Raw genomic sequence first — 42,864 nt, forward strand, 5'->3', positions numbered from 1 at the left:
ACCGCCAAGCCCTTCCGCTGGACCTACGACGGCACCCCACTCAAGGAGGCAGCCTGATCAACACCCCTCCACGAATTAACGCGGAGCAGCACTAGGCCCCGAGCAGCCCCCGGATCGCGGCGCGGTTGACCGCGTTCAGAGCGCGCAGCACCGCCGGCGTCAGGAACACCAGCAGCAGCCCGGCCGTCGACAGCCCGGCGATCTGCCACGGTGCGGAGAGGTAGTAGACGTGCCGGACGCCCTGGCTGTCGGTGCTGTCGAAGAGCTGCAGGCCGGGCCGGCCGACGAAGCGCGGGAAGACCCAGGCGTAGAGCGGGTAGAGCGCGCTGACCCAGCCGACCGCCCACAGGGTGACGCTCAGCACGAAGCCGAACACCTGCCAGGGGAACATCACCACCTGGTACAGCACCGCGCGCCAGCCCGCCGGGTCGGCCAGCCCCGCCGTGACGGCCCCCCAGGCGCCGGGACGGCGGCGGCGCACCGGAGCCGGTCTCGGCACGTCGTACCCGAGCAGCCGGCGGGCCCGGCCGCGCTCCATCGCGCCGAAGCCGCGGGCCCCCGCCAGCAGGAGCGCCAGCACCGGCAGGCCGAGCGCGGTGACCAGCGTGCCGACGCCGAACGCGAACATGGTGACCACCCAGCCGAAGCCCGCGGTCGCGGTGACCAGCGAGCCCAGGACGAACCCGAACTCGCGGTAGGTCTGCCCGGCGAAGGGTGCGCGCCAGAAGTACGGCTGCTCGGCGCGCTGGTAGCGGTCGGTGCCGTGGTGTCCGAGGTCCTGGCCGTCCTGGGTGCCGTGGGGGTCCTGGAGGTCCTGGAAGCCCTTGGTGCCCTGGAAGTCCTGGAGGTCCTGGAGGTCCTGGAGGTCCTGGAGGTTCGTCATACCTTCAGCCTGCCCGCCGGGAGCGCTCGGCGGGATCCGGCCTCCCGGCGAACCGGAGGTGGGGTTAACCCCCCGGCCGGTCCCGCCACTCGTCCTCCAGCAGCGAGTACTGGAGCGCGTCGTACCAGCGGCCGCGCAGGAACAGGTCGTGCCGGATCCGGCCCTCCGGCTGGAAACCGACCTTGCGCAGCACCCGGGCCGAGGCGAGGTTCTCCGGGTCCAGCCGGGCGGCCAGCCGGTGCAGGCCGAGGGTGCCGAAGCCGAAGCCGCAGAGCAGCCGGGCGATCTCGGTGGCGTAGCCGAAGCCCCAGGTGTCCCGGCGCAGCGCGTAGCCGATGAACGCCGCCCGCTGGCTCTCCGCTCCCTCGATGCCGAGCACCGCGTTGCCGATCGGCACCGCGTCCTCGCCCTCGGCGGTGACGGTGACGGCGAGCCGGTAGACCGTGCGCGGGTCGCGCTCCGCCTCCTCCAGGTACAGCGCGACCTGGTCGGCGCAGTCCTCCCGGTCCCGTGGCTCGAACGGGAGGTAGCGGGCCGTCTCGGGGTCGCCGAAGATCGCGTGCAGCGCGTCGATGTCGCGCGGCACGTGGTGGAATTCGCGGATGGTGAGCCGTGGTCCGGTGAGCTGTACGGGGTCCATGGTGCGTACGCTAGCGCCGGCGCACTCGGGAGGCGGTTACCGTACGGGGATGAACGTCGAAGACCTGCAGCTCACACCCCGTCCGCACAGCGCCGCGCTGCTCAGCTGGGCCGCCGACGCGGGACGGGAGCCGGTGTCCGAGCGCGCGGTCGGCACGGTGTTGACGCTGCTGGAACTGGCCGGCGCCCGGATGCACGACGGGTTCCCCGAGCTGAGCTCCGGCCTGGTGCAGGAGCTGCTGTACGAACGGATCCACCTCTACGTGCAGCCCGCGGACGACGAGTCGCCGCTCGCGTACGGCGCCGCGGTGCGGCTGCTGGTGGACCATCAGCGGGCCGCCCGGCGGCTGAACGCCAAGCGGCAGCAACGGCTGCACGAGGAGGCCGAGTGGCAGGGTGAGCTGCTCGCCGGGCTGCTGCGGCGACCGCACCTGGTGACCTGGCCACGGCTCTACGCGCTGCTGCTGCGCGCGGACGGGGTGGACACCACCGACCTCGCCGCGGTCCGGAGCTGGCTGGACGCCTTCCGCGAGCTGCCGGAGGAGCAGCGGATCGAGGTCTTCGCCGCGCTGGACGGGCTGGACCAGCCGGAGGGCGTGGACGGTTGGGAGCCGGGGGTGCTGCTCGGGATCGGGATGGCCACCGACGGGGCCCGGCTGCTGCTGGAACGGCAGTTGATGGAGCGCAGCTACCGGAACCTGGCCGGACTGACGGCGCTGGGCCACCCGATGCCGGAGGAGCTGGCCGGCGACTACCCGGCCTTCGAGGCGGCGGTCCAGGCGGAGGCGTTGCGGCTGTGCGGCGAGTGGACGGTCCCCGGGCTGCCCGAGCTGCTGCTGACGGAGTACCAGGACCTCGCCCCCGAACCGGGCGCGGCCGAGGTCGACGGCTACCTGCTGCAACGCGGCCTGGTCGACCTCCCGCTGCCGGAGGGCGACTGGACCTTTCCGGGCGACGAGTGAGGGGCCGGGTGCGGGGTGAGCGCTGACAGTCGTGGTCAGTCGTCAGCCCAAACCCGGGCTGACGGCCTCCGTCAACTGTCACCCGTCACTCGCCACCAACCGGCTACGGGTTCAGCCCGTGCCCGCGCAGCCAGCCCAACGCGTCGACCGGGGCACCGCCGCCGGGGCGGACCTCCAGCCGCAGCCGCGGACCGCTGACGCCACCGACGGCGGCGTTGGCGGTCATGCTGACGTTGCCGGTGGCGCCGACCTTGCCGAGCACGGTGCCCGCGGCGACCGGGCCAGCCGGGACGGTGATCGCGGAGAGGTGGCAGTACCAGAGTTCGGTGCCGTCGGACAGCGTCTGCACCACCCGGTAGCCGTCGGAGCCGGACCAGCCGGCCGAACTGACGGTCCCACCGGCGACCGCGGCCACCGCGCTACCGGCGGGGGCGGCGAAGTCGACACCTGTCTGCAGGTGCGCCCAGTGCCCGCCCGGCTGGCCGTAGCCGGGTCCGAGCGCGTACGACGAGGCGATCGGCAGCGCGAACGGGCCGACGACCGGCGACGCCCCGGCCTGGTCGGTGACGCCCTCGCCGGACGCACCTCCGACGGCCATGGGTCCGACGACCGCGACCGCGGCAGTCCCGGCGACAGCCCGCCCCTGCTCCTCCGCGACCTGCGCCGTGGCGGCCCGTACCGCCGCCGCCCGCGCGGCCTCCTCGGCCTGAGCGGCCTCAGCGGCCTGCGCCGCCGCCTGCCGCGCGGCCTCCGCCTCCGCCTCGGCCCGGGCCTGCGCCTCAGCACGCGCCTGCGCCTCAGCACGCGCCTGCGCCTCGGCCTGGGCCCGCGCCTCGGCGCGCGCCTGCGCCTCCCGCTTGGCCGCGGCCTCCCGGGCGGCCTCGACCCGGGCCGCCTCCTCGGCCGCGGTGCGCCGGGTGTCGGCCTGCTGCTGGATCCGGGCGGCCAGCGCCAGTCCGGGGTCGGCGGCGTGGTCGGCCACCTGGTCGACGTCGACGGCGTGCGCGGGCTGTGCGGGCTGCTCGGGCGCGGCAAGTGTGGTCGGAGCGGGTGCGGCCGGCCCGGGAGTGGCGGCAGCGGCGGCGCTGGCGGAGAACCCGGTGGCCCCAAGGGCGGCGGCCATCGCCGTCACGCCGAGCACCGGCGCGCCGCTACGGCTCTGCCGGGGCAACCGGTGCCGCGCGGCCTCCTCGCCCACGGTCGACTGCTCGGGCCCGAAGGGCGCCGGCTCCGTTCCGTCCTGCAGCCCTGTCCCGTCCGGAAAGTCGAGCAGCTGAGTACCTCCGGCCTGGGTGCGACTCTCCGGGGTGTGCGTCGACGCCACGGGGGCGCGCTCCTTTCCTTCCTTCGCGCCTACCGGGTTAGCTGACGGGTTCGGAGCAGGAAGGTCTCCTACGGTCCGGCCGGGGCCGGTCCGATTCACCCCAAGGAACGGTGGTTCCCCGGCTCTGCGACCCCGCCCTCGGGCTGGGTCGCGGATTGGGCGACGGCGCACGGTGCCGTTCGGGTACGGCGTTGCCGACCGCGCTGCGTTATCAAACGTTAATCCCAGAAGCCCGTGATTCCAAGCCGCTCCCCTGAGGCCCGCGCGGCCTCCTGAGGCCCCGAGCGCGCGTAGATACGAGCCTCGCGATCGGGCCACAGAGCGTTGACAGCTAAGGCTATTAGCCTTAGCTTTGTGGCTGTCAGCAGCCACCTCGACAGCCAGGAAGGCCGCCATGTCCACCGACTCCAGCACCGACGCCCTCACCCCGCGGACCCAGTACCTCGACGTCCCCGGCGGCACCGTGGCCTTCGACGACACCCGCGGCTCCGGCAGACCGGTGGTGCTCCTTCCCGGCATGCTCGACTCCCGCACCGTCTACCGTCACCTGCGCCCGCTGCTCACCGCGGCCGGCCACCGAGTGATCACCATGGACCTGCGCGGCTTCGGCGACTCCTCCATCGCCTGGGACGACTACTCCCCCGCCGCCCTCGCCACCGACCTGCTCGCGCTGCTCGACCACCTGGACCTCGACCGCGCGACCCTGGTCGGCAACTCCTACACCGGCGCCACCGTGGTCAGGGCGGCGGGCACCGCGCCGCACCGCGCCGCCGGGATCGTCCTGGTGGACGCCTTCATCGAGGTCCCGCCGCCGGGCGCCCTCCAGCGCGTCCTCACCAAGCTGCTCGGCTCGCTGGTCCTGAACCTCCCGAGCACCTGGGGCACGTACCTCAACCACGCCTACCCCACCCGCAAGCCCGCCGACTTCGCCGCCTACCGGGCCCGCATGGTCACCGCCCTGCGTACCCCCGGCCGGCGCCAGGCCACCCGCGGCTACGTCACCGGCGACTCCTCGCCGCTCGGCTGGACCCAGGACGTGCGATGCCCGGCCCTGGTGCTGATGGGCGCCAAGGACCCCGACTTCCCGAAGCCGGAGTTGGTCGCCGACCGGCAGGTCGCCGCGCTGACGGCCAGCGCGCAGCGGGCCCGTAGGGTGATGATCGACGGCGCCGGCCACTACCCGATGGCGGAGTTCCCGCAGGCCACCGCCGACGCCCTGCTCCCGTTCCTCAGCGAGGTGGCCTGATGCCCAGGGTCGGACTGACCCCCGACGCCGTGGTCGACCACGCCCTGGCGCTGATCGACGACGAGGGCCTGGAGGCGCTCACCCTGGCCGGTGTGGCGGCCCGCGCGGGCGTCGCCACACCGTCCCTCTACAAGCACGTGCCGGGCGGCCTGGGCGCACTGCGCCGACTGGTCGCCGTCCGGGTCACCTCCGACCTGGCCGACCTGCTCGCCCGGGAGACCGCCGGCCGGACCGAGGACGCCGCCATCGAGGCCCTGCTGCGCGGCTACCACCGCTACGCCACCGACCACCCGCACCGCTACGCCGCGCTGCCCCAGGCCACGCCGGCTCAGCCCGACGACGAGCTGCTCGAGGCCGCCGCCCGGCTGGTCGGCACGATCCTGGAGGTGCTGCGCGACTACGGGATCGAGCGGTCCGAGGCGATCCACGCCGCTCGGACGGTCCGCGCGGTCGCCCACGGCTTCGCCTCGCTCACCATCGGCGGCGGGTTCCAGCTCGCGGAGGACCTGGCGGTCACCCAGCGACGGCTGGTCGGCGTGCTCACCGGCGGCCTGCGTAACTGGCCCAGCGACGAGATCGGTTAGCAGGGGAACCAACCGGGCACCTCACGGTGTGTTCATCCGACGGGACTACCGTCCCCCACCGAGACCGCCACGCGCAGAGGACCAGGGCCCATGACGCAGCCGAGCACCGCCCGCCAGTCCGCCCGTCCGACCGACGCCGGCGCCGTCCCGGCCCCGCGTGCCGGCTCGACGCCCACCACCAACGCCTGCTCCACCACCGGGTACGCCACCGCCCCCGAACAGCCCACCGGCTGGACCGCCGTCCGCCGCACCCTGGCGATCGTCCGCGGCCTGCGCACCCTCGGCGACGTCCCGGCCCGCCCCCAGCCCGGCTACGGCGAGGCCGACGGCCAGTAGCGACCGCCCCGCCCCTCCCGCGGACCTCGCCACCCCACATTTACATCCGGACCAAATAGGATATTCACTGTCACTCACGGCAGTCGAACCACCCGCCGGCGCCCTCCGGCCCGGCGGTACGCCCCAGGAGCGGAAGGGCCGGGTATCCCGATGGACCTGACCTCCCCCTGGCTGCCGACCTCCGCCGACCAGCCGCCCGCCCACCGCGGCCGCGGCTCGGCCCGTTCCACCGTGGCCTGCATCCGCAGCCTGCTGCGCTGCGCCAGCGCCTCCGAACTGCTCGGCGCGGTGCTCACCGAGGGCCCCGGTTGGGTCACCCGCGAGGGTGCCGCGATCTACCTGCTGGACGGCTCCGGCGCGCTCCGACTGACGGTCTCCAGCGGCCTGCCCGACTGGGCGCACCGCCGCTACGCCACCGTCGACCGGGCCGACGACCTGCCCGTCGCCGCCGCCCTGCGCCGGCGCGCGCCCGTGCTGCTCAGCCCCGAGCAGACCAGCCGGGCCTTCCCGCGCGGCCCGGCGGGCGGCGGCACCGGCCTGATCTCGGTGGTCGCCCTGCCGCTGCTGGTGGACGACCAGGACCTCGGCGTCCTCGCGCTCACCCTGGCCCACCGCGGCACCGTCCCACGCCGCGATCTGGAGGCCCTCGAGGCGATCGCGGAGGCCTGCGCCCACCGCCTGGCCCACCTACTGGCGCAGGCGCAGTCCGGTACCGGCAGCGCGCAGGGCGTCCGGACCCACGCCGAGCCGCCCGACCCGGCCGCCGACCACCAACCGATGCTGGCCGGCGCCGTCCGGGCCGCCGACGCGGGCGTCTTCGAACGCGACCTGGTCACCGGCGAGAGCGCCTGGGACGCCGCCGCCTACCGCCTGGTCGGCCGCACCCCGCCGGACGGCCCCGGCCCCTACCCGGCCCCGGAGTTGACCAGCCTGGTCCACCCCGAGGAGTTGCCGGACGTCCAGGCCGCCCTGGTGGACGTACTGGCCCGCGGCGGCCGCTACCGGCTCACCTACCGCGCGCTGCGCCCGGACGGCACGGTCGCCGGACTGGACGAGCGCGGCGAGGTGCTGCTCGACGTGCACGGCCGCCCGGTCCGGATCGCCGGCCTCCTCACCGAGCACCACCACCCGGCCGGCGCGGACGGCGGCCCGTCCGCCGAGGCGGTCGGCTCGGGTGCCGGCCTCCCGCACGCCGGGCTCTCGGACGCCGGGGCCGGCGCCCGTTCGGCCCTGCTGCTCGCGCTGACCAGTGCGCTCTCCCGCGCGGTCGGGGTGCGCGACGTCACCGCGGCGCTGACCGACGTGGCCCGACCCGCGCTGGGCGCGGCCGAACTGGCGCTCGACGTGGTCGACGAGGGCCGGCTGCTGCCCGTCTCACCCTCGGTCTACGGGGGGCCGCACCGCAGCGAGATGCACCGGCTGCACCAGAGCGAGGCCACCGCCGAGCAGGCGCCGGCCCGGTCCGTGCCGCTGTTCAGCGAGCCGGGGACGGCGACGGCCGCAGGCGGACCGGCGGCCTGGGCGGTGCTGCCGCTGGTCGCCTCCGGGCGGCAGGTCGGCTCCTGCCTGATCACCTTCGCCACCGAGCGCGCCTTCAGCCGCGAGGACCGCACCTTCTACTCCGCGTTCGCCGGCGTGCTCGCCCAGTCCCTGGAACGGGCCCGGCTCTACGACACCCACTACCAGCGCGCCACCGAGCTGCAGCGCGCGATGCTGCCGCGCACCCTGCCACGGCTGCCCGGGCTCACCTCGGTGGCCCGCTATCTGCCCGGCACCGAGGGCATGCAGATCGGCGGCGACTGGTACGACCTGATCCCGCTGCCTTCGGGGCGGGTCGGCGTGGTGATCGGCGACGTCCAGGGGCACAACGCCGAGGCCACCGCGGTGATGGGCCAGTTGCGCAGCGGACTGCGGGCGTACGCGACGGACGGGCACGACCCGGCCGCCACCCTGGCCCGGACCAGCCGGCTGCTCGCCGAGCTCGACACCGACCTCTTCGCCACCTGCCTCTACCTGACGCTCGACCTGGGCAACGGCACGATCCACGGCGCACGGGCCGGCCACCCGGCCCCGGTCCGGATCGCGGACGGCCGCGCGATCGAGCTGGACCTCCCGGGCGGCCCGCCCCTGGGCGTCGACCCCTCGATCAACTACCCGCTCACGATCGAACAGCTCGGCCTCGGCGAGACCCTGCTGGCCTACACCGACGGCCTGGTCGAGGACCGCTCCGAGGACTACGACGAGTCGGTGCAGCGGATGCTCGGCGGCCTGGAACTCTGGTACCGCCGAGCCGGCCCTACCCGGGTCGGCCCCTACCGCGCCCTGGAACAACTGGCCGACCTGCTCACCCTGAACGTCACCGAACGCCGTTCCCGCCCGGACGACGTCGCCCTGCTCCTCCTCCACCGCTGACGCCACTTCACCAGGCCCCAGCAACGCCTGAGCACTGCTCTCCCAGGTGAGCACCGCTCACTCCAGAGCCCACCGCCCACCCCGGAAAGCACTGCTCACCCCAGAGAGCGCCGCTCACATCAGAGAGCGCCGCTCACATCAGAGAGCACTGCCCGACCCAGAGAGCATCACCCCCCTCAGAGAGCACCGCTCACGAACGCAAGCCCCGCTCACCCCCGAGAGCGCCGCTCACGCCATCCCCTCCTGCTCCGACTCCTGCATCTCCTCCACCAGGTGCCAGTGCAGATCGCGCACCCCGGGCTCCAGCGACAGACGGGTGATCAGCTGCTCCAGCGCGCGGGCCGGGTCGCCGGTGATCGCCACGGTGGCCCGCAGCAGGGTGCTGTCCTCGCCCTGCCGCTTGGCGCGCAGGCCGGTGGGGGTGAGTCCGGCGGTGCCGATGGCCTGCAGCAGCAGCGCCCGCACCTGGGTCTCGGCCTTGCGCTGGCACAGCAGGTGGACGCTGGCCCGGACGCCCTCGACGTCCGGGTCATCCTGCGGCACCCGGTCGATCAGCCGGCCCGCCGGGCGCAGCACCAGGTGCACCGCCAGCACCGCGAACGTCCCCAGCACCGCGAACATCAGGTGCCCCGAGGCGGCCATCACCCCGACCGCCGCCGAACACCACAGCGTGGCGGCGGTGTTGAGCCCGCGCACGCTCGCCCCGTCGCGCAGGATCACCCCACCGCCCAGGAACCCGATCCCGGAGACCACGTAGGACGCCACCCGAGTGAGGCTGCCCGGGTCCACCACCGCCTCGCTGTACAGCACGAAGAGCGTGGCCCCGGCCGCGACCAGCGCGTTGGTGCGCAGGCCGGCCATCCGGGCCCGCCACTGCCGCTCGACGCCGATCAGTGCGCCGCAGCCCACCCCGACACCGAGCCGGGTCAGGAAGTCGATGGTGCTCAGGGTGTGCACGTGGGCGCACCTCCTTCAGGACGTGGTCGGACGACGCCCCTCATCGTCGCCGACCACGGTGCCGGGCTGGTGGAGCCCCGGCGAACTCCTGGTGCCGATGCGGACATCCCGTCACCCGATGGGGATCCCCCGGCGGGGGCCAGCCCACCCCGCGCCGGGGCGCCCCCACCCACCGACCCGCCTCAGCCGAACAGCCCGTTGAACACCTGCGTCGAGGGAGCCCCTTCCAGCGCACGGTAGCTCCCGCTTCCGAGCACCTCCTCGACCAGCCGCCGAGCCGCCCCGTACGCCGCCCTGCTCAGGCCGGGCCCCAGGCTGACCCGGGCCACGCCCAGCGCGCCCAGCTCGGCCACCGTCGGCCACCCTTCCCCGACCAGCACGTTGAGGGGCAGCGGCAGCCCGGCCGCCAGCGCCGCGATGTCCTCGACGTCGCTCGCCATCGGCACGAAGATCCCGTCCGCACCCGCCGCCGCGTACGCCTTGCCCCGGGCCAGCGCGTGCTCCAGCCGCTCCTCGGGCTCCCCCACCCGGCGCAGGTAGACGTCGGTCCGCGCGTTGATGAAGAGCTCGACCCCCGCCGCGTCGGCAGCAGCCCGGGCGGCCGCGATCCGGGCCACCTGCTCCTCGACGGGACGAAGGACGCCACCCTCGCGACCGTCCTCGATGTTGATCCCGACCACGCCGGCCGCCAGCACCAGCTCGACGGTCCGCCCGACCTCCGCCGCGGTGGCGCCGAAGCCCTCCTCCAGGTCGGCGGTGACCGGCAGGTCCACCGCCGCGACGACCCGGGCGGTCAGCTCGACCACCTGGTCGCGGCTCAGCCCGCCACCGTCCGCCGCACCCAGCGCCCAGGCGACGCCCGCGCTGGTGGTGGCGATCGCCGTGGCACCGGCGTCGGCCACCAGCACGGCGCTGCCCGGATCCCAGACGTTCGCCAGCACCAGCGGCCCCTCACCGTGGTGCAACCGGTGGAACCGCCGCGCCCGCTCCTGCTGCACGGCCGGCCGCTCGGCCCCCATCAAGCGCCGGCCTTCGCAGCCGGGCTCATCCGCGTGCTGATCGCCAGCCGGTTCCAGGCGTTGATCGTCGTGATCGCGGCGATCAGCCGGGCCAGTTCCTGCTCGTCGAACTGCTCGGCCGCCTCCTGGTAGACGGCGTCCGGCACGTGCCCCTCGGTGATCTTGGTGATCGCCTCGGTCAGCGCCAGCGCGGCCCGCTCGCGGGCGGTGAAGTACGGGGTCTCGCGCCACGCCGGCAGGGTGTAGAGCCGGTGCTCGGCCTCGCCGGCCTTGCGGGCGTCGGTGGTGTGCATGTCGAGGCAGAAGGCGCAGCCGTTGATCACCGAGGCGTACGTCTTCACCAGCTCGGCGATCACCGGGTCGAGCCCGGTGGAGGCGGCCTTGGTGAGGTCGAGCATCGCCCGGTAGACGTCGGGGGCCGCCTGCGGCAGCGCGAGCCGGAGGTCGGGGGCGGGAACGGTACGAGTGGCCTGAGTGATCTGAGTAGTCGTCATGAGAGACACCCTAGGGGTGAAGTGTCCCGCCCCCGTGGTTCATTTGCAGTATGAATTCTTGGGCCATTCAGCGGCACCCATCCACCCCCGACCAGGCCCGGCCCCCCGCTCCCGCGGCCGCACCCGCCCTGGGCCGCGACCTCCACCTGGACCTCACCGTCCGCCGAACCGCCGGCCTCGGCCTGCGCGCCGCCCTGGAGGACGCCCTGCGCGAGGCCACCGCCGACGGCAGCCTCGCCCCGGGCACCCGGCTGCCCTCCTCCCGCGCCCTCGCCGCCGATCTGGGCATAGCCCGCAACACCGTCGCCGAGGCCTACGCCCAGCTGGCCGCCGAAGGGTGGCTGGTCTCCCGGCAGGGCTCCGGCACGACCGTCGCCGACCGCGCCCCGACCCGCCGCCCGGGTCCGGTCCCCCGTCCGGCGCCCGAGGCCGCGATCCGCTACGACTTCCGCCCCGGCCGCCCCGACCTGGACCTCTTTCCGCGGGCCGCCTGGCTGGCCGCCACCCGGCGCGCACTGGCCCGCGCCCCGCGCGACGCGCTCGGCTACTCCACCTCGCTCGGCCGCTACGAGTTGCGCCGCGCGCTCGCCGACTACCTGGGCCGGGTGCGCGGCGTGCGGGCCGATCCCGAACGGATCCTGCTCTGCAGCGGCTTCGCCCAGGGTCTGGCACTGCTCGGCGCCGAGCTGCACGCGCGCGGCACCGGGCCGGTGGTCGTCGAGTCGTACGGGCTGCGCGTGCACCGCGAGCTGCTGGAGGCGGCCGGCCCGTCCACCGTGCCGCTCCCGGTGGACGCCGACGGCGCCCGCACCGATCTGCTGCCCACCGACGGCACGAGCGCGGTCCTGCTCACCCCCGCCCACCAGTTCCCGATCGGCACCCCCCTGCACCCGGCCCGCCGTGCCGCCGCCCTCGACTGGGCCCGAGCCACCGGCGGCCTGGTGATCGAGGACGACTACGACGGCGAGTTCCGCTACGACCGCCAGCCGGTCGGCGCGATGCAGGCGCTCGACCCGGAGCGCGTGGTCTACGCCGGCACGGCCAGCAAGAGCCTGGCACCCGGCCTGCGGCTGGGCTGGCTGGTGCTGCCGGAGGACCTGGTGGCGCCGCTGGCGGCCCGCAAGGCGCGCGCGGACGGGCAGTCGAGCGTGCTGGAGCAGCTGGCGCTCGCCGAGTTGATCGAGTCGGGCGGCTACGACCGCCAGGTCCGCCGAGCCCGCCTGCGCTACCGCCGCCGACGCGACCGACTGGTCGCCGCGCTCCCGACGGCCGTGCCGCGCGTCCAGGTGAACGGGATCGCCGCCGGCCTGCACGCGCTGCTGCGCCTCCCAGCCGGCCGGACGTCCGAACCGGACCTCCAGGAGCAGGCCCTGCAACAGGGTCTGGCCCTCGACGTGCTGTCGCGGTTCCGCCACCCGCTGGCCGAGCCGGACGGCCTGCCGCCCTCCCTGGTGATCGGGTTCGGCACGCCCCCGGAGCACGCCTTCCAGCGCGGCCTCGACGTGCTCGTTGAGCTCCTGACAGCGAACTGCTGACAGCGATCCCCTGACCGGCGAACCACTGCCGGCGGCCCGCTGACGACGGCTCAGCGATGCGCGCCCAGGTAGAACAGCAGGTACAGGAAGCCGCCGAAGCCATGCGCGGCGGCCATGTAGATGAAGACCCGGATCGCCACCCGGTGGTCGGTGCGCTTGCCGGCGTCCGTGGTGGGCGCGTACTGCGGGGGACGGTGGTGCTGAACGGCCATCGCCAACGGTCCTTCCTCGATCGGTGTGTGTACACAGACTTGGCCAGTGTGTGCACACACACGCACTCAGGTCGATGCGTGCCACACCCACCCGATCGGTGTGTGCGCACACATTTGGTTAGTGTGTGCGCACCGACATGCCCAGGCAGAGCTCCCCGGAAGGGCTCTGCAGCAGGGTGTGCACGAAGAGCAGCTCCAGACCCTCCGGCGAGTCGGCCGCGATGCAGTGCGGGGTGAGCGAGTCGAAGTGCGCGCTGTCGCCGGGGAGCAGCAGGTGGACGGTCCGACCGAGGGTCAGCCGCAGCCGCCCCTTGGTCACGTACAGCCACTCCTCCCCCGGATGCACCCGGACCACCGCGTCCTGCAGCTCGGCCGGCACCTGGATGTGCAGCGCCTGCATCGCCCGCCCGGGCGTCCCGGCCCGCCGGTATCCCCAGCCGCCGGCCCGCCCGGGCTCGATCGCACCGCCCCGGACCACCGGGTCGGCCTCGACCGCCTGCTCGCCGAGTAGCCCCGCCACCGTGGTGCCGTAGAGCCGGGCCAGGCCGAGCAGCACCGGCAGCGAGGGCTGCCGGCGCCCGGTCTCCAGGCGCGAGAGATAAGCTGGCGAGAGTCCGACCCGGGCGGCGGCCGCCTCCAGGGTGAGCCGGCCGCCGAGGCGCCGGTCGCGCAACCGGGCGCCGAGCCCGGGCACCTCCTCACTGTTGGTCATGCCTCCAGTGGACACCCGCCGTGCCCAGCAGGCAAGCAATGTGCCTCAGAGGCAAGATCCCAGCTCACGGGTGGTACATCTCGTTGATCGCGACCACCGTCCCGCTCCCGTCGACCTGGAGGTCGTACGTCTCGTAGCACTGGTACGGCTGCGCGGCGGCGGGCTGGGTAGCGCAGAGGTTGATCGCCTTGACCGCGTCCGCCAGCGGGACCTGGACCCGCTGGTAGATGTCGTACTTCTTGTAGAGCAGGGCCGTCGCACTGGGCGACAGCCGGTAGTTGACGGTGTTCTGGTCGGACCACTCGTAGTGCCCGTCGTCATCGCCGCCGCAGACGAACGTGGTGGGGTTGGCGGTGAGCTGGGTGGTGGTGGCGGACACCACGTGCACCACGACGTGCCCGGCCGGGGTCGGCGGGCAGACCGAGCTGGCGGAGGGCTGCGCCACCACCGTCGGGCTGGGCGCCACCGGGGACGGGCTGCCAACCGGCCTGCTGGGCCGCGCAGTCGGCGAGGCGGACGGCCCCCGTGACGGGACGGCCGACGCGGACGCCGACGCCGACGCCGACACGGACGCCGACACGGACGGCACAGCCGACACGGACGCCGGAGCCGACGGCACAGCCGACCCGGACCCGGACGCGGCCCCGGAAGGCGAAGCGGATCCGGCCGCCGACGCCGTGACGGCGACACCACTCGGCGACGCACCGGCGCCGGCAACCGCGTTCGGGTCGCAGGCGGTCACCCCCAGACCGGCGCCGGCGATCAACACGGCAAGAACGAGGCGACGAGACGACATCAAGGTTCTCCCAACGCTACGGACGACATCCGCCGGACCCCTCGGCCCGACGTCACACCTCCCGACGCGCCGAACTCCCCATCGAGTCGCGCCTGTTGCAGCGTTGTGACAGAACCCTCCGCACCCGCACCGCCCCGTCCTCCGCCCCAGGTGGCGAGCCCACCGGCCTGCGGGACCTTGGGAGAAAGGCACGAAAGGAGCAACGATCACGGCCGGAACGAACCTCGGCAGCCTGCTCGGCGGCCTCCTGGGCGGCGAGCAGGGCCAGCAGGGCAGCGGCGCCAACCTGGTCGGCACCCTCCTGCACTCCCCCGGCGACGGCCACAGCGGCGGCAGCGGCCAGAGCGCGGGCGCGAACCCGCTCACCAGCCCGCTCGGCCTGCTCGACAAGTCCGGACTCACCGCGCAGAAGAACTCCTGGGTGGGCACCGGCACCAACCAGCCCGCGACCGGCGCCCAGCTCAAGGAGGCGCTCCCCCGACGACGCCCTGCGGAAGGTCGCCGAGGCCGCCGGCCTCAGCACCGACGAGGCGGCCGCCCGGCTGGCCCAGTCCCTTCCCCAGGCCGTGGACAGACTGACCCCGGAGGGCGAGGTACCGAAGGGCGACTCGTTGGAGGACATCATCCGCCGGTACGTGTGAGGGCTCACCATCGCCGTCGGGTGCCCAGGAGCTTCTCCTTGGCGGCGGCGATGGCCTGCCGGACCGCCGCCCGGGCGGCGACCTGCACCGGACTGCCCCAGGTGTCCGGCGCCCCTTCCGCCGCCTCGGCTCGCGCGCGCGTAAGGGTTACCGTCCCCACTACCTCAGCCGTTCTTTCCCGGTAAGGGACTTCCTGGTCGTTGCCGCACGTGCTGACTTGACCGCCGTCACGTGCGGACTTGTCCAAGTCGGCACGTGCGGACTTGGCCTCCGGGCCGCGCGGCCGGGGTAGGTCAGCACGTGCCGGCTTCTGCACGGGCGCCGGTGCGGACTTCTCCGGTACGACCGGTACGACCGGTACGACCGGTGCCGCCTCCACCATCTCCCCCTTCGCCGCCGCCCGCACCCGCTCCTGCCGGATCCGCCGTCGGTCGGCCCGCAGCACGGCGAGCGCCGCCGCCCAGTCCGGTGCGCCGGACGGCGGCAGGACGACCGCGTAACCGCGCACCCGCACGCCGTCCGGGCCGTACCGCAACCTCATCAACCCGGCGGCCTCGGCGGCCCGGTAGAAGCGGGGGATGCTGTCCCGCGAGGTCCCGGCGGCGTTGGCGAACCAGGCGCTGGACGGCGGGCGGTGGATGTTGGTCCCGTCCCAGTCGGCGCGCTGGGCGGCGTGCATCAGGAAGGCGCTGAACGCCGGGCCGATCGACTTCCAGGGGCCGCCGGAAGGCTTGTTCTGCAGCCACTGGCCGAGCCGGTCCCGGAAGGTGTGCGCGGGCGACACGCCCGAAGCCACGGGGACCTGAGGGGAGTTGAGGCAGGTGGTGGCGGACACGGGAACCTCCCTGTCGCCGTCCGAGCTCCCGATCGCCCTGCCAGCGCGCCGCGAGGAGCGCTAAACTCAGAGCATCGACAGCCGCACAACGGCTTGTTGGTAGGAGCCACCGGGAGTTTCCGCCAAGAAATCAGACCCGGTGGCGACGCGAACGACGCCCCCCAGGGAAACCCGGGGGGCGTCGTCGATTCTAAGACCTGATGCGGTGTCATATGCCGCAACCGCCATCTGTCAACCGGGCGTTGACGCGGGTCGTTCGTTCCCGTCCACCGCGCGGCGCGGGCACCCGCGGCGACCCGTCGGGCGGGGCGGCGGGGCACCTCGCCCGACGGGTCGCGCGGTCAGATCCCGAAGGGGGCCGCGCAGCGGACGGTACCGCCGGGCAGCGGGGTGGGCCTCGTCGAGGGTGATGGCCATCAGGGCCTCGTCGGGGACGTCGACGGTCAGTCCGATGCCGTGGGCGGAGGCACGGGTGAAGCCGAACCGCGGGTAGTACGTGGGGTGTCCGAGGACGATGACGTAGTACTCGCCCATCTCCTTGGCCGCCTTGAGGGCGGCGCGGACGACCGCGGAACCGGCGCCGCTCCTCTGGTACTCGGGCCGTACGGCGACGGGGGCCAGGCACAGCGCCGGGATGTCGGCGCCCGTCTCGGCGCGGGTGATCCAGCTGCGGGTGCGCATGAGGGGATGGAGATCCGTTTCATGGTGGGGTTCGTGTGGGATCGCCTCGCGAACTCGCGCTCCGGCGGGGCTGCGAGGGAGGTGACTGGGTCAGACCGTCGCCCGGGACGCGAGGGCGGTCCGGGCGCTGCGCGTCGCAGTGGCCTTCAGCGCGGTCATCAGCCCCACCTCCCCTTCACCCTCGATCCGGACCTACACGAACCCTTGGACGGTAGCAAGCGACCCGGAACCTGTGACCGGAATGTCCGCCGCCGGCTCCGAGGCAGCCCGTAGCCCACTCTGCCGAACTTCGCCGGCACCGCGGCGGGGCGAATTGACCCAATACATCACGTTATGTTCCCTTGACGCCCTGACCTGGTTACACAGGGTAACGATCCCTGGGTGGCTCGTTCGGTCGGTCGCGTCGCCGCGGCGCGCCGATCCCTGTCGAGAGGACACTGCGTGAAGATCCGTCACGTCCTTGCGGTCCTGGCCGCGACGACGGCCCTCTTCGCCGGCGCACCGGCACCGGCCGGGGCCCAGGCGCCCCACACCGGCGACACGTTTCGCCGGGCTCCCGTCACCGAGTCGCTGAGCCAGTGCTCGGCGGAGTTCCTCGACGGCGACAAGCGCCTCGGCCCGTTGCGGCTGCCCGTGCTGGGCGTCGTCGGCCAGGAGCTGCAGTACTACCACCGCACCGGACACCTGAGCTCGCAGCGTTTCCTGGAGCTGTACTGGAACCCCGCGGCCGGCCCCAACGGCGGCTGGTACTACCCGCCGCAGAGCGGCTACGTCCTCAACCCGGACGGCTCGCCGAAGCGGGTGGAGGAGACCCTCCAGGTCGGCCAGGACATCGACCGCTACGGCAGCGAGTTCGGCTCCTTCCTCGCGCCCGAGGGGCTGCCGTACGCCGAGCGCTCGATCCCGCCGGCCAGCCTCGACAGCACCCCGCCGGAGGCGTGCAACTACCACGACTACCGCGTGCTGAAGCCGTTCACCGTCTACGCGGGCCCGATCGCGCCCTGGTTCGAGCAGCCCGGCCTCGGGCGGCAGTACCAGCTCGACCCCTCCCTGGTCCCCGACGCTCCCACCCAGGGCTACAACGTCCAGTGGTTGGTCGACAACGGCTACCTGGAGCGGATCATCCCGCACCGGGCCCCCGCCGCCGTCCCCAACCAGCGCTGATCGGGGGGACCTGACCAAGCACCCGGAGGGCCGGGTCCGCCGCGAAGACCCCCGACGGCCCGGCCCTCCGCCTCCCACCGGATCAGTCCGAGAGTTCCCACAGCAGCCGGTAGTACCCGATCCGCTCCGGGTCCGGCGCGACCCCGTAGGCCTCGAGCAACGGCTCCTCCCATCCCGGACCGTAGTTCCACCGCGTACTCCAGGTGGCGACGGCGAGGTCGGCCCAGCGGTCGGCGGCACCGAGCGCGCCGAGGTCGACGTGGCCGCTGCAGCTGCCGTCGTCGGCGATCAGGGTGTTGGGAGCACAGGCGTCGCCGTGGCAGACGACGAGCCCGTCGACCGTCGGGACGTCGGCGAGCAGCCCGAGCGCGCGCTCGGCGGTACCGATCCGCCGTAGGTCCTGCGGCCAGTCGGCCGGACTGATCCGGCCCGCCGCCGCCCGTGCCCGCGCCGCCTCCAGGCGCCGTTCGGCCGACCAGTCGAACGGGCAGTCCGCGACGGGCAGTTCCTCGTGCAGTGCGCGCAGCCCGGCACCGATCGCGCGTACCGCGGTGCCGGGGTCACGCTTCCAGTGGTCGTCCACCGCCGTGCGCCCGGGCAGGCCACCGGTCACGATCCAGGACCCGGTTTCGTCCGCGCCCGCGTCGAGTACGCGCGGCACCACGGTGAACCCCACCGCCCAGCGCAGACGCGCCACTTCGGCCGAGAGGTCGACACCGCTGCCGACCGGCGCCCACTTCACGAACTGCCGGGAGCCCCCTCGGCCGATCTGGAAGGTCAGGCCGCCGAGTTCGTTCCGCCAGACCGCCCGCACGGGCCGCCCGGCCGCTAACTCGGTGACAGCCGTTGGGACTTCGACCGGTCCTCGCGGCGACGTGGCTACCATCCGGCCATTCTCGCCGGACCGGCCGGTGGTCGGCCGACCGTTTTCGGCCGACCACCGGACCCCCTCGCCGGTAACCCCCCGTCCCGGGAGGGGTGTCAGGCGCCCTTGACCTTCTGCTGGAAGAGCGAGTAGTCGATCACGTCGTCGGCCGGGGGCGCCTGGACGGTGACGGGCTGGTTGAAGGCACTGAAGTCCATCTGACCGGGGCTGTCACCGCCGTTCTGCTCCATCCGGACGAGGTAGGGCTGGCCCACGGTGGCGATGTACGCGGTGGTGGGCGTGGGGTCGTCGCTGTCGGTCTCGGTGAGGCTGATGGTCGGGACTCCGTCGGTGACACCGGTGGTGCCCTTGGTCACCGTGCTCTTCGACCCGTCGTCCTTGGTCATCTGGTTCATCAAGTCGCACATGGAGCCCACGTCCTTGAGGTCCGGGTCGTTCTGCCCACCGGTGAGCCAGCGGCCCTGGAAGAGCATCGCCATCGTGTCGCCGGCCTTCGCGTAGCCCTCCTGGACGGACATGCTCTTCCAGAACGTCGCGTCCGGCTTCATCCAGGTGTTGGATCCGGTGTGCAGGATCTCGATCGATCCGGTCGAGCCGATGGAGATGGTGCCGTCGCAGTCGCCCTGCTTGTCGGCCGTGATGTCTATCCCCATCTTCTGCCCGTCCGAGGTCATGGTGCCGGCGATCCTCATCGAGGAGAGCTGGCTCATCGCGGTCTTCGCCTGCGTCGAGATCTGTTCCGCGGTGAGCGAGTCGGTCGCCATGGTCGGGGTGGGGCTCGCGGCGGGCGAGGTGGGAGCCGAGGCGGAGGCCGAAGCCGAGGCGACAGCCGCACCGGCGGTGGCCTTGGCGTCCTTCTGCCCGCCACACGCGGTGGCCCCCGTGGCCAGGACCGCGCAGATGACGGCGGTTCGGATGAGGCGCTGAGAGGGCATGGGTTTCCTTCTGACTGAGGGTGTGTGAAGGCCTCCGCGGCGGCGAACGCGCCGCTGGCGGGAACAGTATGAGGCTCAGTGATCTCTTATCCGAATTTAATATCCGCTCGCCCTGCTGATCCCCGTGCAAAGGGGGGTGATGCACGCAATTCGGACGGACTCCGGTGGGCGACGGTGAGCATTCCGCCTACTGACGCCCCGATCGGCAGCATACGAGTGATCACCGGCGTGGTGGCCGAGCAGGTGGGACGGGGAGCGGGCACGCTGGCCGACGTCACGTCCGCCTCAGCGCCGACCGCGCCCGTCGAACAGGATCCGCCCATGCGCCGCGCCCTTGCCGTTCTCGTGGGAGCCCTCGCGCTCACCTCGACCATCACCACCCTGCCCGCCTACGCCCGGCCCGCCACCGCCGCCAGCGCCCAGCACCGGGCCAACTCCGGTGCCGCCGGGGGCCTTCCGATCATCGGTGGCCTGCTCGGCGGCCTCTCGGGCGGTGGCGGTCTGCTGTAGACCGGCAGTGCCCAGGGCCCGCCGGCGACACCGTCGTGGGCGGGCCCGGTCAGCTGGTCGGCCTCAGCCGGTCGGCGCGAAGGCGTTGAGGCCGGTGAGCTCGGCCGAGAGCGCCCACAGCCGGGCGGCCTGCTCCGGATCGATCGCGTAGTCCCGCACCCCACTGGTCAACACGGCGTCACCGGAAGCGATCTCGGCGACGTCGCAGTCCTCGCAGTAGAGCCCGCCGAGGCCCGCGAGGCGCGGGGAGGTCGCCGCCCACACCTGGGTCGCCGCACCCTGGGCGGGTGTCTTGAAGCCACCCATCGCCCAGTTGCCCGCCTCGTCGAGCCAACCGGCGGCGGCCATCTCCTCCCTGGGAACGTGCCGGGCCAACTCCGTGACGATGGCGCCGGGGTGGACCGCAAACGCCCGCACGCCGAACTCCCCTCCCAGAGCGTCGAGTTGTACGGAGAACAGCGCGTTCGCCGTCTTCGCCTGCCCGTACGCCCGCCACTTGTCGTAGCCGCGCTCGAACTGCACGTCGTCCCAGCGGACGCCGGAGAGCTGGTGACCGTTGGACGACACGGTCACCACCCGCGCCCCGCCCGCCGCGATCGCCGGCCAGAGCCGGTTGACCAGCGCGTGGTGACCGAGGTGGTTGGTCGCGAACTGCGCCTCCCAGCCCGGTCCGACCCGGGTCTCCGGGCAGGCCATGATCCCGGCGTTGTTGATCAACAGGTCGATGGTGCGACCGTCGGCGAGGAAGCGCTCGGCGAAGCCGCGGATGCTGGACGGGTCCGAGAGGTCGAGCTCATCGACTTCCACGCCGCGAATCCCCGCGACCGCCTCCAGCGCGACCGCGGGACGGCGGGCGGGCACCACGACTCGGGCCCCGACCTCGGCCAGCGCCCTGGTGGTCTCCAGCCCGAGACCCGAGTAGCCGCCCGTGACGATCGCGAGCCGCCCGGTGAGGTCGATCCCGCGCAGGACCTCCTCGGTCGTGCTCTGAGCGCCGAAGCCGGACCCGATCGCGTGCTGCTGATTCGTCATACCTTCGACGCTAGAAGCTGGAGCGCGCTCAAAGTCAAGCCTCGCGACCGGCACCGGGACGACGGCCACCGGAACGGGTGTACGGACGGGCACCCGGGAGGCCGCCGCGGCGCTCCGGCGGGAGACTGCTGACCGTGTCCCCAGCGCCCGCGGTACCCCCGGCACCATCAGCGACCCCGGCCCTCGTGCTCACCGAGGAGGACGCGGTCGAGCTCCTCGCCTACCTGCTCTCGGCCGCCCGGATCCAGCTGGACGAGGCGGCCGAGTACGCACCGCTGCGGTTGCTCACCGCGGCGGGCCGGCTGGCCGAGATGATCGGCCCGCGGGCCGGTGCCGAGCTGCACCCGTTGCTGGACGAGCTCCGGCGCGGGGTCGGGGAGACGTCCGTCCGGGCCGGCGACCCGGCCGGCTACCCCGAGCGGCTCGACGCGCTGTGCCGAGCACTGGCCGAGCACCTGGTCGCCCGGCTGGACCTGGACCAGACCCTGTGAACGACGCCGTCCTGCAGGCGATCCGCACCCGCCGCGTGGTCCGCGCCCTCACCCCGGACCCGGTCGCGCGGGAGGACCTGGTGACCGTACTCGACAGCGCCCGCCACGCCCCGCACGCCGGCAACCGCCGCCTGCACCGCTACGTCGCCGTCACCCGCCCCGCGCTGCTGCGCGCCCTGCGGATGGTCTCGCCGGGGATGCTGCAACGCCCCACGGCCGCGATCGTGGTCTGCGTCGACTGGGCCCGGGTCAGCGGCTACGGCTTCGCCGCGACCAGCCCGGGCCCATACATCGACGTGGGCACCGCCACCGCGACCATGCTGCTCGCCGCGCACGCCGTCGGGCTGGGCGCCGGGCCGGTCACCTCGTTCAGCCGGGCGGCGGTCGGCACGCTGCTCAACCTGCCCGAGCAGGTCCGCGCCGAGCTGATCATCTGCCTCGGCCACCCGGCGGCCGAACAGCCACCCCCCATGCGGCGCCGGGACGGGACCGCCTGGGCGGACGTCATCCAGTGGGACCGCGGCTGATCCCGCGCGTGGCGTGACCGCACCCGTCCCGCGCCCGAGCGGCCGACGTCCGGGGACCAGGGATCAGAGTGACGCCACGTGTGGCCCTAATTTGATTATCGTCCCACTAATTAATTCTCCTTGATTACCTCTCATCGCCTGCGCAATACTCTGCGAGCGAAAAGAATTCGCCCGCCCTCCCTTCCCAACTCTCCCTGCCCGCCTCGCAACGGCGCTGGGCACACGTGTGCCCGCGCGCAGATTTCCTTCCGTGCAGTCCCCCTCGGAGAATTGAGGCAGCACCATGCGCAGGACTCGACTCGGACTCGGCCTGGCCTTCGGACTGGGCGCCCTCTCCTGGGCCGTCGCCCCCGCTGGAACGGCACAGGCCCTCCCCGTCCCGCACAGCGCCGGCCAGCTGCTCCCGGCCGCCGGTCCGGCCGCCGGGACGCGGGTGGTCGATCTCTCCTCACTCGCTCAACTCCCTTCTGGCAGTGGCGGGTTGATGCGGGAGCCGGCCGCGCCCGCGAACACCGAGACCACGTACCACACCACCGCGTTCACCAACAACGACGGCAACGAGTGTCTCGACGGCGACACCAACACCATCCCCCACGGAAACGGCGCCAAAGTCCAGCTCTGGGCCTGCAACGGCTGGTCCAACCAGAACTGGTACTGGACGCCGGTCGCGGGCATGCCCGTCGGCTACTACACCATCCAGAACGGCGACGGCGGGATGTGCCTGGACGGCGACACCAACACCATTCCCAACAACGGCGCCAAGGTCCAACTCTGGGCCTGCAACGGCTGGAACAACCAGAGGTGGTACTGGAACGGCTCCAACCTGCAGAACGCCGACGGCGGGGAATGCCTGGACGGCGACACCAACACCATTCCCAACAACGGCGCCAAGGTCCAACTCTGGGCCTGCAACGGCTGGAACAACCAGAAGTGGACCTGGCACTGAGCGGCTGATCCCCCGGTCCTGCCCCCGTCCGGGTGACAGATCGGCGCGGCGGCGGGTGCTCCCCTTGACCGGCACGCTCATGTGATCACCTTTAGTAGCCCTCCGGTCACCACGACCGGCCAGGACAGAGGGGTCAAGGAGAGGGGTAAGGACTGATGAAGAGCACGCTCGGCAAGACCCTGCTCATCGCGGTCGGCGCGCTGGTGATCGCCGGCGTCGCCGCGCCGGCCTCCGCGCACGTGGTGGTCGGCGGCGCCAAGCAGGGCATCGCGACCGCCAACCCGCCGGTCGTGGCGGGCGCGGAGCAGGGCTTCGCCGCCACCGACCACACTTTCGTGGGCGGCGCCAAGCAGGGCTGGGCGACCAGCACCGCCACCGGCGGCGGCGAGGCGGGCCTCATCCACGTCGGGTGAGGGTGAGCACGGAGCAGAGGAGGGTTCCGCCGCGATGGCGGAACCCTCCTCTCGCTCACTCGGCCGGCAGGTGCTCCACGCCCGGCCCACCGCCCACGTTCGGCCCGGCCTGCGGTGCGCGCCGGGCCGGTTCCCGTCCCGGCGGCTGGCTGAGCCGCTCGACCACACCCGGCTTGGTGGTCCGCCGCTCCTGCGGCTCGCCGACCACCACCACCAGTTCCTCCCCGTCGTGCGAGATCCGCAGCTGGGAGCCCTCGCGCAGGGTGTAGGTGGTGGTGTCGTGGGTGATCCGGACGTGCAGCAGGTGGTTCCGGACCCGCATCGAGAACGCCAGGCTGACCAGGCCGGCGGGCAGCCGCGGCCGGAAGGAGATCAGCCCGCCGTGGTCGCGCAGGCCACCGAGGCCGCCGACCAACGCTATGCACGCGCCCGCCAGCGAGGCCATGTGCAGCCCGTCTCGGGTGTTGCCACCCAGGTCGTGCAGGTCCATCATGGCGGCCTCGGCGGTGTAGTCGTAGGCCAGGTCGAGCTGGCCCACCTCGGCCGCGATCACGGCCTGGGTGCAGGCCGAGAGCGAGGAGTCGCGGACCGTCAGCCGCTCGTAGTAGGCGAAGTTGCGCATCTTCTGCTCCGCCGTGAAGGCGTCGCCGCGGACCTGCATCGCCATCACCAGGTCGGCCTGCTTGACCACCTGCTTCCGGTACAGGTCGAAGTAGGGGTAGTGCAGCAGCAGTGGGTACTTCTCCGGCGGGGTGCCCTCGAAGTCCCAGACCTGGTGGTCGGTGAAGCCGTCCGCCTGCGGGTGCACGCCCAGCTTCTCGTCGTACGGGATGTACATCGCGTTGGCGGCGTCCCGCCAGGCAGCGGTCTCCTCGGTGTCCACTCCCAGCGCGGCGGCCTCCTGCGGGTACCGGCGGGCCGACTCGGCGGCGGCGAGCAGGTTCGTCTGGGCCATCAGGTTGGTGTAGACGTTGTTGTCCGCCACCGCGCTGTACTCGTCCGGCCCGGTGACGCCCTCGATCCGGAACTGGCCGATCGCGTCGTGGTGTCCGAGCGAGCGCCACATCCGCGCCGTCTCGACCAGCAGCTCCAGCCCGTACTCCCGCTCGAAGTCGACGTCCCCGGTGGCCCGGACGTAGCGGGCCGCCGCCACCGCGATGTCGGCACCGATGTGGAACGCCGCGGTGCCGGCCGGCCAGTACCCCGAGCACTCCTCGCCGCGGATCGTCCGCCACGGGAACACCGCGCCCTGCAGGCCGAGTTGGGCGGCCCGCTCGCGGGCCAGCGGCAGCGTGGTGTGCCGCCAGCGCAGTGCCTGGGCGACCGCCGCGGGCAGCGAGTAGGTGAGTACCTGCAGCACGAAGGTCTCGGTGTCCCAGAAGCTGTGCCCGTCGTAGCCGGTACCGGTCAACCCCTTGGCCGGGATGGCCCGTTCCTCGCTGCGGGCGGCCGCCTGCAGCACGTGGAAGAGCGCGAACCGGACCGCCTGCTGCAGCTCGACGTCGCCGTCGATCTCGATGTCGCTGGAGGCCCAGAACTCCTCCAGGTACGTCTTCTGTTCGGTCACCAGACCGTCCCAGCCGGAGTAGCGGGCCGCGGTGATGGCGGCCTCCACCTGGTCGCGCACCGCGGGCAGCGAACGGGTCGCCGACCAGCCGTAGCCCAGGAGCTTCACCAGGCGCAGCTTCTCGCCGGGTTGCAGCACCGCGGTCACGCTGACCCGGGCCTGGTCGGGGCGGCTCTCCGCGGTGACGCTGACCCCGTCCGGGCCGTGAATCACGTGGTCCATGCCGGCCGCCACCCGCAGCCCGCTGTAGCGGGTGCGGTGCACCAGGGTCGCCCGGGTCTCGGTGGCGTGGTGCGACTCGGCCACCAGCGGGGCCTCCAGCACCGCCGAGGCGCGCGGGTCGCCGTCCGAGGCCGGCAGCTGCTCGTTGGCGACCAGCTCGGACTGCAGCACGATCCGCACCGCGGCGCCGACCGCCTCGACCTCGTACTCGATCGCGGCGACCGCGCGCTGGGTGAGCGAGACCAGCCGTCCGGTGCGGATCCGGATGGTCCGCCCGGCCGGCGACGTCCACTCCGCCTCGCGCCGCAGTACGCCCTCGCGGAAGTCCAGCGACCGCCGGTGGCCGTGCAGGTCGCCGTAGCGCAGGTCGAACGGCTCGTCGTCGACCAGCAACCGGATGATCTTGCCGTTGGTGACGTTGATGACGCTCTGGCCGGACTCGGGGAAGCCGTAGCCGCCCTCGGGGTACGGCAGCGGGCGCAGCTCGAAGACCCCGTTCAGGTAGGTCCCCGGCAGGCCGTGCGGCTCGCCCTCGTCCAGGTTGGCGCGCAGGCCGATGTGGCCGTTGGAGAGCGCGAAGATGGACTCGCCGCGGGCCTGGCCCGCCAGATCGATCCGCTGCTCGGTGACGCCCCACGGATCGACCGCGAAGCCTTCCTGTGCGGTCATTCGGCTGCCCCCTCGATGAGTTGGGAAAGATCGTCGACCACCAGGTCGGCGCCGTGCTGCCGCAGCTCGGCGGCCTGACCGGTGCGGTTGACGCCGACCACCGCGCCGAAGCCGCCGGCCCGGCCGGACTCCACCCCGGCCAGCGCGTCCTCGAAGACCGCCGCCTGCTCCGGCGGGGTGTTCAGCGCGCGGGCTGCGTACAGGTAGGTGTCCGGGGCCGGCTTGCCCGGCAGGCCCTCGCGCCTGGCCACCGTGCCGTCGATCACGACGTCGAAGAGGCCGTCGATGCCGGCCGCCTTCAGCACGTCCCGGCAGTTGGCGCTGGAGGAGACCACCGCGCGGGGCAGGCCGAGCACCCGCAGCCGGTGCACGTACTCCACCGAGCCCGAGTACGGCTGGACGCCCTGCTCCTGGATCAGCCGCAGCACCAGGTCGTTCTTGGTGGTGCTCAGCCCGTACACGCTGCGGGTGCCGGGCGGGTCGTCGGGACTGCCCTCGGGCAGCGTGATGTCCCGGGAGGCGAGGAACGAACGGGTGCCGTCGAGCCTGGGTTTGCCGTCCACGTACCGGTCGTAGTCCTGCACCGGGTCGAACGGGACGAACTCCTCGTCGGTCCGGCGGGCCTCCTCCCGGAGGAAGGCGTCGAACATCGATTTCCAGGCGGCGGCATGGACCTTGGCGGTCTGCGTCAGCACTCCGTCGAGGTCGAAGAGGAAGGCGTGGATATGGTCCGGTAGCCCCAGCATGCTTAGCAGTCTGGCCGAAGACGCCCGGCCCCGGGCCGATTCGCGACGGCGCGTCGTAGCCCGTTCGGTCCGGGCCCGGAGCCGGGGCGGCCCGGCACGGGCGCCGGGCGGGCGCGTACCGTGGCAGCGGCACGGCCCGCTCACCGCAAGGAGCTACCTCCATGACCTCCCACGACGACCTGGTACTGGCCCGTAGGGACGGCCGGGTGGGCCGGCTCACCCTCAACCGCCCGCGCGCGATCAACGCGCTCAACCACGCCATGGTCAGCCGGCTGGACGCGGTACTGGCCGACTGGGCACGGGACGACGAGGTCGCCGCCGTGGTGCTCACCGGCGCGGGCGAGCGCGGGCTGTGCGCGGGCGGCGACATCCGGTTCTTCCACGACGACGCCAAGCTCGGCGGGGACGCGGCGCGCGCCTTCTTCCGCGCCGAGTACCTGCTCAACCACCGGATCTCCGGCTACCCCAAGCCCTACGTCGCGGTGATGGACGGGCTGGTGCTCGGCGGCGGGGTCGGCGTCTCGGCGCACGGCTCGGTCCGGGTGGTCACCGAGCGCTCCGACGTCGGAATGCCGGAGACCACCATCGGGTTCGTCCCCGACGTCGGCGGCAGCTGGCTGCTCGCCCGGGCGCCCGGCGAGCTCGGCACCCACCTGGCGCTGACCGCCGGGCGGATGACCGGTCCGGACGCGGTGTACTGCGGCTTCGCCGACCACTACCTGTCGTCCGACCGGCTGCCGGCCTTCACCGCCGCGCTGTCGGACACCGAACCGGCCCGCGCGGTGGCCGAGTTCGCGCTGTCCGTGCCCGCCTCGGAGCTGGCCGGGCAGCGCGACTGGATCGACACCTGCTACGCGGCCGACACCGTCGAGGAGATCGTCGCCCGGCTGCTGGACAGCGGCGTGACCGAGGCCAAGGAGGCGGCCGGGCAGATCGGCACGAAGTCGCCGACCGCACTCAAGGTGACGCTGGCCGCGCTGCGTCGGGCCCTCCGGCTGCCGTCACTGGGGGCGGCGCTCGACCAGGAGTACCGGGTCTCCTGCGCGGGGCTGGCCGACCCGGACTTCGTCGAGGGGATCCGTGCCCAGGTGGTCGACAAGGACCGGAACCCGCGGTGGAAGCCGGCCACGCTGGCGGAGGTGGGCGCGGCGGAGGTCGAGCGGCACTTCGCGGGGCTGGGCGCGGCCGAGTTGGGCCTGGGCTGAGCCCTGCCGCCGCCATCCGCCGTTGTCGGTGGGGGCGACGATACTTGCCGGTGAAGTGGGTTGCAGGAACGTGGGCCGGGCTGATATCCATTTTGCTGGGAAATCGCTCGCTAGTGAACGATTTCCCGTGAATTTGGCAGAGATTGACGTCATGTGAAGCTTTCATGCCGAACGGGGGATGGCTTGTGAAGTTCGATATGGGAAGTCAGACGCTGGCGACCCTGATCAAGCACACTCAGGGGTCGAGTGACGACCTGGGCACGCTGATCAAGCAGTTGATCGCCTCGGTGCAGCCGCTGGAGGGCAAGTTCAACGGCGCCGGGCGGATCGCCTTCGACTCGTTCAAGTCCCGCGCGGACCAGATCACCGCCGACCTCAACGGCTCGCTGAGCGCGATCCTGGGCGGTCAGGGCGGTATGAACCAGTCGTTCGGCAGCGGTGACACCGAGATGTCGGATACCGCTCGTTCCACCATGGGCGCGGCCAACTTCGACGCGGCCAAGTTCTCCAGCTGCTAGGAATCACGGGGGAATTCGAAATGGCGAACACGGATCGACGCAGCTACGACACCGCTGCCTCGGGCGAGGTGCAGGGCAGCCTGCAGGGGATCATCGCCCGGCTGGAAGCGGTGATCAACGAGCGCGACCAGGCGGTGAAGGCGGCGATGTCCGACTTCCAGGCCGACGGGGTCTCCGACCAGTACCAGGGCAAGGAGCAGCGCTGGAACCGGGCCGCGACCGAGGTGCGCGGGATCATCAATCTGGTCAAGGGCACGTTGGAGAAGAACGACGGGACGGCGCAGCAGACCCTGTCGCGTGCCAAGTCGGCGGTGGACGCGATCGGTTGACCCGTTCGCGGTTCGGGCTCGGGTGATTCACGGGGGAGCGTTTCGTGGGACAGTGGGACATCGATCCGGCCGGTGTGGGCGGTGTGCTGAGCAGGACCGCTACGGTTGCCGACGGTCTGGCTGGACAGGCCAAGTCGTACGGCGGGCATCTGCAGAGTGCGGCGACGTCGGCGGGCGGGTTGAGTCAGGGCGGTCAGAGCGGCAGCGGCGGCGGTAAGGACGGCGGCAGCGGCCAGGGGCCGGCGGGTCTGGTGGCTGTGGCGTTGGCGCAGTTCGCGCAGGCGGTGGACGGGAAGCTGAACTTCCTGGCGGATCGGACCGGTAAGTCGATGCAGGGCGCGGTGGACGCGACGAAGGCGTATCTGACGGGTGATCTGCAGATGGCCCAGGACGCGCAGTCGGCGGCGCTGGCCGATCCGCCGATCGCCACCACCCCGCCGACCAACGGGAAGGCGCCCGCCGGCGGGAAGCAGGCCGGGAAGTGATCGATCCGGATGACATTCCGCAGTTCGTCGGTGATCTGGACCAGTTGGAGCAGGACGCCGCGTCGCTGAAGACGGATGCCGGGAGCATCCGCACCACCGGTTCCGGGATCCATACCACCTTCCAGGGCCTGTCGGCCTTCTACCATGCTCCCGAGGCGGAGCAGCTGTTCGCGACCACCAAGCCGGTGGCGACCCAGGCGGACGACTTCGCGGGGGACGTGGAGAAGGTCGCCGCCGCGCTGTCCACGTACGCGCACGACGTGCGGCCGATCGCGGCCACGCTCAAGTCGCTGCACGACCAGGCGACCACCTTCGTCAACAGCGTGAAGAACGACCACGACTGGACGTACGACGGCGACAAGGTCGACCGGAACAACGACCTGATGAAGCAGGTCGATGCCGCCGTCGCCGCGTTCTGGGCGGCCGAGCGGACCTGTGCCAACGCGATCGACGCGGTCTTCGGGGGCACCCGGTACGTCGGCAACGACGGCTCCGACAAGGCCGACATGTACGGCTACACCAGCCAGCAGCTGGACGGTGCCAAGGTCCCGTGGGGCAGCACTCAGGAGCAGTCCCACCACATCTGGGACGTCGGCTACTGGGTGAAGAGCTTCGTCTGGGACGGCCTGATCGTCGACGGCGTCTGGGGCACCATCAAGGGCCTGGGCACCCTGGTCGGCTTCGGCGGCCTCAAGAACTTCGAACAGGCCTGGAAGGGCATCGGCGAACTCGCCCTCGGCCTGACCATCGTGAACTTCGACCCGGCGTTCCTGGCCACCCCCGACTCCGCGCTGCCCGGCTGGCTGCGCGACGCCAAGAACGCGCCCATCGCGTTCGCCAAGAGCATGGTCGCCTGGGACGAATGGAAACAGAACCCGGGCACGGCGGCGGGTGCGGTCACCTTCAACGTCCTCACCTGCCTGGTCGCGCCACTCAAGGTCGGCAAGCTCGGGGAGATCGGCGAGGCCGGCGAAGCCGCCAGCAAGGCCGGCATGGCCGGCAAGACCCTCAACGTGCTGGGCGGGATCGGTGAGGTCATCGACCCGATGACCTACGTCAGCAAGATGCTCTCGCCGGTGCTGGGCAAGCTCCCCAGCGTCGCGCAGCTGACCGCCGCCCTCAACCACCTCACGGGTACCGACGTCAAGGGCCTCGACGACCTCACCAGCCTGCACGGCACCGAACTGCCCGACGGCTCGCTCAAACTGCCGGACGGCTCAGTGCTCCACCCCAACGGCGAACTCCACCTGCCCGACGGCCAGGTGAAGGTGATCACCCCGCAGGAGCTGGCGTCCGTGCACACGGGCGGCAGCCTGCCGGACAGCGCCGGACACACCGGTGAGCACGGCGCCGCAGACCACACCGGTAGCGGCGGCAACGGCCACGACAGCGGCAACAGCGGGGACCACGAGGGCGGTTCGGGGCACGGCGGCACTTCCGGGCACGAGGGCGGCGGCAACGGCGAGGGCCACAACGGCGGTTCTGGGCACGAGGGCGGCAACTCCGGCGGCCCGGGCGGCCACGACGGCGGCTCCGGCACCCCCGGCGACCACACCCCCCGCTCCGACGGCCCCGAGGGCAACCAGCCCGACGGTTCCTGGCACGGTGAGGGCGGCCTCAAGCTCTCCCCCGCCGCCAACGCCGCCACCGAGAAGTTCCTCCAGCAGGCCGGCACCGCCGAGCCGAAGCTCACCCACTCCGTGCAGTCCATCGCCGGCCAGGTGGACCACGCCAAGCTGAACGGTCTGGAGTACCGCCTCAAGGGCGAGGACTCGCTCAAGCGCAAGGTCGCCACCGACCTGATGAACAACTCGGACGCCACCCCGGCAGAGGTGCTGTCCAATATCAAGGACTCGGTCCGCTACACCCTGGAAATCCCCTCCGACAACTACACCCACGGTGTCCAGCAGGCCGTGGCCGACCTGCGGTCGCAGGGCTACGAGAACATCACCTTCAAGAACACCTGGGACTCCGCCGGCTACAAGGGCATCAACTCCACCTGGCGCGACCCGGCCACCGGCCAGGCCTTCGAGCTGCAGTTCCACACGCCGGACAGCTTCACCGCCAAGATGGACGGCCACGTCCTCTACGAGAAGGAGCGCCTGCCCGGGGTCACCCCGGACGAGCTGGCCGCCATCAAGGCCGAGCAGAGCGACCTGTTCGGCAAGGTCCCGGTCCCGGCCGGTGCCGGGGAGATCCACCTGCCGGCGGCCGGCGGCCACGACCTTCCGACCCAGGCCGGCCACGACGTCCCCACCGCCGGCCACCACCCCAGCACCGACCACCCGAGGCCCGACGGAACCGCCCCCGACGGCGGCCACCACCCCACCGGTGACGGCGGCACGCCCGGCACCCCGCCGACCGGCCACGACACCCCGGCCGGGCCGGCCGGTCACGACCACCCGGGCACGCCCGGCCACGACGGCGGCAGCGGTGCGCTCGACCGCCCCGACACTCCGTCGCAGCAGGAGCTCACCGCCGAGCAGAAGGCGGCCCTCGCCCAGCACCTGCAGAAGATCGAGCAGCACCACTCGTACGACTTCAGCGAGTTGGAAAAGGACCCGGACAAGAGCGGCAAGGTCAACCCCGGTTCGCAGGACGAGGCCCGGGTCGGCCTGGACCTGCGCGAGCAGGGCCGGCTCCCGGCCGACATCGCTCGCCCCGACGTCCGCGGACAGGGCGAGTTCCATTCGGCGACTTCCGGTGAGTACTACGACATCAAGGGCGTCCACTCGGACTGGCCGCCGCTGAACAATCAGCGCGACCGTTCCAAGCCGTTCGGCGGCGCCTATAATCCTGCCGACAATCAGAAGTTCGTCGACAAGCTCGACGACCAGATTGTGGAAAAGCACCGCATCGTCATTCTTGACGTACGGAACGCCGATCAGGCGGCGATCGACGACCTCAAGGCCGTCATTGAGCAGAGGGGTTGGGAAGACCGTGTCATCTGGTATCCCTGAGCACTGGTCCCCGAAGACCCTCCCGCAGGACCGGCAGGCGGCGGTCCGGCTGACGGAGTGGGCGGCGGCCGCGGAGAACGAACCCCTGGACGCCGTGGAGTTGGACCTGCGCGGCGCCGATCTCTCGGACGGGGACTTCACCGGGGCCCTGCTCTGCTCCGCCGTCCTCACCGGCACCACGCTGGCCCGGGCGGACTTCTGGCGCGCGCACCTGGAGCAGGCCGACCTGTCCGGTGCCGACCTCACCGGCGCCGGACTGGTGAAGGCGACCCTGGACGAGGCGAACCTGCGCTCCGCCCGGCTGGACGGGGCGGACCTGTACGGCGCCGAGCTGTGGGGGGTCGACGCCAGGGAGGCGAGCTTCCGCGGCACGGTCTTCGGCGACGCCATGCTCCGCCGGAGCGACCTGCGCGGCGCCGACCTGACCGACGCGACGATGGCCGAGACCTCGTTCAAGGTGCGGCTGGACGAGCACACCGTGCTGACCGGGCTGTCCGGCACGCTGTTCGGCCCGGTCACGTTCTGTGCGGCGGACGGCGAGCGGGAGATCGGCGGCCCCGAGCTCGAACGGTGGTTGGCCGAGCGTGGCGCCCGGGTCGAGGTGCTGGCGTCCCGTGGCCTGCCGTCGTACACCTACTACGGCCTGCTGGCCGGGGGCCGGACCCGCGAGCGGCCCAGCGGCATCGTCCGCCGCCGGGTGGTCGACGGCGTCGAGTACGACGAGGCGTTCACCCGGAACCTGCGCTGGGAGCCCACCGAGTACCTCCGGCTCTACCACCTGGGCCACAACGACATCGACCACGTCGAGATCACCAGGGCCGAGGCCGACGCCTTCGTCGCCCGGATCACCGAGAAGCTCCGACACGAGGCGCGGGACGACTGATGACGAACCGCCTGACCCTGTCCGAGGTCGAGGCCATCGCCCGGCGCGCCCACGCGGGGCAGGTCGACAAGGCCGGCCGCCCGTACGCCGAGCATCTCGCCGCGGTCGCCCGGGGTACCGCCGAGCGTGACGGCGACGAGGAGCAGATCGCCGCCGCCTGGCTGCACGACGCGGTGGAGGACGGCGCGCTGTCGCCGGAGTGGCTGGCCGAGGCCGCGCTCTCGGACCGGACCAGGGCGATCGTGCTGGCCGTCACCAAGCGGTCCGGCGAGAGCCCGGAGGAGTACGCCGCGCGGATCCGTGCCACGCCGGGGGCGTTGACGGTCAAGGCGGCCGATCTCGCGCACAACGCGGATCCGGCCCGGCTCGCGCTGCTGGACCCGGCGACCCGGGACCGGCTGACCGCCAAGTACGCCCGGATGCGCCGCCTGCTCGGCCTGCCGGTCCCGGGCGAGCTGTGACGGCCCGGGACTTCGACAGCCAGCTGCTGGAATCGGTGTCGGTCCGCCGCCGGCGGCTGCGCGACGCGCTGCTGCACGGTGCGATGCGGACCCGGCGGTCCACCGACGAGCAGCTCGGCAAGGTGTTCGGCGGGATCGCGCTGGCGGCGGTGCTCTGCGCGGGGTGCGTCGGCTGGTCCTTCGTCGAGCACCGGCTGCTGCACAAGAGCACGCCCGGCACGACCAGCACATCGACCACCATCGGCTCGACCACCACCACGATGACGGGTAGCACGAAATGATCAAGGTAGGAGGGGAACGCCCGGCCGGACTGAGCCGGGTGACCCTGGTCGGGACCGGGCGGCGGGTCGACCTGCTGCTGCCCGCCGACGAGCCGGTCGGGCTGCTGCTGCCGGAGGTGCTGTCGCTGCTCAACGACCAGGTTGCCGCCCGGCCGATGCTGCGCCAGCTGGTCACCACCGACGGCAGCGTGCTCCCGCAGGACACCACGCTCGCCGAGGCGGGCGTCGCGGACGGTGCGGTGCTGCGGCTGGTCCGGACCCAGGACACCCCCTCGGCCCCGGTGGTGCACGACGTCACCGACGAAGTGGCCGACGACCTCGACCTGCGCTCCTGGCGCTGGCGCCCCAAGGTCCGCCGGCCTACCGCCGGCCTGGTGGCGCTGGTCCTGGCGCTGACCGCCGGCCGGATCGCGGTCGCCGACCTGGGCACCTCGGCCGCGGCCGGCTGGCTGCTCGGCGCCGCCGCGCTGCTGGCCGTCGCCGGCGTGCCGGCCGCCCGGCTGCTGGGCAACCGCGGCCTGGGCACCACGCTGCTGCTCGGCGGCGGCGCGGTCGGCCTGCTCGGCGCCTGGACGCTGGCCGACGCGCAGGGCTGGCCGCCGGCCGGGCGCTGGGGGCTGCTGGCCGGGGTGGCGGTACTGACCCTGGCGCTGCTGGGGCTGTTCTCCCCGGTCGGGCGCGGCGGGCTGGTCGGCGGCGCGGCGGTGCTGGCGCTCGCCGTGCTGTGGGAGGTCACCACCGCACTGCTGCACGGCGCGCCGCACCCGCGCGGGCAGGCGGAGCTGGGCGCGGTGCTGGCGGTCTGCTCGGTGGTCGCGCTCGGGGTGCTGCCGCGGCTCGCGCTGGTCGCCGCCGGGCTGACCGGGCTGGACGACCGGCGGGCGGGCGGCGTCTCGGTGAGCCGGCACGAGGTGACCACCGCGCTGGCCGCCGCGCACCGCGGGCTGGCGCTGGCCACGGTGGCCGGCGCCGGGTCGGCGGCGGCCGCAGGCTGGCTGCTGGTCTCGGTGCGCGAACCATGGACCGTGCTGCTGGCCGTGCTGACCGCCGTGGTGCTGCTGGCCCGGGCCCGGGCCTATCCGCTGGTGGCCGAGGTGGGCGCGCTGCTGGCGGCGTCCCTGGTGCTGCTGGTCCGGCTGGTGACGGTGTGGCCCGACCCCGCGCACGGGAGCGCGCACACCCGGCTGATCGTGCTCTGCCTGCTCGTGCTGCTGCCGCTCGCGGTGCTGGCCGTGCAGCCGCCGGAGCACGTCCAGGTCCGGCTGCGGCGGGTCGCCGACCTGGTCGAGGCGATCGGCATCGTGGCCCTGTTCCCGCTCGCGGTCGGGGTGTTCGGCGTGTACGCGCGGCTCCTCGGCGCGTTCCGATAAGGGGGAGGACCCGTGTCCGACGACTGGCAGCGTTCCCTGTTCGGCGACCTCGGCGGTGCCGCGGCGCCCGCACCCGTACCGGCGGCCGTCCCGATGGACGGACCGATGGACAGGCCGGCGCACGGACCGGCCGTGCCGGCCCAGGCCGTGCCGCCCGCCGCCCGGTTCGCCCCGCGGCTGGCGAAGGCGAAGGTCGAACCACCCAGCCCGGTGCCGACCCTGGACCCGGCGCTGGGTCTGGTCCGCGGCAAGCCCCGGAACGGCGACTCGGCGGCCGTGCGGACCGGCCGGGCGCTGCGCCGGCTGCTCTCCTCCTCGGCCGCCCAGGAGGTCGAGCGGGCCGCCCGGTTCGCCCGGGAGATCCAGCAACCGGTCACCACCGGCCGGCAGATCGCGGTCACCAGCATCCGCGGCGGCGCCGGCAAGACCACCGTCGCCGCGCTGCTCGGCGCCACCTTCACGCACTACCGCCGCGACCCGGTGCTGCTGATGGAGGCCGAGCCGGCGCTGGGCTCGCTGCCGATCCGGGCCGGTGCCCATGAGCTGCGCTGGACCTTCGACGACCTCGCCCAGCTGATCACCCCGTCGATGCCGTTCGACCAGGTGCTCGGCTATCTGACCAAACTGCCCGAGGGCGGCTGGCTGCTGCCCGGCAGCCGGGGGGAGATCGGCGCCCGGCTGGATCTGGCCACCTTCCAACGGGTCGCGGTCGCGCTGCGCCGGTACTTCGCGATCACTGTGCTGGACTGCGGCTCACTCCCCGGCGAGCTGGCCCGCAGCGCGCTCTCCGCCGCGCAGGCCCGGGTGCTGGTGGCACCGGCCAGCGTGGAGGGGGTGACCAGCACCCACACCGTGCTGAGCTGGATGAGCGGCCTGCCGCGTCCGCTGCTGCCGACCACCGTGGTGGTGCTGGCCGAGACCACCCCGCACCCGCGGCTGGACCTCGCCGCCGCCAGCGCGCACCTGCGGGTCGAGGGCGTCGAGGTGATCGGGCTGCCGTACGACCGGCACCTGGCGGCCGGTGGCCGGATCGACACCGCCCGGCTGGCGCTCGGCACCCGGGAGCGGACCAGCCGGCTCGCCGCAGAGCTGCTCAACCGGGCCGTGCGCGGGTGACCATGCCGACCGTCGTCAGCTCACCGCCCACGCCCGCGCAGCAGCCGGCGCAGCGGCGCGGGCACCTTCGGCCGGCCGGTCAGCCGGCCGAAGCGCAGCTCGTACAGTCGCTCCTCGGCCCACCAGAACAGCCGATCGTCGCAGCGGTCCGTGGCCGCCCGGTGCGCCTCACCGACCTGGTCGGCCAACTCCCGGGCTGCCAGGGCCAGTTGGTCCGGCACCACCGGGCAGAGCAGCAACTCGCCGTACCGGGGCAGTCCGAGCAGCGTGCCGTACGGGCACGGGCCGGGCAGGAACCGGTCCAGGCCGAGCAGCGCGCTGGTGGCGAACGGACTGCCGGCCCGGCCGACCGCCCAGACCGGCGCCCCGCCGGCCGGCGGCCGCTCGGCCACCGTGAAGGCGGGCAGCTCGATCCGCAACGTGTTGGCCAGCGCGTGCCCGCCCGGGTCGGCCAGCACCAGCCGCTCGGCGCGCTCCCGGCTGAGCCGCCCGCCGTCGGCGTGGTCGAGCACCACCACCAGGTCCAGCAGCTCGCCGTACGCGGTGCAGAGCAGCCGCCGGCGCTCCGCGGCGGGCAGGCGGGGCGCCACCTGCACCCGCAGCAGCGTCTCGACCTCGCCGAGTTCGCGCCGCTCCCGGACGGCGTCGGCGACCTGCCGCTGCTTCTCGGCGAGCCAGTCCTGCACCCGGCTGGGCCAGGTGTGCTGCGGCACGTCCGCGCAGATCGTGACGATCCCGTCCAGGGAGACGTCCGCGTGCGCGGCGTCGACCAGCAGCACCAGGCGCCCGCTGTCGGCGTCGAGCATCGCGTGCGGCGCCAGCACCGGCAGCAGGTCGGCGACCAGCGCGCGGACCGCCGCCGCGATCTCCCTCTGAGTACTCATCCGCTGTTCCTATCAGTGAGCTGGAGCCGATGACCACCCGGCTGGTCCACCGCCCCACCCGTACCACACGTCCCTTGGTGCACACCGAGCCCAGGGTCGTCGAGGCCCCGCCGAACCTGCCCGAGGGCAAGGCCGGCGGGCTCGCGCAGGCACTGCTGCCGGTGCTGGGGGTGATGAGCTCGGTGGTGATGATGGCCGTGGTGCGCAGCGGCCAGTACGCCGCGATCGGCGCGGTCACCCTGGTGGTCACCCTCTGCGGCACCCTCGGCATGCTCTTCTCCCAGCGCGGCAAGGCGCAGCGCACCCGGCGCGCCCAGCGCGAACGCTACCTGGAGTACCTGGAGCGGCTGCGCGAGGAACTCGCCGCCGAGGAGCGGGAGTTTCGGGTCACCGCGCGGTTGCTGGCGCCGCCGCCGGAGGGGCTGTACGACCTGGTCCGCGACCCGGCCCGGCTCTGGGAGCGGCGCCGGACCGACCCGGACTTCCTGCAGGTGCGGGTCGGCACCGGCGAGCTCCCGGTGCGTCCGCTCACCCTGGCCGGCTCGGGCTCCAACGTGCTCACCCCGACCGACCCGTTCATGCTGAACGAGGCCCGGGCGCTGCTGCACCGCTTCGGCACCGCGACCGACCTGCCGCTGCCGGTCCCGCTGGACCGGGTCGGCGACGTCAGCGTGGTCGGCGAGCGCGCCGACGTGCTGCGGGTGGCCCGGGCGCTGCTGGTGCACGCGGCGGCGGCGCACGCGCCCGACGACCTCCAGCTGGCGCTGGCCTGCCCCGGCGACCGGCTGGCCGACTGGGAGTGGGCCAAGTGGCTGCCGCAGCTGCTCGACGCCGAGCAGTGGGACGGCCCGGTCAGCGCCCGCCGGATCGCCCCCGACCTGGCCACGCTCGCCCCGCTGCTCGGCGACGACCTGCGCCGGCGTGCCTCCTACGCGGCCGAGGCCCGGCGCGGCCTGACCGGCGGCGGCGACGCCCGGGCGCTGACCGCCCGGCTGCTGGTGGTCAGCGACGGCCACGGCACCACGGCCGGCGAACTGCCGCGCCCCGACGAGGCGGTGGCCCTCGCCGAGATGGGCGTCACGGTGCTGCACCTGGTGACCGAGCGGGTCGCCGAGCCGGGTCAGGTGGCGGTCCGGCTCACCGTGGACGGCGACCAGGTCACCGTCGAGGACCTGCGCGGCGAGCAGCCGCTGACCACGCGGGGCACGGTGGACGAGCTCTCCCCGGCCGGCGCCGAGGGCCTGGCCCGGCTGCTCGCGCCGCTGCGACTCTCCGCCGACTCCGCCGCCGAGACCGGCACCGCCGGCCCGGTCGACTTCACCGGCCTGCTGGGTGCCCCGGACCCGGCCGCACTGGACTTCCGCCGGCTCTGGGCCGCCCGTGGCGAGCGCGCCTTCCTGCGGGTGCCGATCGGCGTGAACGACGCCGGGCAACCGGTGCTGCTCGACCTCAAGGAGTCCGCCGAACTGGGCATGGGCCCGCACGGGTTGTGCGTCGGCGCGACCGGCTCGGGCAAGAGCGAGCTGCTGCGCACCCTGGTGCTCGGGCTGCTCGCCACCCATCCGCCCGAGGACCTCTCGATGGTGCTGGTCGACTACAAGGGCGGCGCGACCTTCGCGCCGTTCGAGCAGGTCCCGCACGTCGCCGGGGTGATCACCAACCTGGAGAACGACGCCGGCCTGGTCGAGCGGGTGCACGCCAGCCTGGCCGGCGAGGTGCAGCGCCGCCAGCAGGTGCTGAAGGACGCGGGCAACATCGCGGACATCTCGCACTACCGCGCGCTGCGCGACACGCGGCCCGACCTGCCGCCGCTGCCACACCTGCTGGTGGTGATCGACGAGTTCGGCGAACTGCTCACCGCCAAGCCCGACTTCATCGAGCTGTTCCTGTCGATCGGCCGGATCGGCCGGAGCATCGGCGTGCACCTGCTGCTCTCCAGCCAGCGGATCGAGGGCGGCCGGCTCAAGGGGCTGGACACCTACCTCTCCTACCGGCTCGGGCTGCGCACCTTCTCCCCCGAGGAGAGCCGGACGGTGCTGGAGACACCGGACGCCTTCCACCTGCCGCCGCTTCCCGGTTTCGGCTACCTCAAGGTCGACACCAGCCACTACGAGCGGTTCAAGGCGGGCTTCGTCTCCGGCGCGTACCGCGGCCCCGCGCGGCCGGAGGCGGCGCCGACCGGGCCGCGGGTGCTCCCGTACCCCGCCTACAACCTGCTCGGCGAAGGCGCGGACGAACCGGGGACGGCGAGCGGTGGGGACGCTCCGGCGATGCCCAAGCGCGCCCTGGGCCCGACCGTGCTCGGCCTGATGGTCGACCAACTGTGCGCCGCCGCAGAGCCGGTGCGCCGGATCTGGCTGCCGCCGCTGCCGGCCGGACTCACCCTGGACGCGGTCGCCGGGCCGGTGGAGATCGGCTACCGGGGCATGCAACTGGCCCGCCGGGCCGGCACCTTGCAGATCCCGCTGGGGCTGCTGGACAACCCCGCCCGGCAGTGGCAGGGCCGTTGGAACGTCGACCTCACGATGGCCGGCGGCCACCTCGCGGTGATCGGCGGGCCGCAGTCCGGCAAGACCACGCTGCTGCGCTCGCTGGTGCTCTCGCTGGCGCTCACCCACACCCCGGCCGAGGCCGGCGTCTACGGCGTCGACCTGGTCGGCGGCGGCCTGCAGGCGCTGGCCGGGCTGCCGCAGGTCGGCGGGATGGCCGGGCGGGCCGACCGGGAGCGGGTCCGGCGCACGGTCGAGGAGGTGCACGGCATGCTCGCCGAGCGTGAGGCGCTCTTCCGCGAGCACGGCATCGACTCGGTGGACCAGCTCCGGGCCGCCCGGGCCGCCGGCCGGGTGCCCGAACTCGGCTCTACCGACATGGTGTTGGTGATCGACGGCTTCGGTGCGCTGCGCGACGAGTTCGACCTGCTGGACGACCTGGTGACCGACCTGCTGCAGCGCGGTGGCGGTTACGGCCTCCACGTGGTCGCCGGGATGCTGCGCTGGAACGACGTGCGGATCGCCGCCCAGGCCACCTTCGGCAGCCGGATCGAGCTGCGGCTCAACGACCCCGGCGACAGCAGCATCGACCGCCGACTCGCGCAGACGCTCCCCGCCGGGCAGCCCGGACGCGCGCTCACCGACGGGCAGTTGACCGCCCAGGTGGCGCTGCCCCGGATCGACGGGCTGGCCGCCAGCGCGGATCTGGGCCCGGCGCTGGAGCAGGCGGTGCTGGCGGTCCGGTCCGCCTGGACCGGTGAACTCGCCCAGCCGGTGCGGGTGTTGCCCGCCCGACTGGACGCCGCCGGGTTGCCCGGCCCGGCCGCCGAGCCCCGGCGGGTGCCGATCGGCCTGGACCAGAGCACCCTCTCCCCCATCCCGCTGGACCTCTTCGAGCGCGACCAGCACCTGCTGGTGCTCGGCGACAACGAGTGCGGCAAGACCAACCTGCTGCGGCTGATCGCCCGTGGCCTGGTCGACCGGTACTCCCCCGACCAGCTGGTCTTCGCCGTGATGGACCCGCGGCGCGGGCTGCGTGACCTGGTCCCGGAGGAGTACCAGGGCGGCTACGCCTACAACGCCAAGATCGCCGGCGGGCTGGCCACCGGCATCGCCACCGAGCTGGCCAAGCGGATCCCGGACGAGACCGCCGACCCGCGGGTCCTCGCCGAGGGCTCCTGGTACAGCGGCCCACGGGTGGTCGTGGTCATCGACGACTACGACGTGCTCACCACGGCCGGCCAGACGCCGCTGGCACCCTTCCTGCCGTTCCTGCCCTCCGCACCCGACATCGGCCTGCACTTCGTGGTCACCCGCCGGGTGGCCGGGGCGTCCCGGGCGCTGTACGACCCGTTCCTGCTCACCCTGCGCGAGAGCGGCACCGCCGGCCTGGTGATGCGCGGCGACCGCAGCGAGGGCGAGCTCTTCCCCGGCCTGTACGCCGCGGCCCAGCCGGCCGGCCGGGGCGTGCTGGCCCGCCGCGGCGAGCCGCACCGGCTGGTCCAGACCGCCCTCTGCACCCCGACGGCACCCCAGGAGGGCCCGTGACCAAGGACGTCATCGCCCTGACCCGGCAGATGCCGGACGCCCGCACCCTGCTGGCCGCCCTGCGGGCCGCCGGGCCCGAGCTGCGGCTGCAGACCATCGCCGACGGCGCGGTGCTGCAGCTCTGCGACGAGCGGGGCCGGCCGCTGGTCTCGGTCGAGTCGCCGATCCTGCTCCAGGTGCCGGGCGAGGCCGAACGGCTGCTCGGGCCCGCGGCAGCCGGGGTGCCGACCCCCGGCTGGTGGGTGGAGGCCCGTGCCTCCACCGCCGCCACGGACGCCGAGCGGATCGCCGGAGCGTTCGCCGGGCGGCTCGCGGCCGGGCTCGACGGGCGGGTCTGGCCGGCGGACGCGGTCCCGGACCCCGTCCCGGACGCGGTGGCCCCCGCGGTCGCCGTCCCCGCCGCCGCGCCGGGTCACCCGGCGGTCGACGTGCTCACCGAGCGGGTCGCCGTGGTCATGCAGGACCGGCCGGTGGTGGCGCTGACCTCCTGGCTCGCCGACGCGGTACGGGCCTGCCTGGCCGGGGGCCGCGGCCTGCAACTGGTCACCCCCGGCGGCACCGTGCTCAGCCTGCCCACCCGGATGCTGCTGACCGGCCGCGACTCCCGCTGGGTGGTCCGGGACGAGTCCGGCGGCTACTACGACGGTCTGTCGGGCGCGGTGCTGCACTGGACGGACGGTGCCTTCCAGCCGGTGGCCGCCGGCCCCGACGGCCGGGTGCCGGTGGCCACCGCCTTCACCACCGCCGCTCCCGCCGACGGCACCCAACTGGTGCTCTCCCTGCGCACCCTGCACCCCGCCGACGAGCAGCTGGTGCTGGGCGGCGCGGTCGAGGCCGCCTGGCGCGCCCTCACCGGCGCGCCGCCGGCCGGCTGGGGCACCGCCGAACCGGTCGGACTGCCCTGGTCCGCCGCCGAGTTCACCGAACTCGCCCACCGGCGCTCGCCGCGGGCCACCCTGGCCCTCCTGGTCGGCGCCCCCGACCGGCCCGCCCTGGCCACCGTCCGGGTCGCCCGCACCACCGAGGGCGTCGAGGAGGACATCACGCTGGTCATCGGCCACGGCCCGGACGAGCAGCCGCCGCTCGCCGCCCTCCCGGAGCTGGCCGCCGAACTGACCGCCTCGCACCGGGTCCGCTCGCTGCTGGCACAACGCCGCACCGGCCGCCGCGACCTCGGCGTGCCCGCGCGGTTCGAGTCGATCCCGGTCCCGCTCTGCTTCGCCCTCGGCCCCGACGCCGTCCAGCAGGTCGGCCTCTCGCACGCCCGCCGCCCCCCGATCGCCGCCACCCCGCGCCCGCTCGGCCCCACCAACCGCCCCGGCCTCCTCTACCTCCTCGAAGGCCACGGCGGCGGCGCCCCCGGCCCCGCCTGGACCGCCCTGGAACAGCTGCTGCGCCACCTCAGGCAGTAGCTCCGTCAGCCCCGCGCCGACGAGGCCGCCACTCAGCCGACCGGCGCCAACGGGGTTGCCGGCCGGCGCGGTTCGCCACGGAACACCTGGGCGGTGTGCCACTGCCGATGGGCCTGGGCGACGGCCGGACGACCCGGCTGCGGGCCCATGACCCTTCGGCCGGACAGGGCGAGGACCTGCTGCCTGGTGTTCTCGTTCCGGCCGACGAAGCTCTGCGAGACCGTGATGCGGTGGTCCGCCCCCAGCCCCAGCACGCCCTTGTCGAAGAGCTTGTGGTGCAGCGAGCAGAGGCACAGACCGTTGTCGACCTCGTCCGGCCCCGCGAACGCCCACCACCGCACGTGCGCCGCCTCCAGGCCCACCGGACGGGCGCCGATCGCGCCGTCGTAGCCGCAGAAGGCGCACTGGAACTCGTAGGCGGTCAGCACCAGTTCCCGCATCCGCCGGTCCCGGGCCCGGGGGGGGGGGGGGGGGGGGGGGGGGGGGGGGGGGGGGGGGGGGGGGGGGGGGGGGGGGGGGGGGGGGGGGGGGGGGGGGGGGGGGGGGG

42 protein-coding genes, 2 pseudogenes and 1 riboswitch are annotated in these 42,864 nt (G+C 73.4%); of the genes and pseudogenes, 26 read left to right on the forward strand and 18 right to left on the reverse strand.

The features are described 5' to 3' along the window. Nucleotides 1–91 precede the first annotated feature (91 nt). A complete protein-coding gene (locus ACZ38L_RS29135) occupies nt 92–883 on the reverse strand; it encodes a sensor domain-containing protein (protein WP_465698774.1) in 792 nt (263 codons plus the stop codon). Nucleotides 884–947: 64 nt separating this feature from the next. After that, nucleotides 948–1,523: a GNAT family N-acetyltransferase gene (locus ACZ38L_RS29140; protein WP_465698776.1), complete on the reverse strand. Its 576-nt coding sequence runs from the start codon at nt 1,521–1,523 to the stop codon at nt 948–950. A 49-nt stretch (nt 1,524–1,572) separates the two neighbouring features. On the opposite strand from ACZ38L_RS29140, the gene ACZ38L_RS29145 reads away from it, so the two are divergent. Next, nucleotides 1,573–2,484, forward strand: a complete 912-nt coding sequence (locus tag ACZ38L_RS29145) for a hypothetical protein (protein ID WP_465698779.1) — start codon at nt 1,573–1,575, stop codon at nt 2,482–2,484. A 103-nt stretch (nt 2,485–2,587) separates the two neighbouring features. On the opposite strand, the gene ACZ38L_RS29150 is transcribed toward ACZ38L_RS29145, so the two are convergent. Continuing rightward, the gene (locus ACZ38L_RS29150; protein WP_465698781.1) at nt 2,588–3,808 is read right to left on the reverse strand and encodes a M23 family metallopeptidase; all 1,221 of its coding nucleotides are present in this window, start codon (nt 3,806–3,808) and stop codon (nt 2,588–2,590) included. A gap of 12 nt (nt 3,809–3,820) precedes the next feature. After that, nucleotides 3,821–3,980, reverse strand: a riboswitch (cyclic di-AMP (ydaO/yuaA leader). A gap of 222 nt (nt 3,981–4,202) precedes the next feature. Between ACZ38L_RS29150 and ACZ38L_RS29155 the strand changes: the two genes are divergently transcribed. From ACZ38L_RS29155 to ACZ38L_RS29170, 4 genes are all read left to right on the forward strand, one after another. Beyond that, on the forward strand, nt 4,203–5,054 hold the full coding sequence (locus ACZ38L_RS29155) for an alpha/beta fold hydrolase (RefSeq protein WP_465698783.1): 852 nt from the start codon (nt 4,203–4,205) through the stop codon (nt 5,052–5,054). Then, nucleotides 5,054–5,638, forward strand: a complete 585-nt coding sequence (locus ACZ38L_RS29160) for a TetR/AcrR family transcriptional regulator (RefSeq protein ID WP_465698785.1) — start codon at nt 5,054–5,056, stop codon at nt 5,636–5,638. The genes ACZ38L_RS29155 and ACZ38L_RS29160 overlap by 1 nt, the downstream gene beginning before the upstream one ends. A gap of 90 nt (nt 5,639–5,728) precedes the next feature. Continuing rightward, complete coding sequence (locus tag ACZ38L_RS29165) at nt 5,729–5,974, forward strand: hypothetical protein (RefSeq protein ID WP_396557249.1); 246 nt, start codon at nt 5,729–5,731, stop codon at nt 5,972–5,974. Nucleotides 5,975–6,124: 150 nt separating this feature from the next. Continuing rightward, on the forward strand, nt 6,125–8,386 hold the full coding sequence (locus tag ACZ38L_RS29170) for a SpoIIE family protein phosphatase (protein WP_465698787.1): 2,262 nt from the start codon (nt 6,125–6,127) through the stop codon (nt 8,384–8,386). Between the two features lie 228 nt (nt 8,387–8,614). Here the strand turns inward: ACZ38L_RS29170 and ACZ38L_RS29175 are convergent, their stop codons facing one another. From ACZ38L_RS29175 to ACZ38L_RS29185, 3 genes are all read right to left on the reverse strand, one after another. Continuing rightward, nucleotides 8,615–9,343: an MgtC/SapB family protein gene (locus ACZ38L_RS29175; RefSeq protein ID WP_465698789.1), complete on the reverse strand. Its 729-nt coding sequence runs from the start codon at nt 9,341–9,343 to the stop codon at nt 8,615–8,617. Nucleotides 9,344–9,525: 182 nt separating this feature from the next. After that, complete coding sequence (locus ACZ38L_RS29180; RefSeq protein WP_465698791.1) at nt 9,526–10,362, reverse strand: isocitrate lyase/PEP mutase family protein; 837 nt, start codon at nt 10,360–10,362, stop codon at nt 9,526–9,528. Beyond that, entirely contained in the window at nt 10,362–10,856 is a 495-nt protein-coding gene (locus ACZ38L_RS29185) for a carboxymuconolactone decarboxylase family protein (RefSeq protein WP_465698792.1), read from the reverse strand. The genes ACZ38L_RS29180 and ACZ38L_RS29185 overlap by 1 nt, the downstream gene beginning before the upstream one ends. A 50-nt stretch (nt 10,857–10,906) precedes the next feature. On the opposite strand from ACZ38L_RS29185, the gene pdxR reads away from it, so the two are divergent. After that, nucleotides 10,907–12,391, forward strand: a complete 1,485-nt coding sequence (gene pdxR / locus ACZ38L_RS29190) for a MocR-like pyridoxine biosynthesis transcription factor PdxR (RefSeq protein ID WP_465698794.1) — start codon at nt 10,907–10,909, stop codon at nt 12,389–12,391. A gap of 50 nt (nt 12,392–12,441) precedes the next feature. On the opposite strand, the gene ACZ38L_RS29195 is transcribed toward pdxR, so the two are convergent. The 3 genes from ACZ38L_RS29195 to ACZ38L_RS29205 form a co-directional block, all read right to left on the reverse strand. Continuing rightward, nucleotides 12,442–12,603: a DUF6126 family protein gene (locus tag ACZ38L_RS29195; RefSeq protein WP_396557237.1), complete on the reverse strand. Its 162-nt coding sequence runs from the start codon at nt 12,601–12,603 to the stop codon at nt 12,442–12,444. A gap of 118 nt (nt 12,604–12,721) precedes the next feature. Continuing rightward, nucleotides 12,722–13,315, reverse strand: a complete 594-nt coding sequence (locus ACZ38L_RS29200; protein WP_465698796.1) for a helix-turn-helix domain-containing protein — start codon at nt 13,313–13,315, stop codon at nt 12,722–12,724. Nucleotides 13,316–13,379: 64 nt separating this feature from the next. Then, a complete protein-coding gene (locus ACZ38L_RS29205; RefSeq protein ID WP_465698798.1) occupies nt 13,380–13,694 on the reverse strand; it encodes a hypothetical protein in 315 nt (104 codons plus the stop codon). On the opposite strand from ACZ38L_RS29205, the gene ACZ38L_RS29210 reads away from it, so the two are divergent. Both ACZ38L_RS29210 and ACZ38L_RS29215 read left to right on the forward strand, forming a co-directional pair. Continuing rightward, the gene (locus ACZ38L_RS29210) at nt 13,684–14,220 is read left to right on the forward strand and encodes a hypothetical protein (RefSeq protein WP_465698800.1); all 537 of its coding nucleotides are present in this window, start codon (nt 13,684–13,686) and stop codon (nt 14,218–14,220) included. The genes ACZ38L_RS29205 and ACZ38L_RS29210 overlap by 11 nt on opposite strands. Then, nucleotides 14,207–14,752, forward strand: a complete 546-nt coding sequence (locus ACZ38L_RS29215; protein WP_465698802.1) for a YidB family protein — start codon at nt 14,207–14,209, stop codon at nt 14,750–14,752. Before ACZ38L_RS29210 ends, ACZ38L_RS29215 begins: the two co-directional genes overlap by 14 nt. 4 nt (nt 14,753–14,756) lie before the next feature. Here the strand turns inward: ACZ38L_RS29215 and ACZ38L_RS29220 are convergent, their stop codons facing one another. Beyond that, nucleotides 14,757–15,587, reverse strand: coding sequence for a hypothetical protein (locus tag ACZ38L_RS29220; protein WP_465698804.1), 831 nt, complete (start codon nt 15,585–15,587; stop codon nt 14,757–14,759). A gap of 341 nt (nt 15,588–15,928) precedes the next feature. Further along, a pseudogene (locus tag ACZ38L_RS29225) lies at nt 15,929–16,226 on the reverse strand (GNAT family N-acetyltransferase); the annotation flags it as partial. A gap of 483 nt (nt 16,227–16,709) precedes the next feature. Between ACZ38L_RS29225 and ACZ38L_RS29230 the strand changes: the two are divergent. Beyond that, nucleotides 16,710–17,432 carry a TNT domain-containing protein gene (locus tag ACZ38L_RS29230; protein WP_465698806.1) on the forward strand — a complete coding sequence of 241 codons (723 nt, stop codon included), beginning with the start codon at nt 16,710–16,712 and terminating at the stop codon, nt 17,430–17,432. An 82-nt stretch (nt 17,433–17,514) separates the two neighbouring features. Here ACZ38L_RS29230 and ACZ38L_RS29235 read toward each other — a convergent pair whose 3' ends face one another. Together ACZ38L_RS29235 and ACZ38L_RS29240 are read right to left on the reverse strand one after the other, a co-directional pair. Then, nucleotides 17,515–18,318, reverse strand: coding sequence for a phosphotransferase (locus tag ACZ38L_RS29235; RefSeq protein WP_465698808.1), 804 nt, complete (start codon nt 18,316–18,318; stop codon nt 17,515–17,517). Nucleotides 18,319–18,413: 95 nt separating this feature from the next. Beyond that, nucleotides 18,414–19,253 (reverse strand): hypothetical protein, encoded by an 840-nt coding sequence (locus ACZ38L_RS29240; RefSeq protein ID WP_465698810.1) that lies wholly within the window; start codon nt 19,251–19,253, stop codon nt 18,414–18,416. Between the two features lie 174 nt (nt 19,254–19,427). Between ACZ38L_RS29240 and ACZ38L_RS29245 the strand changes: the two genes are divergently transcribed. Continuing rightward, nucleotides 19,428–19,763 (forward strand): hypothetical protein, encoded by a 336-nt coding sequence (locus ACZ38L_RS29245; RefSeq protein ID WP_465698812.1) that lies wholly within the window; start codon nt 19,428–19,430, stop codon nt 19,761–19,763. A gap of 63 nt (nt 19,764–19,826) precedes the next feature. Here ACZ38L_RS29245 and ACZ38L_RS29250 read toward each other — a convergent pair whose 3' ends face one another. Then, a complete protein-coding gene (locus ACZ38L_RS29250) occupies nt 19,827–20,795 on the reverse strand; it encodes an SDR family NAD(P)-dependent oxidoreductase (protein WP_465698814.1) in 969 nt (322 codons plus the stop codon). Nucleotides 20,796–20,929: 134 nt separating this feature from the next. On the opposite strand from ACZ38L_RS29250, the gene ACZ38L_RS29255 reads away from it, so the two are divergent. The 4 genes from ACZ38L_RS29255 to ACZ38L_RS29270 all read left to right on the forward strand — a co-directional run bounded on the left by ACZ38L_RS29255 (nt 20,930) and on the right by ACZ38L_RS29270 (nt 23,172). Then, nucleotides 20,930–21,286 carry a DUF6092 family protein gene (locus ACZ38L_RS29255; protein WP_465698816.1) on the forward strand — a complete coding sequence of 119 codons (357 nt, stop codon included), beginning with the start codon at nt 20,930–20,932 and terminating at the stop codon, nt 21,284–21,286. After that, nucleotides 21,283–21,813: a nitroreductase family protein gene (locus ACZ38L_RS29260; protein ID WP_465698818.1), complete on the forward strand. Its 531-nt coding sequence runs from the start codon at nt 21,283–21,285 to the stop codon at nt 21,811–21,813. The genes ACZ38L_RS29255 and ACZ38L_RS29260 overlap by 4 nt, the downstream gene beginning before the upstream one ends. A gap of 283 nt (nt 21,814–22,096) precedes the next feature. After that, nucleotides 22,097–22,759, forward strand: coding sequence for an RICIN domain-containing protein (locus ACZ38L_RS29265; protein WP_465698820.1), 663 nt, complete (start codon nt 22,097–22,099; stop codon nt 22,757–22,759). Between the two features lie 155 nt (nt 22,760–22,914). Continuing rightward, entirely contained in the window at nt 22,915–23,172 is a 258-nt protein-coding gene (locus ACZ38L_RS29270) for a hypothetical protein (protein ID WP_465698822.1), read from the forward strand. 55 nt (nt 23,173–23,227) lie between these two features. Here the strand turns inward: ACZ38L_RS29270 and ACZ38L_RS29275 are convergent, their stop codons facing one another. After that, the gene (locus ACZ38L_RS29275; RefSeq protein WP_465698824.1) at nt 23,228–25,630 is read right to left on the reverse strand and encodes a glycoside hydrolase family 65 protein; all 2,403 of its coding nucleotides are present in this window, start codon (nt 25,628–25,630) and stop codon (nt 23,228–23,230) included. Next, nucleotides 25,627–26,376, reverse strand: a complete 750-nt coding sequence (locus tag ACZ38L_RS29280; RefSeq protein ID WP_465698826.1) for an HAD family hydrolase — start codon at nt 26,374–26,376, stop codon at nt 25,627–25,629. Before ACZ38L_RS29280 ends, ACZ38L_RS29275 begins: the two co-directional genes overlap by 4 nt. A 161-nt stretch (nt 26,377–26,537) precedes the next feature. On the opposite strand from ACZ38L_RS29280, the gene ACZ38L_RS29285 reads away from it, so the two are divergent. From ACZ38L_RS29285 to ACZ38L_RS29330, 10 genes are all read left to right on the forward strand, one after another. Next, complete coding sequence (locus ACZ38L_RS29285; protein ID WP_465698828.1) at nt 26,538–27,581, forward strand: enoyl-CoA hydratase/isomerase family protein; 1,044 nt, start codon at nt 26,538–26,540, stop codon at nt 27,579–27,581. A 185-nt stretch (nt 27,582–27,766) separates the two neighbouring features. Then, complete coding sequence (locus tag ACZ38L_RS29290; protein ID WP_465698830.1) at nt 27,767–28,099, forward strand: hypothetical protein; 333 nt, start codon at nt 27,767–27,769, stop codon at nt 28,097–28,099. A gap of 20 nt (nt 28,100–28,119) precedes the next feature. After that, entirely contained in the window at nt 28,120–28,428 is a 309-nt protein-coding gene (locus ACZ38L_RS29295; protein WP_465698832.1) for a pore-forming ESAT-6 family protein, read from the forward strand. A 44-nt stretch (nt 28,429–28,472) separates the two neighbouring features. Continuing rightward, complete coding sequence (locus ACZ38L_RS29300) at nt 28,473–28,913, forward strand: DUF6507 family protein (RefSeq protein WP_465698834.1); 441 nt, start codon at nt 28,473–28,475, stop codon at nt 28,911–28,913. Continuing rightward, the gene (locus tag ACZ38L_RS29305) at nt 28,910–31,873 is read left to right on the forward strand and encodes a hypothetical protein (protein ID WP_465698836.1); all 2,964 of its coding nucleotides are present in this window, start codon (nt 28,910–28,912) and stop codon (nt 31,871–31,873) included. Before ACZ38L_RS29300 ends, ACZ38L_RS29305 begins: the two co-directional genes overlap by 4 nt. After that, a complete protein-coding gene (locus ACZ38L_RS29310) occupies nt 31,854–32,756 on the forward strand; it encodes a pentapeptide repeat-containing protein (RefSeq protein WP_465698838.1) in 903 nt (300 codons plus the stop codon). The genes ACZ38L_RS29305 and ACZ38L_RS29310 overlap by 20 nt, the downstream gene beginning before the upstream one ends. Beyond that, on the forward strand, nt 32,756–33,217 hold the full coding sequence (locus ACZ38L_RS29315) for an HD domain-containing protein (RefSeq protein ID WP_465698840.1): 462 nt from the start codon (nt 32,756–32,758) through the stop codon (nt 33,215–33,217). Before ACZ38L_RS29310 ends, ACZ38L_RS29315 begins: the two co-directional genes overlap by 1 nt. After that, nucleotides 33,214–33,498, forward strand: coding sequence for a hypothetical protein (locus tag ACZ38L_RS29320; protein WP_465698842.1), 285 nt, complete (start codon nt 33,214–33,216; stop codon nt 33,496–33,498). The genes ACZ38L_RS29315 and ACZ38L_RS29320 overlap by 4 nt, the downstream gene beginning before the upstream one ends. Next, nucleotides 33,495–34,868, forward strand: a complete 1,374-nt coding sequence (gene eccD, locus ACZ38L_RS29325) for a type VII secretion integral membrane protein EccD (RefSeq protein WP_465698844.1) — start codon at nt 33,495–33,497, stop codon at nt 34,866–34,868. The genes ACZ38L_RS29320 and eccD overlap by 4 nt, the downstream gene beginning before the upstream one ends. 12 nt (nt 34,869–34,880) lie before the next feature. Continuing rightward, entirely contained in the window at nt 34,881–35,984 is a 1,104-nt protein-coding gene (locus tag ACZ38L_RS29330) for a hypothetical protein (RefSeq protein WP_465698846.1), read from the forward strand. A gap of 20 nt (nt 35,985–36,004) precedes the next feature. Here the strand turns inward: ACZ38L_RS29330 and ACZ38L_RS29335 are convergent, their stop codons facing one another. Continuing rightward, entirely contained in the window at nt 36,005–36,868 is an 864-nt protein-coding gene (locus ACZ38L_RS29335) for a hypothetical protein (RefSeq protein WP_465698848.1), read from the reverse strand. Between the two features lie 29 nt (nt 36,869–36,897). Here ACZ38L_RS29335 and eccCa point away from each other — a divergent pair, with 29 nt between their 5' ends. Both eccCa and ACZ38L_RS29345 read left to right on the forward strand, forming a co-directional pair. After that, a complete protein-coding gene (gene eccCa / locus ACZ38L_RS29340; protein ID WP_465698850.1) occupies nt 36,898–40,905 on the forward strand; it encodes a type VII secretion protein EccCa in 4,008 nt (1,335 codons plus the stop codon). Continuing rightward, nucleotides 40,902–42,317, forward strand: a complete 1,416-nt coding sequence (locus tag ACZ38L_RS29345; protein WP_465698852.1) for a DUF6177 family protein — start codon at nt 40,902–40,904, stop codon at nt 42,315–42,317. The genes eccCa and ACZ38L_RS29345 overlap by 4 nt, the downstream gene beginning before the upstream one ends. Nucleotides 42,318–42,349: 32 nt before the next feature. On the opposite strand, the pseudogene ACZ38L_RS29350 reads toward ACZ38L_RS29345, so the two are convergent. After that, nucleotides 42,350–42,778 (reverse strand): annotated as a pseudogene (locus ACZ38L_RS29350) (HNH endonuclease); the annotation flags it as partial. Between the last annotated feature and the right edge of the window lie 86 nt (nt 42,779–42,864).

The organism is Kitasatospora sp. NPDC024654 (genome assembly GCF_055559155.1).

Coding starts and splice junctions, on each gene's coding strand:
- ACZ38L_RS29135 (WP_465698774.1), bottom strand. CDS start 883: ATGACGAACCTCCAGGACCTCCAGGACCTCCAGGACCTCCAGGACTTC.
- ACZ38L_RS29140 (WP_465698776.1), bottom strand. CDS start 1,523: ATGGACCCCGTACAGCTCACCGGACCACGGCTCACCATCCGCGAATTC.
- ACZ38L_RS29145 (WP_465698779.1), top strand. CDS start 1,573: ATGAACGTCGAAGACCTGCAGCTCACACCCCGTCCGCACAGCGCCGCG.
- ACZ38L_RS29155 (WP_465698783.1), top strand. CDS start 4,203: ATGTCCACCGACTCCAGCACCGACGCCCTCACCCCGCGGACCCAGTAC.
- ACZ38L_RS29160 (WP_465698785.1), top strand. CDS start 5,054: ATGCCCAGGGTCGGACTGACCCCCGACGCCGTGGTCGACCACGCCCTG.
- ACZ38L_RS29165 (WP_396557249.1), top strand. CDS start 5,729: ATGACGCAGCCGAGCACCGCCCGCCAGTCCGCCCGTCCGACCGACGCC.
- ACZ38L_RS29170 (WP_465698787.1), top strand. CDS start 6,125: ATGGACCTGACCTCCCCCTGGCTGCCGACCTCCGCCGACCAGCCGCCC.
- ACZ38L_RS29180 (WP_465698791.1), bottom strand. CDS start 10,362: ATGGGGGCCGAGCGGCCGGCCGTGCAGCAGGAGCGGGCGCGGCGGTTC.
- ACZ38L_RS29185 (WP_465698792.1), bottom strand. CDS start 10,856: ATGACGACTACTCAGATCACTCAGGCCACTCGTACCGTTCCCGCCCCC.
- pdxR (WP_465698794.1), top strand. CDS start 10,907: ATGAATTCTTGGGCCATTCAGCGGCACCCATCCACCCCCGACCAGGCC.
- ACZ38L_RS29195 (WP_396557237.1), bottom strand. CDS start 12,603: ATGGCCGTTCAGCACCACCGTCCCCCGCAGTACGCGCCCACCACGGAC.
- ACZ38L_RS29200 (WP_465698796.1), bottom strand. CDS start 13,315: ATGACCAACAGTGAGGAGGTGCCCGGGCTCGGCGCCCGGTTGCGCGAC.
- ACZ38L_RS29235 (WP_465698808.1), bottom strand. CDS start 18,318: ATGGTAGCCACGTCGCCGCGAGGACCGGTCGAAGTCCCAACGGCTGTC.
- ACZ38L_RS29240 (WP_465698810.1), bottom strand. CDS start 19,253: ATGCCCTCTCAGCGCCTCATCCGAACCGCCGTCATCTGCGCGGTCCTG.
- ACZ38L_RS29250 (WP_465698814.1), bottom strand. CDS start 20,795: ATGACGAATCAGCAGCACGCGATCGGGTCCGGCTTCGGCGCTCAGAGC.
- ACZ38L_RS29265 (WP_465698820.1), top strand. CDS start 22,097: ATGCGCAGGACTCGACTCGGACTCGGCCTGGCCTTCGGACTGGGCGCC.
- ACZ38L_RS29270 (WP_465698822.1), top strand. CDS start 22,915: ATGAAGAGCACGCTCGGCAAGACCCTGCTCATCGCGGTCGGCGCGCTG.
- ACZ38L_RS29275 (WP_465698824.1), bottom strand. CDS start 25,630: ATGACCGCACAGGAAGGCTTCGCGGTCGATCCGTGGGGCGTCACCGAG.
- ACZ38L_RS29280 (WP_465698826.1), bottom strand. CDS start 26,376: ATGCTGGGGCTACCGGACCATATCCACGCCTTCCTCTTCGACCTCGAC.
- ACZ38L_RS29285 (WP_465698828.1), top strand. CDS start 26,538: ATGACCTCCCACGACGACCTGGTACTGGCCCGTAGGGACGGCCGGGTG.
- ACZ38L_RS29295 (WP_465698832.1), top strand. CDS start 28,120: ATGGCGAACACGGATCGACGCAGCTACGACACCGCTGCCTCGGGCGAG.
- ACZ38L_RS29315 (WP_465698840.1), top strand. CDS start 32,756: ATGACGAACCGCCTGACCCTGTCCGAGGTCGAGGCCATCGCCCGGCGC.
- eccD (WP_465698844.1), top strand. CDS start 33,495: ATGATCAAGGTAGGAGGGGAACGCCCGGCCGGACTGAGCCGGGTGACC.
- ACZ38L_RS29335 (WP_465698848.1), bottom strand. CDS start 36,868: ATGAGTACTCAGAGGGAGATCGCGGCGGCGGTCCGCGCGCTGGTCGCC.
- eccCa (WP_465698850.1), top strand. CDS start 36,898: ATGACCACCCGGCTGGTCCACCGCCCCACCCGTACCACACGTCCCTTG.